The 57,671-nt window shown below is 71.3% G+C and carries 46 protein-coding genes (1 of these 46 running past the window's edge); 29 read left to right on the forward strand and 17 right to left on the reverse strand.

Features of this window, described 5'->3' with window-relative positions; translation table 11 throughout:
* Positions 1–30: 30 nt before the first annotated feature.
* Entirely contained in the window at positions 31–1,269 is a 1,239-nt protein-coding gene (locus MHO01S_RS04685) for an MFS transporter (protein ID WP_060959109.1), read from the forward strand.
* 150 nt (positions 1,270–1,419) lie between these two features.
* Here the strand turns inward: MHO01S_RS04685 and MHO01S_RS04690 are convergent, their stop codons facing one another.
* Positions 1,420–1,599: a DUF3073 family protein gene (locus MHO01S_RS04690; RefSeq protein WP_060959110.1), complete on the reverse strand. Its 180-nt coding sequence runs from the start codon at positions 1,597–1,599 to the stop codon at positions 1,420–1,422.
* Positions 1,600–1,765: 166 nt separating this feature from the next.
* Here MHO01S_RS04690 and MHO01S_RS04695 point away from each other — a divergent pair, with 166 nt between their 5' ends.
* A complete protein-coding gene (locus MHO01S_RS04695) occupies positions 1,766–2,278 on the forward strand; it encodes a universal stress protein (RefSeq protein WP_060959111.1) in 513 nt (170 codons plus the stop codon).
* 112 nt (positions 2,279–2,390) lie between these two features.
* On the opposite strand, the gene MHO01S_RS04700 is transcribed toward MHO01S_RS04695, so the two are convergent.
* The gene (locus MHO01S_RS04700) at positions 2,391–3,026 is read right to left on the reverse strand and encodes a PadR family transcriptional regulator (RefSeq protein WP_061781903.1); all 636 of its coding nucleotides are present in this window, start codon (positions 3,024–3,026) and stop codon (positions 2,391–2,393) included.
* Positions 3,027–3,028: 2 nt separating this feature from the next.
* Complete coding sequence (locus tag MHO01S_RS04705; protein WP_060959113.1) at positions 3,029–3,880, reverse strand: DUF4097 family beta strand repeat-containing protein; 852 nt, start codon at positions 3,878–3,880, stop codon at positions 3,029–3,031.
* Between the two features lie 134 nt (positions 3,881–4,014).
* On the opposite strand from MHO01S_RS04705, the gene MHO01S_RS04710 reads away from it, so the two are divergent.
* Complete coding sequence (locus MHO01S_RS04710) at positions 4,015–4,776, forward strand: MerR family transcriptional regulator (protein ID WP_061781904.1); 762 nt, start codon at positions 4,015–4,017, stop codon at positions 4,774–4,776.
* 132 nt (positions 4,777–4,908) lie between these two features.
* On the opposite strand, the gene MHO01S_RS16625 is transcribed toward MHO01S_RS04710, so the two are convergent.
* Entirely contained in the window at positions 4,909–5,070 is a 162-nt protein-coding gene (locus tag MHO01S_RS16625; RefSeq protein WP_167626506.1) for a hypothetical protein, read from the reverse strand.
* 108 nt (positions 5,071–5,178) lie between these two features.
* Here MHO01S_RS16625 and MHO01S_RS04715 point away from each other — a divergent pair, with 108 nt between their 5' ends.
* From MHO01S_RS04715 to MHO01S_RS04740, 6 genes are all read left to right on the forward strand, one after another.
* The gene (locus MHO01S_RS04715) at positions 5,179–5,448 is read left to right on the forward strand and encodes a DUF7218 family protein (protein ID WP_060959115.1); all 270 of its coding nucleotides are present in this window, start codon (positions 5,179–5,181) and stop codon (positions 5,446–5,448) included.
* Between the two features lies 1 nt (position 5,449).
* Complete coding sequence (locus MHO01S_RS04720) at positions 5,450–6,412, forward strand: DNA topoisomerase IB (RefSeq protein WP_061781905.1); 963 nt, start codon at positions 5,450–5,452, stop codon at positions 6,410–6,412.
* A 20-nt stretch (positions 6,413–6,432) separates the two neighbouring features.
* A complete protein-coding gene (locus MHO01S_RS04725; protein ID WP_255266063.1) occupies positions 6,433–6,867 on the forward strand; it encodes a fluoride efflux transporter FluC in 435 nt (144 codons plus the stop codon).
* Entirely contained in the window at positions 6,864–7,241 is a 378-nt protein-coding gene (gene crcB / locus MHO01S_RS04730) for a fluoride efflux transporter CrcB (protein WP_061781906.1), read from the forward strand. The genes MHO01S_RS04725 and crcB overlap by 4 nt, the downstream gene beginning before the upstream one ends.
* Positions 7,242–7,511: 270 nt before the next feature.
* Entirely contained in the window at positions 7,512–10,712 is a 3,201-nt protein-coding gene (locus tag MHO01S_RS04735; protein WP_061781907.1) for an efflux RND transporter permease subunit, read from the forward strand.
* 9 nt (positions 10,713–10,721) lie between these two features.
* Positions 10,722–11,369, forward strand: coding sequence for a hypothetical protein (locus MHO01S_RS04740; RefSeq protein WP_061781908.1), 648 nt, complete (start codon positions 10,722–10,724; stop codon positions 11,367–11,369).
* Between the two features lie 10 nt (positions 11,370–11,379).
* On the opposite strand, the gene MHO01S_RS04745 is transcribed toward MHO01S_RS04740, so the two are convergent.
* Complete coding sequence (locus tag MHO01S_RS04745; RefSeq protein WP_060960520.1) at positions 11,380–12,459, reverse strand: hypothetical protein; 1,080 nt, start codon at positions 12,457–12,459, stop codon at positions 11,380–11,382.
* A gap of 303 nt (positions 12,460–12,762) precedes the next feature.
* Here MHO01S_RS04745 and MHO01S_RS04750 point away from each other — a divergent pair, with 303 nt between their 5' ends.
* Positions 12,763–14,919, forward strand: a complete 2,157-nt coding sequence (locus MHO01S_RS04750) for a DEAD/DEAH box helicase (RefSeq protein ID WP_061781909.1) — start codon at positions 12,763–12,765, stop codon at positions 14,917–14,919.
* Positions 14,920–14,973: 54 nt separating this feature from the next.
* On the opposite strand, the gene MHO01S_RS04755 is transcribed toward MHO01S_RS04750, so the two are convergent.
* Complete coding sequence (locus MHO01S_RS04755) at positions 14,974–16,029, reverse strand: Rv2578c family radical SAM protein (RefSeq protein ID WP_060959123.1); 1,056 nt, start codon at positions 16,027–16,029, stop codon at positions 14,974–14,976.
* A 76-nt stretch (positions 16,030–16,105) separates the two neighbouring features.
* Between MHO01S_RS04755 and MHO01S_RS04760 the strand changes: the two genes are divergently transcribed.
* From MHO01S_RS04760 to MHO01S_RS04770, 3 genes are all read left to right on the forward strand, one after another.
* On the forward strand, positions 16,106–17,134 hold the full coding sequence (locus MHO01S_RS04760; protein ID WP_255266064.1) for a M15 family metallopeptidase: 1,029 nt from the start codon (positions 16,106–16,108) through the stop codon (positions 17,132–17,134).
* A gap of 153 nt (positions 17,135–17,287) precedes the next feature.
* The gene (locus MHO01S_RS04765) at positions 17,288–18,451 is read left to right on the forward strand and encodes an acyl-CoA dehydrogenase family protein (RefSeq protein WP_060961109.1); all 1,164 of its coding nucleotides are present in this window, start codon (positions 17,288–17,290) and stop codon (positions 18,449–18,451) included.
* A 161-nt stretch (positions 18,452–18,612) separates the two neighbouring features.
* Positions 18,613–19,038 (forward strand): GIY-YIG nuclease family protein, encoded by a 426-nt coding sequence (locus MHO01S_RS04770; protein ID WP_060961108.1) that lies wholly within the window; start codon positions 18,613–18,615, stop codon positions 19,036–19,038.
* 16 nt (positions 19,039–19,054) lie between these two features.
* Here MHO01S_RS04770 and MHO01S_RS04775 read toward each other — a convergent pair whose 3' ends face one another.
* The 7 genes from MHO01S_RS04775 to MHO01S_RS04805 form a co-directional block, all read right to left on the reverse strand.
* Positions 19,055–19,600, reverse strand: a complete 546-nt coding sequence (locus tag MHO01S_RS04775) for an ECF transporter S component (protein WP_060961107.1) — start codon at positions 19,598–19,600, stop codon at positions 19,055–19,057.
* Positions 19,600–20,472, reverse strand: a complete 873-nt coding sequence (locus tag MHO01S_RS04780; protein ID WP_060961106.1) for a siderophore-interacting protein — start codon at positions 20,470–20,472, stop codon at positions 19,600–19,602. Before MHO01S_RS04780 ends, MHO01S_RS04775 begins: the two co-directional genes overlap by 1 nt.
* Before the next feature lie 22 nt (positions 20,473–20,494).
* Positions 20,495–21,298 carry an energy-coupling factor transporter transmembrane component T family protein gene (locus MHO01S_RS04785; protein ID WP_061781910.1) on the reverse strand — a complete coding sequence of 268 codons (804 nt, stop codon included), beginning with the start codon at positions 21,296–21,298 and terminating at the stop codon, positions 20,495–20,497.
* Complete coding sequence (locus MHO01S_RS04790; RefSeq protein WP_061781911.1) at positions 21,295–23,136, reverse strand: ABC transporter ATP-binding protein; 1,842 nt, start codon at positions 23,134–23,136, stop codon at positions 21,295–21,297. The genes MHO01S_RS04785 and MHO01S_RS04790 overlap by 4 nt, the downstream gene beginning before the upstream one ends.
* Positions 23,137–23,207: 71 nt before the next feature.
* The gene (locus tag MHO01S_RS04795) at positions 23,208–23,768 is read right to left on the reverse strand and encodes an ECF transporter S component (RefSeq protein WP_060961104.1); all 561 of its coding nucleotides are present in this window, start codon (positions 23,766–23,768) and stop codon (positions 23,208–23,210) included.
* A 48-nt stretch (positions 23,769–23,816) separates the two neighbouring features.
* Positions 23,817–24,830, reverse strand: a complete 1,014-nt coding sequence (locus MHO01S_RS04800) for a pirin family protein (RefSeq protein WP_061781912.1) — start codon at positions 24,828–24,830, stop codon at positions 23,817–23,819.
* Positions 24,827–25,201 (reverse strand): GNAT family N-acetyltransferase, encoded by a 375-nt coding sequence (locus tag MHO01S_RS04805; RefSeq protein WP_060961102.1) that lies wholly within the window; start codon positions 25,199–25,201, stop codon positions 24,827–24,829. Before MHO01S_RS04805 ends, MHO01S_RS04800 begins: the two co-directional genes overlap by 4 nt.
* A 100-nt stretch (positions 25,202–25,301) precedes the next feature.
* On the opposite strand from MHO01S_RS04805, the gene MHO01S_RS04810 reads away from it, so the two are divergent.
* The 7 genes from MHO01S_RS04810 to MHO01S_RS04840 all read left to right on the forward strand — a co-directional run bounded on the left by MHO01S_RS04810 (position 25,302) and on the right by MHO01S_RS04840 (position 35,930).
* Positions 25,302–26,492, forward strand: a complete 1,191-nt coding sequence (locus MHO01S_RS04810; RefSeq protein WP_082808031.1) for a glycoside hydrolase family 3 N-terminal domain-containing protein — start codon at positions 25,302–25,304, stop codon at positions 26,490–26,492.
* Between the two features lie 111 nt (positions 26,493–26,603).
* Positions 26,604–29,270, forward strand: coding sequence for a DEAD/DEAH box helicase (locus MHO01S_RS04815; RefSeq protein WP_061781913.1), 2,667 nt, complete (start codon positions 26,604–26,606; stop codon positions 29,268–29,270).
* A gap of 160 nt (positions 29,271–29,430) precedes the next feature.
* The gene (gene recQ, locus MHO01S_RS04820; RefSeq protein WP_061781914.1) at positions 29,431–31,581 is read left to right on the forward strand and encodes a DNA helicase RecQ; all 2,151 of its coding nucleotides are present in this window, start codon (positions 29,431–29,433) and stop codon (positions 31,579–31,581) included.
* A gap of 67 nt (positions 31,582–31,648) precedes the next feature.
* Positions 31,649–32,977 (forward strand): CotH kinase family protein, encoded by a 1,329-nt coding sequence (locus tag MHO01S_RS04825; protein ID WP_157553732.1) that lies wholly within the window; start codon positions 31,649–31,651, stop codon positions 32,975–32,977.
* A gap of 261 nt (positions 32,978–33,238) precedes the next feature.
* Entirely contained in the window at positions 33,239–33,448 is a 210-nt protein-coding gene (locus MHO01S_RS16995) for a hypothetical protein (RefSeq protein ID WP_060961098.1), read from the forward strand.
* A gap of 300 nt (positions 33,449–33,748) precedes the next feature.
* Complete coding sequence (locus tag MHO01S_RS16630) at positions 33,749–35,164, forward strand: ApeA N-terminal domain 1-containing protein (protein ID WP_231735211.1); 1,416 nt, start codon at positions 33,749–33,751, stop codon at positions 35,162–35,164.
* A gap of 172 nt (positions 35,165–35,336) precedes the next feature.
* Positions 35,337–35,930: a hypothetical protein gene (locus MHO01S_RS04840; RefSeq protein WP_060961096.1), complete on the forward strand. Its 594-nt coding sequence runs from the start codon at positions 35,337–35,339 to the stop codon at positions 35,928–35,930.
* Positions 35,931–36,018: 88 nt separating this feature from the next.
* On the opposite strand, the gene MHO01S_RS04845 is transcribed toward MHO01S_RS04840, so the two are convergent.
* The 4 genes from MHO01S_RS04845 to MHO01S_RS04860 form a co-directional block, all read right to left on the reverse strand.
* Positions 36,019–36,504, reverse strand: a complete 486-nt coding sequence (locus tag MHO01S_RS04845) for a hypothetical protein (protein ID WP_060961095.1) — start codon at positions 36,502–36,504, stop codon at positions 36,019–36,021.
* Positions 36,501–36,896 carry a hypothetical protein gene (locus MHO01S_RS04850; protein WP_060961094.1) on the reverse strand — a complete coding sequence of 132 codons (396 nt, stop codon included), beginning with the start codon at positions 36,894–36,896 and terminating at the stop codon, positions 36,501–36,503. The genes MHO01S_RS04845 and MHO01S_RS04850 overlap by 4 nt, the downstream gene beginning before the upstream one ends.
* The gene (locus MHO01S_RS04855) at positions 36,889–37,773 is read right to left on the reverse strand and encodes a type IV secretory system conjugative DNA transfer family protein (RefSeq protein ID WP_060961093.1); all 885 of its coding nucleotides are present in this window, start codon (positions 37,771–37,773) and stop codon (positions 36,889–36,891) included. The genes MHO01S_RS04850 and MHO01S_RS04855 overlap by 8 nt, the downstream gene beginning before the upstream one ends.
* Before the next feature lie 359 nt (positions 37,774–38,132).
* Entirely contained in the window at positions 38,133–39,488 is a 1,356-nt protein-coding gene (locus MHO01S_RS04860) for a TetR/AcrR family transcriptional regulator (RefSeq protein WP_061781916.1), read from the reverse strand.
* A gap of 135 nt (positions 39,489–39,623) precedes the next feature.
* Here MHO01S_RS04860 and MHO01S_RS04865 point away from each other — a divergent pair, with 135 nt between their 5' ends.
* The 9 genes from MHO01S_RS04865 to MHO01S_RS04910 form a co-directional block, all read left to right on the forward strand.
* Positions 39,624–40,928 (forward strand): MFS transporter, encoded by a 1,305-nt coding sequence (locus MHO01S_RS04865; protein ID WP_060961091.1) that lies wholly within the window; start codon positions 39,624–39,626, stop codon positions 40,926–40,928.
* A complete protein-coding gene (locus MHO01S_RS04870; RefSeq protein WP_060961090.1) occupies positions 40,925–42,709 on the forward strand; it encodes a glycoside hydrolase family 3 protein in 1,785 nt (594 codons plus the stop codon). Before MHO01S_RS04865 ends, MHO01S_RS04870 begins: the two co-directional genes overlap by 4 nt.
* Before the next feature lie 276 nt (positions 42,710–42,985).
* Positions 42,986–45,091 (forward strand): acyl-CoA dehydrogenase family protein, encoded by a 2,106-nt coding sequence (locus MHO01S_RS04875; protein ID WP_060961089.1) that lies wholly within the window; start codon positions 42,986–42,988, stop codon positions 45,089–45,091.
* A 320-nt stretch (positions 45,092–45,411) separates the two neighbouring features.
* Positions 45,412–45,990 carry a DNA-3-methyladenine glycosylase I gene (locus MHO01S_RS04885; protein ID WP_060961087.1) on the forward strand — a complete coding sequence of 193 codons (579 nt, stop codon included), beginning with the start codon at positions 45,412–45,414 and terminating at the stop codon, positions 45,988–45,990.
* A gap of 62 nt (positions 45,991–46,052) precedes the next feature.
* Entirely contained in the window at positions 46,053–48,407 is a 2,355-nt protein-coding gene (locus MHO01S_RS04890) for an ATP-binding cassette domain-containing protein (RefSeq protein WP_060961086.1), read from the forward strand.
* A gap of 212 nt (positions 48,408–48,619) precedes the next feature.
* Positions 48,620–54,652 (forward strand): Ig-like domain-containing protein, encoded by a 6,033-nt coding sequence (locus MHO01S_RS04895; protein WP_231735209.1) that lies wholly within the window; start codon positions 48,620–48,622, stop codon positions 54,650–54,652.
* A 37-nt stretch (positions 54,653–54,689) separates the two neighbouring features.
* The gene (locus MHO01S_RS04900) at positions 54,690–55,661 is read left to right on the forward strand and encodes an AAA family ATPase (RefSeq protein WP_060961084.1); all 972 of its coding nucleotides are present in this window, start codon (positions 54,690–54,692) and stop codon (positions 55,659–55,661) included.
* Positions 55,661–57,040 carry a DUF58 domain-containing protein gene (locus MHO01S_RS04905; protein WP_061781917.1) on the forward strand — a complete coding sequence of 460 codons (1,380 nt, stop codon included), beginning with the start codon at positions 55,661–55,663 and terminating at the stop codon, positions 57,038–57,040. The genes MHO01S_RS04900 and MHO01S_RS04905 overlap by 1 nt, the downstream gene beginning before the upstream one ends.
* On the forward strand, positions 57,037–57,671 hold the 5' end (the start) of the coding sequence (locus tag MHO01S_RS04910; RefSeq protein WP_061781918.1) for a transglutaminase-like domain-containing protein. The gene runs 1,804 nt beyond the window's last position; only the first 635 of its 2,439 coding nucleotides appear in the window; the start codon lies at positions 57,037–57,039; the stop codon falls past the right edge of the window. Before MHO01S_RS04905 ends, MHO01S_RS04910 begins: the two co-directional genes overlap by 4 nt.

The following is a 57,671-nucleotide window of genomic DNA, read 5'->3' on the forward strand; positions in this document are numbered from 1 at the left end:
CCCCCCCCGGCCCGCCCTAGGCTGGATCGGGTGACCGCTCCCCGCCCCCGATCCCTCTGGCGGGGAAGGCTCCTCGCACTCGCGGGCGTCGTGCTCGTCGCCTTCTCGCTGCGCTCCGCCGTGGCGGCGCTGTCCCCGATCCTCGCCGAGGTGCAGGAGGACTTCGCGGTGCCGACGTGGGTCGTCGGCCTCATCGGCACCGCTCCTCCCGTCTGCTTCGCCGTGTTCGGCATCGTGACGCCGATGCTCGAACGGCGTTTCGGGCTGCAGCGGCTGGCGGCGGCATCCATGGTCGTCGTGACGGCGGCGCTCATCTGGCGCGCGCTCGCCGGCGACGCCGTGACGCTGCTGGCGGCCACCGCGGTGCTGTTCGCCGCCGTCGGCGTCGGCAACGTGGTCCTGCCGCCCCTGATCAAGGCGTACTTCCCCGATCGCATCGGCACGATGACCGCGCTCTACTCCGCGTTGCTCGCCGTGGCGGCCTTCGTGCCGCCGCTGGTCGCGGTGCCCGTCGCGGATGCCGCGGGGTGGCGCTTCTCGCTCGGGATGTGGGCCGTCTTCGCGTTGCTCGCGGTGGTGCCGTGGGTCTCTCTCGTCGTCCGGGCCCGTACCTCCGCCGCGCAGCAGTCGGCGGTCGCGATCGAGGAGCCCGCGCCGGGGGTGCTCGGACGCCTGCCGCGACTGTCGCTGGCGTGGGCACTGGCGGCGACCTTCGGCATCTCCGCCGCGAGCGTGTACGCGTGTTTCGCGTGGCTCCCGGTCGTGCTCGTGGACGTGGCCGGGGTCTCGCACGCCGAGGGGGGCGCGCTGCTCTCGCTGTTCGGCGCGATGGGCCTGCCCTGGTCGATCCTGGTTCCGATCGTCATCACGCGGTGGCGACGCGTCGGCGTGATCTACGCGGTCGCCCTGGTGGCGGGTCTCGCCGGTGTCGGGGGCATGGTGCTGGCCCCGACGGCCGCCACGATCCTGTGGGTCGTCCTGCTGGGCACCCCGCAGGCGCTGTTCCCCGCCGTACTCGTGCTCATCCAGCTGCGCACGCGCACGCACGAGGGCGCCGTGGCGCTGAGCGGCTTCGCGCAGAGCGTGGGCTACGCGATCGCGGCGCTGTTCCCGCTGATGTTCGCGGTGGTGCACGAGCTGACCGGCAGCTGGCAGCCGGTGCTCCTCGTCTTCGGCGCGCTGTTCCTGGCGGCGATCCCGACCGGGATCATCGTGTCGAAGCCGCGCACCATCGAAGACGAGTGGGAGCGCCGCCACGGCGTGTGGTGAGGATCAGCGCGGTGCCGGGCCTGTGACGAACGTCGGAGATTCCGACGACGCCGCGGTCCATGCCCGCACGCTCCTGCCTTCACAGAATCAGCGCGCTGAAAAGTCCGACGTTGCACACGTGACGCCGTTCAGCACGGCATGACGAGGGCGTCAGGCTGTCTCCAGCTCGTCCTCGTCGTCGGCATACTGATCGGCCCATTTGTCGACGTACGGGTCGTCCTCGTGGTGTCCGAGCTCCTTTTCGAGCGCGGAGTAGTTCACGGTGTAGGTGTCGTACTTCAGCTCGCGAGCGATCTTGGTGTGCTTCGCTTTCTGACGGCCACGCCCCATGCGAGACCCCCTCATTTCTGAGTCACGGACGATGCGGTGTTCCGCACTTTGGTCCGGCGCATTCACGATGCGGTTGACGATCCGGCTTCCTGCCGGGAAGAGTAGCATTCAGAATAACACGGTGCCCCCGGCGCCTCGCGGTGCGGGGGAGGACGGGGAGGGTGTCATGGTCGATCCGGATGAGAGCCCGGTCCCGCTCCACGCGGTCGTGGTCGGCGCGATCCCCGACCAGCCGGCGCGGGTGCTCAAAGAGGCGGCGCGGTACGCGAAGCTCTTCCAGGCGCCCCTGATCGTCGCCCACGTCGATGTCACGCGGTTCGTCACGTACGAAGATCCCGACGGTTATGTGCATTCGGCGCCGATCGACATCGACCTCGCCGTCGGAGAGGTGCAGCTCGCGGCGGTCCGGGATGCCGCGGCATCCGCGCTCGAGGGTTCGGGCGTGGAGTGGACCGTCACGCAGCTCGTGGGTGACCCGGCGCTGGCGATCAAGCATCTCGCCGAGCGCGCGCAGGCGCGCCTGATCGTCGTGGGCACGCGGCGTCGCGGGTTCGGCGAGTCGATCCGCGAGTTCTTCACGGGCTCGGTCGCCGCGCGGCTCGCGCACCGCCAGTCGCGCCCGATCCTCGTGGTCCCCCTGGAGGAGCCGCTCGACGACGATACTCCCTGGCCCGCCTAGCTCTCTTCCCCCCCTCCCGCGAGCCGCTATGCCGCGGCCGAGCCGCCATCCGCTGTGCTGTACACCGCGTGGCGGCTCGCACAGGGGATAGCGGCTCGGCAGGCAGGGGGGATCAGCGCAGGGCGCGGGTCAGCGCGGCGAGCGCGTCGTCGAGCGCACGCGACAGGTCGTCGACGGCGGATGCCGCGAGTTCGCCGCCGTGTGCGAGATGCGTGCGCACATCGGCGCGCACGGTCGCTCGGAACTCGCCGAGGATCGCCTCGGTGCGCCGCAGCTGCTCGCGGGACGACGCGCGCGCGTCATCGGACGGCGACGCGGATGCCGAGGCGCGGGCCTCGTCGCGATCGCGCTGCGCCTGGGCGCGCTCCGACTGGGCCGACGCCGCCAGATCCGCGCGGAGGCTCTTCATCGCCTCGCGCACGCTGCCGCGCACCTCGTCGGCGATGAGGCGGACGCTGTCGGCGAGTCCCGCCTCGATGCCCTCGAGCTCGTGCGCCCGCGCGGAGACCTCGGCGCGGCCCGCGTCCGTGATCTCGTAGACGGTCTTGCGACCGTCGACCACTTTCGTGACCAGGCCCTCCTCCTCCAGCTTGGACAGCCGCGGGTAGATCGTGCCGGCGCTCGGCGTGTACGTGCCGCCGGTGCGATCCGACAGCGCCTGCATCAGGTCGTAGCCGTGTCGGGGCGACTCGTCGAGGAGGTTCAGCAGGTAGAGGCGCAGGTCGCCGTGCGAGAAGACGGGGGGCATCGTCAGACCTCCTCGGCGGTCGCGGAGGCCGCGGCATCCGGGGTCGCCGTGGCCCGACGCAGCACCGTGACGTCGCCCGACACGGAGTTCGCGCGGACGTCGGCGAAGCTGCCGCTGAGCTCGCCGACCGAGTCGACGTAGTTCGAGGGCCCGGATGTCGAGCGCTTGACGCCGTCGACCATGAGGCGGCCGCTGACGCTGCGCAGCACGAAGTTGGCCGGGTGGCCCTCGTCCAGGCGCACGGTGGCGTCGCCGGAGACCGTGTTGAGGCTGACGACGTCGACGCGATCGGTCGAGTCGACGAGCATGCCGCCCGACACGGTGTCGATGGTCGCCTTGCGGATGCTGCCCGTCGCCGCGACGTCGCCGGAGACCGAGTTGGCGCTCAGGGTGCCGTCGAGTCCGCGGATCTGCACGTCGCCCGAGACCGCGTTGACCGACAGGTCGCCCGTCAGGCCGTCGACGAAGATGTCGCCCGACACGGTGTTCAGACGCGCACCCGAGGCGAGCCCCGACACCAGGGCGCTCGCCGAGACGACGCCGAGGTTGAGGAGGATGCCGCGGGGGACCGCCACGCTGATCTCGGCCTTGGGGCCGCCGGAGCCGAAGTTGCGGAACACCTCGAGGAAGTTGTCCCAGCGCAGCTGCGGGTGGTCGATCTCCACGACGTCGCCCGACGCCTCGATGCGGAGGTCCTTGATGGTCACGGCGTGCACCTCGATGCGCACCCCGGGCTCGTCGTGCGCGACGACATCCACCTGTCCGCCGACGAGTCCGATCTTGAGCTTGCGGACGTCTTCGAGGTCGATCACCCGGGTCTCGCCCGGCTTGATGAGCCACTTCTCGAGTGTCATGGGTTTCTCCTGGGTTTTGGCGATTCGAGATATATCGCGTTGTGGCTAGAATAACACGATATATCTCGATTTGCCAGAGCCTTCGCCGACGTCTCCTTGACCTTGACGCGACGTCAACCTCTAGCGTCGTCCTCATGAACGACTGGTCGATCCAGCAGACCGCGCGCCTCGCGGGGACCACGAGCCGCACCCTGCGGCACTACGGCGAGCTCGGGCTGCTGCGGCCGAGCCGCGTGGGTGCCAACGGCTATCGGTACTACGACGCCGCGGCCCTCGTGCGCCTGCAGCGGATCCTGCTCCTGCGCGAGATGGGGCTCGCTCTGCCCGAGATCGCGGAGGTGCTCGAACGGCCCACGACCGAGACCGACGCGTTGCGGCGCCACCTGCGGGCACTGCACGAGGAGCAGGAACGGCTCGCGCGTCGGATCGCCTCGGTCGCATCGACCATCACCGCACTGGAGAAAGGAGAAGAGCCCATGGCCGAGAACATGTTCGACGGGTTCGACCACACGCGATACCACGACGAGGTCATCGAGCGCTGGGGCGAGGCGGCGTACGCCGACGCGGACCGCTGGTGGCGAGGGCTGGATGCCGAGGGGCACCGCGACGCGAAGGCGCGGGTCGCCGCGCTCAACGCCGCGTGGGTGGATGCCGCCGGGCGCGGCCTCGACCCCGCCGGAGGCGAGGCCCAGGAGCTCGCCGCCCGTCACGTGGACTGGCTCCGCGGCATCCCGGGGACGCCCGCCGCGGCGCCGGACGGCGACATCGCCGGCTACCTGCGGGGGCTCGGCGAGATGTACGTCGCCGACCCGCGGTTCGCGGCGAACTACGGCGGCCCCGCCGGTGCGAAGTTCGTCCGCGCGTCACTCGACGCCTACGCCGCCGCGCAGCGGTGAGGGCGCGCCGCCCATCCGTCCCGCGCTGTCGCTTCGGCATCCGAGATGCGACCACGCGGGACGGACGAGCGGCACACGCGACCGCGCCGGCTCACCCCAGGGGGTGAACCGGCGCGGTCCGGGCGGTCGACGCTAGGCGCGACCGCCTCGCACGAGTCGCAGCAGGAACGCGATGATGGCGATGATGCCGACGATCAGGGCGACCCACAGCAGCCAGTTCAGGGCGGCGTTCATGCCGCCGACGATCGCAAGAACGATCGCGACGACGATGATGATGATCAGAGCGAGATTCATGTGATTGCTCCATTCTCGAGGGACTCCATGACCCCCTGAAGCTAGTCGCGTTCGCGGCCGCGGGCACCCCCCTTGCCACGGGCTCTTCCCGTGCGATAGGGCCGTTATATGCCCCAGAACGACACCCCCGCGTCCCTGAAGGATCCGCAGCTCTACGAAGAGCTGCGCACGGACGGCGCATCGAAGCAGAAGGCCGGCCGCATCTCCAACGCCGCCGCCCGCGACGGCCGCACGGCCGTGGGTCGCCGCGGCGGCGCGGCGGGATCGTACGAGGACTGGACCGTCGCCGAGCTGCGCGGACGCGCCAAGGAACTCGGCATCCGCGGCTACGCGAACGCGCGGAAGGCGGAGCTCGTCGACATGCTCCGCGACTCCTGAGGTGGCGCGCCTTCGCAGGGTCCGGCCCGGCCGCGACCTCGGCTACCGACGCGTGCGCTCGGGCACGGGATTCCGCTACGTGGATGCCGACGGGTCGCCCCTCCCGGCCGCCGAGCGCGACCGCGTGCGGGCGCTCGTCATCCCGCCGGCCTGGGGCGACGTGTGGATCGCGGCGGCGGCCAACGGGCACATCCAGGCGACCGGCGTGGACGAGGCGGGCCGGATGCAGTACCTCTACCATCCGGACTGGTCGACCCGTCGCGACAAGGGCAAGTACGCCCGCGCGCTCGAGCTGGCCGAGCGTCTGCCGCATGCGCGCGGCCGCGTCACGGCATCCCTGCGCCGCGACGATCTCGACCGGGAGCGGGTGCTGGCCACGGCCTTCCGCCTCCTCGATCAGGCGGCGCCGCGCGTGGGCAGCGAGCGGTACTTCTCCGCCCACGGGAGCCGGGGGCTCACGACGCTCCAACGACGCGACGCCCTCGTCGACGGCAGCGTCACGAGCCTGCGCTTTCCCGGCAAGAGCGGCAAACGGCAGCGCCTCGACGTCGACGACGCCGACCTCGCCGTGGTGGTCGGACTCCTCGCGGCGGGGCGGCCCGCGGCGCCGCTGCTGGCCTACGTGCGCGGGCGTCGCCGGGTCGCGCTCACGCCGAAGGACGTGAACGCGTACGTGCGGGCGATGACCGGCGGAAGCTTCACCGCGAAGGACTTCCGCACCCTCCGCGGCACGATCCTCGCCGCCGACGCCCTCGCCCGCATCGGTCCGACGTCGACGAAGACCGATCGCAAGCGCGCCGAGGTCCTCGCGGTCAGAGCGACGGCCACGGCTCTGGGCAACACGCCCGCCGTCGCCAAGAGCTCGTACATCGACCCGCGGGTGTTCGCCCGTTACCGACGCGGCGTCCTGCTCGACACCTCCATTTCCCCGGAATCGGCGATCCGCGCCCTCCTCGCCTCGTGAGCCGGCGCTAGTCTGCGGACGTGCCCCCCGCCCGCCGGTTCTCGCTCGTCGCTCTGCTGCTGGTGATCGTCGGCGGCATGGTCGGCGTGGCGCTGCGGGCGGTCGTCGTCGTGCCGCTGACCGCCGCCGGTCTGCATCCGCTCGTCGTCCCGGCCGCGACCCTCGTCGTCAACCTGATCGGTTCGCTGCTGCTCGGCGTCATCGTCGGATGGCTGGCGGATCGGCATCCACGCGCACGACTCTTCCTCGGCACCGGGGTCATGGGCGGGTTCACCACCTACAGCGCCTTCGCCGTCCAGGCCGTGACGACGGCGACCGCCTCGCCGTTCGTCGGCATCGCGCTCATCGTCGTCTCGCTGTTCGGCGGGGTGCTCGCCGCCGTCGCGGGTCTCGCCGTCGGCCGTCGCCTCGCGGACCGCCCGGGCGAGATCGAGCGGCCCGAGGACGCGGAATGAGCGCGGTCGAGGTGGCGGCGCTCATCGTCGGCGGCGGGCTCGGGGCGGGGGCGCGCTATCTGATGGATGCCGCGGTCATGCGCGGCCGGTCGGGGGCGTTCCCCGTCGGCATCCTGCTGGTGAACGTGCTGGGGTCGTTCCTCCTCGGACTGCTGACGGGACTCGGCACGTCGGTCGCACCGGTGTGGATGAGCATCCTGGGTGTCGGGGTGCTCGGCGGCTTCACGACCTTCAGCACGGTCTCGACGGAGACGGCGCTGCTCGCCGAGCGGGGACGCCGCGACTGGGCGTGGATCAACCTCCTCGGCACGCTCGTGCTCTCGCTCGCCGCCGCGGCCCTCGGCCTGCTCCTCGGGGGCTTCTTCCCCCGCTGACCCGGCGCTCGTGCCGCGGGCCGGCCGGCGGCGCGGCCGGTGGCCCGGCGGGCGGCCGGCATCGGCCCGGCCGGCGTCCGTGCCGATGTGCAAGGGATGCCGAGCGACACGCCGCGGCATCCGTCGCCGAGGCGGCGCGTCGACGGGGCGCCCTTGCAGATCGGGAAGGTGGCGGTGCGCGGATCGGAACCAGCGCGCGTGCGACAATGAAGCCGATACACGCGTGTATCGAGCTTCTCGTGCGCGCCCGTCTGGAGAGCAAGGGTTCCCGTGTCGCATCTCGCCGTACTGAGCCTGAAGAACCGGGCCCTCATCGCCTTGATCACGATCGTCGCGGCGATCTTCGGCGGCCTCGCCCTGACGAGCCTCAAACAGGAGCTCATCCCTTCGGTCGAGTTCCCGCAGCTGTCGATCCTGTCGACCTACCCGGGCGCGTCGCCCGACGTCGTCAACAACGACGTCTCGACGCCCATCGAGTCCGCGATCCAGGGCATCCCGGGCCTGGAGTCCACGACCGCCACGAGCACGACGAACGCCTCGATCATCCAGGCCTCCTTCACCTACGGCACCGATCTGGCCACCGCCGAGCAGAAGATCCTCCAGGCGATCAATCGCATCAAGTCCGATCTGCCCAGCGGCGTCGAGCCGAACGTCGTGTCGTTCTCCATCGACGATCTCCCCGTCATCGCACTGGCCGTCACCGGCTACAGCGACGAGAAGACCATCCAGGCCAAGCTGCAGGCGACCACGATCCCCGACCTCGAGGACGTCAAGGGCGTCAGCGCGGCCTCCATCGTCGGCGGCCAGGGGCAGCGCGTGACGATCACCCCCGACCAGCAGAAGCTCGCCGCGGCCGGGTTCACACAGACGGCGTTGACCGACGCGCTCACACAGAACGGCGTGCTCTTCCCCGGCGGCACCGTCACGGAGGGCGACCAGACGCTCACGGTGCAGACGGGGAGCAAGCTGACCTCCGTCGACCAGATCGCGGCGCTGCCGCTCGTGCCGACGTCTGCGGCGCAGTTCGAGGGCGCCCTCGCCAGCGGCGCGCTGACCGTCGGCGACGTGGCGACCGTGGCGCTGGCGCAAGACCCGGTCACCTCGATCTCGCGCGTCAACGGCGAGCCCGCCCTGACGATCTCCATCACCAAGCTTCCCGCGGCGAACACGGTCGACGTCAGCCGTGCCGTCACCGCGCTGCTGCCCACCCTGCAGAGCGACATCGGCGGGGACGCGTCGTTCACCGTGGTCTTCGACCAGGCGCCCTACATCGAGCAGTCGATCGAGTCGCTCGCGCAGGAGGGCCTGCTCGGACTCGTCTTCGCCGTGCTCGTCATCCTCGTGTTCCTGCTGTCGGTGCGTTCGACGCTCGTCACGGCGATCTCGATCCCGACGAGCGTTCTCATCACCTTCGTCGGCATCCAGGCGTTCGGCTACTCGCTGAACATCCTCACGCTCGGGGCGCTGACGATCGCGATCGGCCGCGTCGTCGACGACTCCATCGTGGTGATCGAGAACATCAAGCGCCACTACGTCGAGGGGGCCGACAAGCTCGCCTCGATCCTGCTCGCCGTCCGCGAGGTGGCCGCCGCGATCACCGCCTCGACCATCACGACGGTCGCCGTCTTCCTGCCGATCGCCTTCGTGGGCGACGTGACCGGCGAGCTGTTCCGCCCGTTCGCGATGACCGTCACCATCGCGATGGCCGCCTCGCTGTTCGTGGCGCTGACCATCGTGCCGGTGCTCGCCTACTGGTTCCTGCGCCCCGGAAAGCCGGTGCGCGACGCCGAGGGCGACCCGATCGACCCGGAAGACCCCGCAGCGCCCCCGTCCCGCCTGCAGCGGGGCTACCTGCCCATCCTCGGCTGGACGCTGAAGCACTCCTGGGTCACGCTGCTGCTCGCCGTGCTCGTGCTTGGCGGCACCGCCGCGGCGGCGCCCCTCATGAAGACGAACTTCCTCGGCGACAGCGGGCAGAACACCTTCACCATCACGCAGCAGGTCGGGCAGGCGCCGAGCCTCGACGCCGAGGACGCCGCGGCGCAGAAGGTCGAGACCGCCGTGAAGGGCGTCGCCGGCGTGACCACGGTGCAGACCTCGATCGGCTCCAGCGGATCGGCGGTGCGCGACGCCTTCCGCGGCGGCAGCACCGGAATCACCTACTCGGTCACGACCGACACGGGGGCCGACCAGCTCACCGTCCGCGACGAGGTCGAGAAGGCGATCGCCGGACTCGGCGACGTCGGCACCGTCACGATCTCCTCCGGTCAGGGCGGATTCGGCTCGAGCAACGTCGAGGTCGACGTGACCGCGCCGTCCGCCGACGCGCTCCAGAAGGCCACCGACGCGGTCGTCGCCGGGCTGCAGGGCAAGGACGGCATCGGCCAGATCACCTCGAACCTCTCGGCATCCCTCCCGTACGTCGCCGTCACCGTCGACCGTGCGAAGGCCGCCCAGCTCGGGCTGTCGGAGGTCGCCGTCGGCGGGCTCGTCTCCAACACGATGCAGCCGCGTCAGATCGGCGCGGTCGAGATCGACGGCACCTCGCTCACCGTCTACCTCCAGGCGGCGACCGTGCCGCAGACGATCGACGAGCTCAAGGGCCTGCAGATCGCGTCGGCCAACGGCCTCGTGCGTCTCGACCAGGTCGCCACCGTCGAGCAGAGCCAGGGTCCGACCTCCATCACGACCCAGCGCGGCCAGCGCACCGCGACCGTGACGGTCACTCCGTCGACCGACGACCTCAACACCGCGTCGGCGAGCGTCCGCACGGCCCTCACCGGCCTGGATCTGCCCACGGGGGCCGACGCGAAGGTCGGCGGTGTCGTGACGCAGCAGACGGATGCCTTCGGACAGCTGGGTCTCGCCATGCTCGCGGCCATCCTGATCGTCTACATCGTCATGGTCGCGACCTTCAAGTCGTTGCGCCAGCCGTTGCTGCTGCTCGTGTCGGTGCCGTTCGCGGCGACCGGTGCGATCCTCCTGCAGATCGCTACGGGGGTGCCGCTCGGCGTCGCCTCGCTCATCGGTGTGCTGATGCTGATCGGCATCGTCGTCACCAACGCGATCGTGCTCGTCGACCTCGTCAACCAGTACCGCGAGAAGGGGCTCAGCACCCATGACGCGACCGTCGCGGGCGGCTCGCGACGCCTGCGACCCATCCTCATGACGGCGCTCGCGACGATCTTCGCGCTGACGCCGATGGCGCTCGGCATCACCGGCCACGGCGGCTTCATCTCGCAGCCCCTCGCGATCGTCGTGATCGGCGGCCTCGTCTCCTCGACCGTGCTGACGCTGCTGGTGCTGCCGACGCTCTACAACCTCGTCGAGGGGGCCCGCGAGCGCCGGGCCGCCCGCCGGGGAGCCGCAGACGGCGGCCACGAGGCGGCCGCGGATGCCGGTGCGGACCCCGTCGCCCCGGCATCCGGTGCCGCCGCGCTGCACCCGCGCCGCGCGCTGCGCGGGAAGTAGAGTCGGGTCATGCGTTCCCGACTCCTCGGCGTCGCCGTCCTCACCCTCGGCGTCGCACTGGCCGGGTGCGCCGCGAGCGTCCCGGAGTCCACGTCCACGTCCACGGCGCCGGCCACGGCCAGCGGTGAAGGCACCGCGGCCGCGGCGGCGCCGACGCCGACGGCGACCGCGGCCGCGGCCGCGGCGGCCGTCTTCCCGCGCTGCGAGGATCTGATCCCGATCGAGCTGCTGCAACAGAACTTCTCGACGGACGTCGTCGCGTACACCGACGGCGGCGGGTGGACCATCGGACAGCTTCTTCCCGGCCCGATGGCACGCTCCGCCGTCGAGAAGGCGGAGCGCGCCGTCGACTGCGGATGGGGCGTCCGCGGCGGCTCGGACGGTGGCGTGCACGCGGCCGTGCTCGAGCTGCCCGCCGAGGTGCGCGACGAACTCGTGAGTGCGCTGCGCACCGCCGACGGGTACACCGAGGCCGCGATCGACGACGCCACGGTCTTCACCTCAGCGGTGCACGGTGAGATCGCCGACGGGGCGGTCGGCTATGCGTTCGAGGGGACGACGTGGCTGGCGATCGTCGGCAACAGCAAGGAAGCGGCGATGCAGTCCGCTTACCTCCCCGCCGCCGTGGCCGCCCTGCGGGCCGCCAACGCGGGGTGAGCGGGGCGCCTCAGCCGCGCGGATCGGGCTGATCGGCGACCACCATGAAGCGGATGAAGACGGCGAGCCACCCGAAGATCAGCGCGAACACGATGATCTCGAAGGCCGTCAGCCCGAAGTAGCCCGTGGCGAACAGTGCGATCGAGGCGACCAGGCCGGCGAGGAACGCCCACGACGCCAAGAAGTAGGCGCGCGGCATCCGTCGCACGATCCACGGGCCGCCGACGAGCAGCAGCAGGAACATCAGGGCCATGCCCGACGCCGACAGGTTGTGCAGCAGCATGTTCACGTTGACCGGGAAGATGCCGACGCAGGCCAGCATGACGCCCATGATCGCGAGCGCCGTGCCGACGACACGGATGCCGCGCGGCGCCTCGCCCAGCGCGGCGAGGTCGTGGGAGACGTACAGCGTGAAGGTCGTCACGAGCAGGCCTCCGGCGACGAGCGTGCCGTTGAAGAGGAAGCTCGACATGTCGCCGAACGTGCCCAGCTGGCTGAAGTGGTAGGTCCACCAGAGCGGGTCGGAGGTCGTGATCATGGCCGCCAGCGTCCCGATCCCGATGAAGGTGACCAGCAGCGTCGTGAGGCGCTGGGTCGTCATCCGCGAGGCGGAGAGGTAGCTCAGCCAGCCCGACAGGCCCGTCGCCGTGGCCGCCAGGACGGTCGTCCAGAACGCGGTGAGCTCGACGTCGATGAAGGCGCGCGAGAGCACGGCGAACAGCGCGACGGTCCCGATCGCCGCGAGGGCGCCGTGCGCGATCACGACGGATGCCGTCGACACCACGTAGCGCCAGCTCGCGATCCTGCGCCGCCACTCCTGACCGTCGGTGGTGCGGGCGCGCCAATAGCCGAGCGCGGAGCTGACGCCCGCCGCGAGGCCCGCCCCGGCCGCCGCCCAGCCGGCGATGCTCCCGTCGCCCCACAGGCGCGTGCCGATGCCGAGCAGTCCGACGATGAGCCCGACGACGCCGCCGGAGACGGCGGCGATCGCCGCGGCGAGCAGGGCCTCCGCCTCGACGCGCAACGAGGGCGCGGGGGCGCGATCGGCGTCGGTGGCGGCGGGGAATCGGGTGGGTTCCGCTGCGGTCATGGCGCCAGTGTAGGGGGCCGCCGGCGGGCCGCGATCCCGGCGTGGCCGGACCCGACCGGCGCTCTCACAGGTGCGACCGGTACAGTGGTGCGGTCGGCTCTGGACACCGCGCTGCGGCGCGGGTGGGTTTGTGAGTCCAAGGGGCCGATGGTGAGCGCCGCTCGGCGCACATGACCATCACTGTGAATGGCCCCCGGACCACCGGGTCGCCCGCCGCCCCGATCTCCTCGACCATCGCGTCGTGGGGGGACTCCTTCGGCGCGGAGGCGCTGTTCTCGCGCGAGAAAACCCAGGAAGAACACCATGCCCAAGAGCAAGAAGCCGGCCGGCGGCCGCGCCCAGAACTTCGAGCCGCGCTACGGCGCGAAGACCAGCTACCAGGACGCGAAGCGCCGTCCCGGTCAGTCCTCTGCCGGCAAGCCCGGCAGCAAGAGCCCCGGCCACCGCGGCTATCGCGCCGCCGAGGCGACCGACGCGGCGCCCAAGCAGCGCTGGAGCGCCCAGGAGCGCGCCGGCCGCGACGAGGCGCGCGGCATCCGCTCCCGCGCCCACGGCGACCGCCCGGCCCGCGACGACCGCCCGGCTCGGCCGTTCGATGACCGCCCGCGTCGTGATGACCGCCCGGCTCGGTCGTTCGATGACCGTGGCCGTAACTCCTCCACATCGGGCGGGGATCGCCGTGAGCGGCCTGCTTTCGGCTCTCGGGACGAGGATCGGAGGAGTTTCGACCGCCCGCGTCGCGACGACCGTCCGGCTCGGTCCTTCGATGACCGCCCGCGCCGTGACGACCGCCCGGCCCGGTCGTTCGACGACCGGCCGCGTCGTGACGACCGGCCTGCTCGGTCGTTCGATGACCGTGGCCGTAACTCCTCCACGTCGGGTGCGGAGCGGCGTGAGCGGCCTGCTTTCGGCTCTCGGGACGCGGATCGGAGGAGTTTCGACCGCCCCCGCCGCGACGACCGTCCGGCCCGGTCCTTCGATGACCGCCCTCGCCGCGACGACCGGCCCGCTCGGTCGTTCGATGACCGTGGCCGTAACTCCTCCACGTCGAGTGCGGAGCGGCGGGAGCGGCCTGCTTTCGGCCCCCGCGACGAGGATCGGAGGAGTTTCGACCGCCCCCGCCGCGATGACCGTCCGGCCCGCGCCACCGGCGGCAACCGTGCGGACTGGAACGCCGACGCGAAGGATGCCGCGGCCCGCAAGGCCTACGAGGCGCACGCCGACGTCGTGCACGAGAAGCTGCAGGCGCAGGCCGTGCAGGCCGAAGAGGTCGCGGACGTGAGCTTCGCCGGCCTCGGCCTGGGCGAGAACATCGTCCGGGCGCTCGCCGAGCTGGGCGCCGCGGCGCCGTTCCCGATCCAGGCGGCGACGATCGCGCCGATCCTCGCCGGCAAGGACGTGCTCGCGCGCGGCCGCACCGGCTCGGGCAAGACCATCGCCTTCGGTGCCCCGCTCGTCGAGTCGGTGCTGCGCAGCCAGGCCGGCAAGCGCCGCGCGTTCGGCCGCAGCCCCCGCGCGCTGATCCTGGCCCCGACGCGCGAGCTCGCACTGCAGATCGACCGCACGATCCAGCCGATCGCCCGCAGCGTCGGCCTGTTCACGACTCAGATCTACGGCGGCGTGCCCCAGGCGCGCCAGGTCGGTGCGCTCAAGAAGGGCGTCGACATCATCATCGGCACCCCGGGCCGCATCGAAGACCTGCAGGAGCAGGGCAAGCTCGACCTCTCCGAGATCGGGGTCGTCGTGCTGGACGAGGCCGACCACATGAGCGAGCTCGGCTTCCTCGAGCCGATGCAGCGGATCCTCCGTCTGGTCGAGCCCGACGCGCAGAAGCTGCTGTTCTCGGCGACCCTCGACCGCGAGGTCGCGGCGCTCGTCGACGAGTTCCTCGTCGACCCGGCGGTGTACGAGGTCGCCGGCGAGGACCAGGACTCCGGCACGATCGACCACCGTGTGCTCGTCATCGACCACCGCGACAAGGCCGACATCCTCACCTCGCTCGTCGACCGCGCCGGCAAGACGCTCGTGTTCGCCCGCACCCGTGCGTACGCCGAGATGCTCGCCGAGCAGTTCGACGACGCCGGCATCCACGCGGTCGCCCTCCACGGCGACCTCAACCAGGGCAAGCGCACGCGCAACCTCGAGCGGCTCACCTCGGGCCGCGTCAGCGTGCTGGTCGCGACGGATGTCGCTGCGCGCGGCATCCACGTCGACGACATCGACCTGGTCATCCAGGCCGACGCGCCCGACGAGTACAAGACGTACCTGCACCGCTCCGGTCGCACCGGTCGCGCGGGGCGTTCCGGCACCGTCGTGACGCTCATCCCGCGTCAGCGCCGCCGTCGCATGACCGAGATGCTCGACCGCGCCGAGATCGACGCGCCGTTCGAGGACGCCCGTCCCGGCGACGACGTGATCGAGGAGCTGTCCGGGCGGCAGGCCGCGCACGTCGACCGCTGACACCCGCACCCGGAGGGGCCGAGACGTTCGCGTCGCGGCCCCTCCGGCGTGTGGTCAGAACAGCATCGCCGGGGCGGCGGCGGCGGATGCCGCGGCCCGCGCCGTGGTCCGTACGGGCCCCGGTCGCGCCGGCCGGGTCTCGACCTCTTCCTCCGGACCGCCCGTGAGCCGGTGTCGCCGCAGCAGCGGCCGGACCCGCGCCGCGAGCCACTTCCGGTAGCCGACGGGCGCGTACACGCTGGCGCCGGGGTAGAGCCCCCGATACGCGGGCACCAGCTCGGGGTGCTCCCGTTCGAGCCACTGCCAGAACCACTCGCGGGCTCCGGGCCGCAGGTGCAGCGCTCCGAAGACGACGCGGACGGCTCCGGATGCCGCGATGCGCGCCAGCGCGTCGTCGAGCACCGCCACCGCATCCGTCAGATGCGGCACGATCGGCATGAGGAACACGGTCACGGCGAAGCCCGCGTCGGTGGCCGCCCGCACCGTGTCGAGCCGGGCCTGGAAGGTGGGAGCGCCCGCTTCGAGCGTCTGCCGTAGGCGCTCGTCGGGCATGGCGATCGACATCGACAGGTGCACCGGCACGCGCCGCCGGGCCTCCGCGAGCAGCGGCAGGTCACGGCGCAGGAGCGTGCCCTTGGTCAGCACCGAGAACGGCGTCCGGCTCGCCGCGAGCGCGTCGATGATCTCCGGCATGAGCCGGTATCTCCCCTCGGCCCGCTGGTACGGATCGGTGTTGGTGCCGAGCGCGACCGGCTCCCGCCCCCACGAGGGCGCGGCGAGCTCGCGTCGCAGCACCTCGGCGACGTTGACCTTCACGACGATCTGCTCGTCGAAGTCGCGTCCGGCGTCGAGGTCGAGATAGGTGTGGGTGTTGCGGGCGAAGCAGTACGAGCACGCATGGCTGCACCCGCGATAGGGGTTCACGGTCCAGTCGAACGGCATCGCGGATGCCGACGGCACATGGTTCAGCGCCGACTTCGCGGCGACCTCGTGAAAGGTCATGCCCGCGAACTCGGGGGTGGTCACCGTGCGGACCAGCCCCTCCCGCGTCTCGAGGCCGGGCAGGGCTGCGGCATCCGTCGAATCGATTCTTTGTCCACGCCAGCGCATGCCTGATATACGAACATAGATTCGATGACTGTGCAATGCGCACCGTCCTCTCGGCCGGGCGCGGCAGAATGGGCGGGTGCCGCAACCCGAGCAGCCGACCAGCCGACGCGCCGCGCGCCTCGCCGCCAAGGCGGCGCCGGAGTCGCCCGCGCGTCGGTCGATGCCGGCCGTCGGGCGCCGCGGTCTCGTGGTGCTGGCGGGGCTCGCGGCTTTGGTGGTGCTCGTCGTCGTCATCGCGCTGACGCGTCCCGGAGGCGCCGCCACGGCGCCCGGGGGCGGCGCCGCGGGCGTCACCGCGCCCACCGACGCGGTCGCGCTGCCGGACGGGGTGGGGTCGGGCACGCCCGCGACCGGCCTGCCCGTGCCCGCGCAGAGCGGGGTGGCCGCGGCATCCTGCGACGATCCCGCGGTCTCGTCGGCGCTCGCCGAGGGCAGGGATGCCGACGTCATCACCGCCTTCGGAGGCGGCGCCGCCTTCCGCGCCGCCGTCGTGTCGGGGGCGGCGCCCTGCATCGATCTCGGCGACCCGCACCGGCTGTGGATCGTCGTCGACAAGCAGCGCCCGTTGAACCCGATCGACGTCGAGCCGACCTCGGTCGTCGCCCCCGCCGACATGCAGCGAACCGTCGACGGCCGGCTGCAGCCCGCGGCGGCGGAGGCGCTCACCGCGCTCGTGGCGGCGGCGGCGAACGAGGGCGCGGGGGCGATCGGCCTCAACAGCGCCTACCGTTCGTTCGCCTCGCAGACGCGCACCTACAACGGCTACGTGAACACCCTCGGTCGCGCCGCCGCCGACCAGCAGAGCGCGCGGCCCGGCTTCAGTGAGCACCAGACCGGACTCGCCACCGACGTGGCGGCCTGCGACGGCGGCTGCGGCGCGATCGAAGCGTTCGGCGGGACGCCGCAGGGCGCCTGGGTCGCCGAGAACGCGTGGCGGTTCGGCTACATCGTCCGCTACGAGAGCGGCTACACCGCCACCACGGGGTACGAGGCCGAGCCGTGGCATCTGCGCTACATCGGCCCCGAGCTCGCGAAGGCGTACCACGAGGGTGGGTTCCACACGCTCGAGGACTTCTTCGGGCTGCCGGCCGCCCCCGACTACTGATCGCCCGGGGTCGCCGTCGCGCGAGGGTCGTCCTGTCGCCACCGACATGAAACCCAGTACCATGGATGCTGGGATGCGATGCCACCGGCATCCGTCGTTCATCGCGACACGTCCCGCAGATTCGACACTCGACGACGAGAGGACGGGCGCACCATGGAGCGCGACATCTACGACGAGGATCACGAGGCGTTCCGCGACGTCGTCAAGGAGTTCCTCAAGCGCTTCGCCACCGAGGAGAAGCGCAAGCAGTGGGAGGCGGACGGGGAGATCGACCGCGCCACCATGCTCGCCGCCGGCGAGGCCGGCATCATCGGTCTGAGCGTGCCGGAGGAGTTCGGCGGCGCCGGGATGCTGCAGGACTACCGTTTCCGCGCGATCGTGCTCGAGGAGACGATCGGGGCCGGCCAGGGCTCGCTCGCCGGGGCCTTCGGCATCCAGGACGACCTCGCCGTCCCGTACATCGTGCACATGGGGACGCAGGAGCAGAAGGAGAAGTGGCTGCCGGGGATGGCGACCGGCGAGATCCTCGGCGCGCTCGCGATGACCGAGCCCGGCGCCGGCAGCGACCTGCGCGGCATCAAGACCACGGCGAAGAAGGTCGACGGCGGCTACCTCGTCAACGGCGCCAAGACCTTCATCTCCTCGGGCAAGACCGCCGACATGGTCGTCACGTTCGTGAAGACCGGCGAGGGCAACCGTCCGGATGCCTTCAGCCTGCTGATCCTCGAGGACGGCATGGAGGGCTTCGACCACGGCAAGAAGCTCGAGAAGATGGGCTTCCACGGGTGGGACACCGCCGAGCTGAGCTTCACCGACGTCTTCGTCCCGGAGGCGAACCTCATCGGCGGCAAGGAGGGGCTGGGCTTCATCCAGCTGATGATGAACCTCCCGCTCGAGCGCCTGTCGATCGGCGTGGCCGCGGCGGCAGCCGGCGAGGCCGCGTTCGTCTGGACGCGCGACTATGTGCTCAGCCGTGAGGCGTTCGGCGAGCGGATCGCCGACTTCCAGAACACGCGGTTCCTGCTGGCCGACATGGCCACGACGGTCGACGTCATGTGGACCTACAACGACCGCGCGATGATGCTCTACAAGGACAAGAAGCTCACCGCCGAGGAGGCCGCGAAGGTCAAGTTCTGGTCGACCGACCGCGAGGCGGAGCTGCTCGACACCGGCGTGCAGCTGCACGGCGGGTACGGCTACATCACCGAGTACCCGATCGCCCGCGCCTACCTCGACGCCCGCGTCCACCGCATCTACGGCGGCACGAACGAAATCATGCGCGACATCGTGTCGCGCCAGATCGTCGGCAAGCGCTGACCGCGGCATCCGCTCTGCCGCGAGAAACCATCTGCGCACCGAGAAACCGGTGCGCAGGTGGTTTCTCGTCGTGGGAATGGTTTCTCGCGGGCGAGGCGCGGGCGAGGCGAGGCGCGGGCGAGGGCGGCGGGGGTGTCGGCGGGTGCGGGTAGCGTGCGGGCATGGCGGAGCCGCAGCGGTGCGTGATGTGCGGGCTCGCGCAGCCGACCGCGGATGCCGGCGGCACCCCGACCTGCCCGGTGTGCGGGTGGCGGCTCGGCGACAGTCCCGATCCCGACCTGCCGCGCCCGCGCGTCGAGGTGGTCTACTACCTGCGGTGGGAAGAGCGCATCAAGATCGGCACGAGTCGCGAGCCCCGGCGGCGTCTCGCCGCGATCCGGCATCAGGAGCTGCTGGCGTTCGAACTCGGCGGGCGCGCTGTCGAGCGCGCGCGGCATGAGCAGTTCGCTCACCTGCGCGAAGGCGGCGAGTGGTTCCGCGCAGAGCCGGAGCTGCGGGCCCACGCCGCCGAGCTCGCGGGGACGGTGCCCCCGTGGCACCGCTACGCCCGGTGGATGGCCGACGCCCTGCGTCAGGCGGTCAGCTGAAGCCGGGTCGCACCGATCACGCCACCGCGCGGTGACGGGCGAGGCGGGCCACCCCGGCGGCGCGCAGCCGGTCGGCGATGACGATCCCGATCGCCGTGCCGCCCACGCAGGATGCCACGCACAGCGCGATGAAGCCGCTGAGCGCGACCGGCGACATGGCCCAGAGGTCGAACGACTGGGCGGCGAGGACGGGGTAGGCGATGCCGATGACGATCGCTCCCGCGTAGTGCATCCACGTGGCCCAGCGGCGGTACGCCGTCAGCAGGAACGGCAGCTCCGGGAAGAACGCCCAGAACAGGGTGGTCGCCACCGCCGAGATCGTGAAGAACGGCGCGAGCACGAGGCCGGAGATGAGTCCGACCAGCAGGCCGGCGACGGGGCGGTGCAGCAGCCGCAGCGCGACCACGGCGGGGATCACCCAGAGACCGGCGATACCGATCGAGACGAACGGCAACGTCGCGAACAATGCCAGCGACACCCACCAGCCCGCCGCGAGGACGACGCCTCCCGCCACGCCGATGGCCGCGCAGGTCAACAGGTAGGCGGTCGTGACCCGGCCCATCAGTGCTCCTCCGCGCCGCTGCGCTCCGCCGCCGGCGTCGGCGATGCGGACCCGGCACGCCAGTAGCCGACGAAGCTGATCCGGTCCTTCGGGTGCCCCGACGCGACGAGGTGGCGGCGGGCGGCGACCGGCAGCGACTGCTCGCCGACGACGAAGACATGCGTATCGGATGCCGGAGGGTCGAGCTGCCGCAGAGCACTCAGCGCGAGGGTTCCGGGGCGCGCCCCGGCATCCCGCACCAGCCACCGCACCTCCACGCCGTCGGGCGCGTCGATCTCCAGCACGTCGTCGGCCGACGGCGCCTCGACCAGCACGGTGCCGGTCGCGGTGGACGGCAGCGACGCGCACACGCCGGACACCGCCGGGACGCCCGTCTCGTCGGCGATCAGCAGGACGCGCTCGACGCCGCGCTCCGGTGAGAAGCCCAGCCCCTCGTCGATGATCACGACCGACTCGCCCACGGTCGCGGAGGCGGCCCAGCGCGACGCCGGACCCGCGGTCGGCCCGGAGCCGTGCAGCACGAAGTCGACGTCGAGCTCCGCTCCGCCGCTGGGCCCGCTCGCGCGGTAGGCGCGGACCGTGTAGTTGCGCATCGCGGGCCGGATGCCCTCCGGGATGCGCAGGTACGACAGGTACCCGAAGATCCGGTTCGCCTTCGCGGGGATGCGCTCCAGACCCGCGCCCGCGCTGTCGCTGCGGTGCGGCAGGAACAGCCGGAACCACTGGTCGTAGCCCAGCGGCGAGAACCGGCCGATGTCGCCCCCGCCGAGGGTGACGCGCATCCAGTGGGGGGCGAGGCGGCGGACGGCGACCACCTCCAGTCGGAGAAGGTCTTGGGAGGCGGGCTTGGTCAGGCGTGAGGAGCGGGCCATGCGGCATCCTTTCTGCGACGGATCAGGGTGCCCACGGGAAGAGGGCGACGAGGATGACGGCACTGGTCAGCCAGAAGACGGCGACGAACACCGTGTCGCGTCGGCGCCACGGGACGAGGTGCCGTTCGGTGCGGTCGGGGTGGGCGCCGAAGGCGCGCGCATCCATCGCGAGGGCGACCCGCTCGGCGTGCCGGATCGCGCCCGCCAGCAGCGGCACGAGGTAGCCCCACCAGCGCGCGAGCGCGGCGACGGGGCCGCGGCCGCCGTGCGACCCCCGCACGCGGTGGGCCTGGCGGATGACGTCGAGTTCGTGCCCGAACCTCGGGACGAAGCGGAACGCGGCCAGCGCGGTGTAGCCGATGCGGTACGGCACCCGCAGCTGCTGCACGCTCGCCCGCACGAGATCGGGTCCGGTGGTCGTCAGCCCCGCGATGAGCGCGAGCGCGACGATCGCCGCCAGGCGCAGACCCGTCGCGAACCCGACGGTCAGCGCACCGGTCGTGAGGCTCCAGTCGCCGATGCGGGCGACGACGTCGCCGCCGACGCGCGCCGGATCGGTCCACAGGCTCATCGACAGGCCGATCACGATCGCCGCGACCGGCACCGCCACGAGCAGCAGCAGCGCGATCCGCCGGGTGATGCGGGTGCCGGCGAGGATGACCGCACAGGCGAGCGCGAGGAACGCGAGCGGGGTCGCGAGGTCGCGCGCGAAGACGAGGAGCACCATCGCCGGCAGCGGTGCCGCGAGCTTCGCGAGCGGGTTCAGCCCCGCGAGGAGCCCGCCCGCGTCGACGCGGGCCCAGGGGTCGACGGTCGTCGCGCTCACCGCGCCGCCCTCCCCGCGGCATCCGCCGCCGGCAGATCGGCGAGTCGGGTGACGCCGGCGAGGGAAGGATGCCGCGTCAGGCCGGCGAACGCGCGGCGCAGGGGAGGCTGTCGCAGCCCCGCCGAGCGGAGCAGATCGTCGTCGGCGAACACGGCGGGTGTCGCGGCATCCGCGATGATGCGCCCGTCGCCCACGACGATCGTGCGGTGCGCGTGCTCGGTGACCAGTTGCATGTCATGGGTGACGACGAGGATGGTCGTGCCTTCGGCGCTGAGGTCGCTCAGCAGGCCCATCAGCTCGTCGGCGCGTGCGCGGTCCTGACCGAACGTCGGCTCGTCGAGCGCGAGCACCGGTGCGCCCGCGACCAGAGCCGTGCCGACCGAGAGGCGGCGCTTCTGGCCGCCCGAGAGCAGGAACGGGTGGACCTCGGCCTTGTCCTCGAGGCCGAACCGGCGCAGCACGTCGAACGCGCGCTCGCGCACCTCCTCCTCGGGCAGCCGCTGTCGGCGCAGGCCGTGGGCGAGCTCGTCGTACACCGTGTGGGCGATGAACTGGTGTTCGGGATTCTGGAAGACGAAGCCGATCCGCCGTGACAGGGTGCGCAGGTCGGTGCGGCCCACGTCGACGCCGTCCACGGTGACCTGCCCGCGCGGGACGGGGATGACTCCCGCGAGCGACTGCAGGAGCGTCGTCTTGCCGGCGCCGTTCGCGCCGACGATCGCGACGAACGCGCCGGCGTCGACGTCGAGGTCGATGCCGTGGAGGATCTCGCGGCGCCCGCGGCGCGTTCGCAGCCCGCGCGCACGGATGACGGGGGATGCCGCGCCCGGGGCCTCCGCATCGTCTGCACGACTCCGCCTGGACGAGCCTTCGGAGGGGTCGGAGCCGGCGGTGGCCGCCGTCGAGGCGGAGTCGTGCAGACCGCCGCCCGCGGATGTGTCGGCCGACTCCAGGGCGGCGTGCAGCTCGGCGGATTCGAGGGGGAGGGGGTCGAGCGTCCAGCCGGCCGCGCGCAGGCGGAGGGCGGCGAGGGTCGACACGGGCAGCCACACGCCCATCTCGTGCAGCTCGGCGGCGCGGGCGCGGAGCACGTCGTCGACGGTGCCGTCCGCGACGGTGCGCCCGACGTGGTCGAGCACGACGACCCGGTCGGTGATCCCCACGACGGCGTCGAGGTTGTGCTCGACCAGCAGGATCGCCCGGTCGCCGGCGGCGACGAGGTCGCCCAGTGCGGCGTAGACCTCCTCGATGCCCTGCGGGTCGAGGTTGGCCGTGGGCTCGTCGAGAACGAGCAGGGGCGAGCCCATCGCCAGGGCGCACGCGATCGCGAGCCGCTGCCGGCCGCCGCCGCTCAGACGGTCGGGGTTCTCGTGGCGGCGCTCCCACAGGCCGACGCGGCGCAACGCCTCCTCGGCCCGGGTCAGCACCTCGTCGACCGGCAGCCGCAGATTCTCGGGACCGAACGCCACTTCGTCGAGCAGCGTGCCGGTCACCAGCTGTGCGTCCGGGTCCTGGAAGACCATGCCCACGTGCGTGCTCAGCCGGGCCACGGGCGTCGTGGCGGTGTCGAGCCCGGCGACCTCGACGGTGCCGGAGAGGGCGGCGGGCACGGCGTGCGGGATGAGGCCGTTGAGGGCGAGCGCCAGCGTGGACTTCCCGGCGCCGCTGGGTCCGAGCAGCAGCACCACCTCACCGCGCGCCACGTCGAACGTGGCGGATGCCGGGGCATCGGCATCCGCGCCCTCATGCCGGATCGCGAGATCGCGCACGCGCAGCAGCGGAGCAGGCTCACGGCCGGCGGGAGCAGCGGCTTCCGCTCCGAAGACGGCAGAGGTCACGGATCATCCCAGCGGTCGGGCAGAGGGTCGCTCCCAGGTTAGCCCAGCCTAACCTCAGCGGCCAACAGTCGTCAGCGCCGGACGGTCTGCCGCGCCACGCCGGCGCGCCGCAGCGAGGCTCCGACGCCCAGGCCGATCGCCGTCCACGCGACGGGACCGCACACGGACAGGGCGAGGTAGGCGATCTGGGCCCACAGGGCGTAGGCGCTCAGATGCGCCGCGAAGAAGACGACGACCGCCACGAGCACGCCGATGACCGCCGCGGAGATGAAGAAGCGCCACGCTCCCCAGGCGCGATAGCGCGTGAGGGCCGCGACCCCCTCCTGGATGGCGCCGAACAGCAGGGCCGTGCCGAGGAACCGCATCGTCCACACGGGGGCGAACGCGCTGGCGACCAGCGCGGCGAGCACGTGCGTGAGCAGGGCCACGAGCGGCAGCCGCAGCACCTCCTGCGCGACGATCCCGGGGAGCACGTGCGCCCCGAGGACGAGCCCGTAGACGATGGCGAGGCCGGGCACCGCGAGCACCACCGGCGTGACGAGTCCGGCGATGCCGCCGAGGATGCCGGTGGCCACACCGATGGCCGCGCACACCAGCAGGACGCGCGTCGACAGGACGGTGTTTCGGGCCACGATCCCAGCGTAGCCGCGCGTCCCCGGGGTTCAGGCCGGGAAAAATGCTCAGATGCTGCGCCGCCGCGGTGTCAGCCGCACCGCGGGAAGCGGCGGTGCGGGCACCCGCTCGGCGCCGTGCCCGACGACGTGACCGAAGCGCGCCTGTGGCGCGGGCGTCGGGGCGTCCTCCGCCTCGGCCTCCCACGCCGCCCGGGCCGCGACGATCTCCTCGTGCGAACGCGCCACGAAGTTCCACCACATCACGATGTCGGCTTCGAACGGCTCCCCGCCCAGCAGGAAGAGCGTCGTCTCGCGCACCGCGGTGACCTCGACGCCGTCGCGGTGGATGCCGAGGTACAGCAGGCCCTGGTCGGGCAGGGCGGTCGCGGCATCCGCTGTCGCCCACACCTCGGGGGTGCCGTCGATGCCGACCAGCGCGTACTCCCACGACGGTTCGAGCGGGAGCCGGACGCGGGAGCCGGCCGGGAGGTGGAGCTCGGCGCCGACGATCGGGGTGTACATCGTCGCGGGCGAGGTCGCCCCGGCGAACGAGCCCACCACGACCGTTGCGGTGGCGCCCGTCCCGCCGGCGACGTCGGGGATCGTCGTCACGGGCAGGTCGTCGTGGCGCTCGAAGGCGGCGGCGCCGTGGCGGCGCGACTCGGGCAGCGCGACCCACAGCTGCAGGGCGTCGAGGGCCACCGCCTCCTCGCCGACCGAGTACTCGGAGTGGGCGATGCCGGCGCCGCTGGTCATCAGGTTGAGCACCCCGCGGCGCACGACGACGTCGCTGCCGAGGGTGTCGCGGTGGCGCACCTCGCCCACGAGCGGCCAGGTGACCGTCTGCAGGCCGATGTGCGGATGCGGCTCGACGCGCATGCGCGCCGTCTGCGGGCCGAACCGGTCGAGGAAGCACCACGCGCCGACCAGGGGCAGCGCCCGCTGCGGCAGGCTCCGGTGCACCTCCATGGCGCGAACCCCGCCGAGCGGGACCTCGCGGGCTTCCAGCAGCAACGCCCGCGGACCGTCGCAGACCGCCGGGCCGGCTACGTCGGGCGGGGCGTCGTCGAGGCGGGTCATCCGCGCGGCGTTCCCACGCCTTCGTCGCCCGGGGTGGGCTCCGCCGTCGACGCGTGCTCCGCCGTCTCGACGTCGCGTTCGCGCCACACCGCCTTCAGCCCGGGGACCTCGTGCTTCTGCAGGTAGGTGACGATGAACGGGCAGACCGGCACCACCACGTCGCCCCGGGCGGCCTCGTCCGCCATCGCCGCCGCGACCAGCTTCGTGCCGAGGCCCCGACCGCCGTAGGCCGGATCGATCTCGGTGTGCGGGAAGACCAGACGCCCCTCGGTATCCTCCTCGAACTCGGTGTAGCCGGCGATGTCGCCGTCGACGAGGATCTCGTAGCGGTCCTTCTCGTCGTTGCGTGAGATGCGGACGTCGTCGGTCATGACGCTCCTGTCGGGTCGATGTGTCCTCCCCAACGTAGGCGCGTCGTCGCCTGTTCCGCCAGGGCTGTCGTCGGGAGGCGCGAGCGGGGAGGATGGCGGCATGACCCCCCGCTCTGCCCGCCGCCGTCCGCGCCTCCTCGTCTGCGTGGGAGCGGTCGTCGCGGCGACCGCGCTCCTGCTCTCGGGATGCGGGGCCTACGGTCCGTCCCCGTCGCCCTCGCCGACGTCGACCCCGACCGCGACGCCCGCGCCGACCCCCTCGCCGACCGCGACGCCCGACCCCCTGGCCGGACTGGACCTGCGCCAGCGCGTCGGACAGCTGTTCATCGTCGGAACGGCGGTCGACGCCGTCACTCCCGACACGCTCTCGGCGGTGGTCGACCGGCACGCGGGCGGCATCTTCCTGCACGGGCGTTCGCAGGCGGGCGCCCAGGCCGTGGCGAGGGTGGTCGGTTCGTTCACGACGGCGGACGCCGACGGCATCCCCCTGTGGGTGTCGACCGATCAGGAGGGCGGCGAGGTGCAGGTGCTCACGGGGCCCGGGTTCGACGACATGCCCTACGCGATCCGGCAGGCGGATCTGCCTGACGACCAGCTCCGCGCCGCGGCGACCACGTGGGGCGGTCAGATCGCCGCCGCGGGCGTGACGCTGAACCTGGCCCCGGTCGCCGACATCGTCACGAGCGCGGCGACCCGGTTCGACAACCCGCCCATCGGCGGGCTGGGCCGGCAGTACGGCTACGACGGGGCGACCGTCGCCGCGAAGGCGGGCGCCTTCGCGGACGGCATGCGCGCGGCCGGCGTGATGCCCGTGTTCAAGCACTTCCCGGGACTCGGACACGTCACCGCCAACACCGACACGACGGCCGACGTCGTCGACACGACCGTCACCGCCGACGGCCCCGACATCGCCGTCTACGGCACGCTGCTCGCGGGCGGGCCGGCGGGCGTGATGGTCTCGAGCGCGATCTACCAGAACCTCGACCCGTCGGCGCCGGCGGTGTTCTCGCCGACGGTGGTGGGCCTCGCACGGGCGAAGGTCGGCCCGGAGGGCATGCTCATGACCGACGATCTGTCGGCGGCGCAGGCCGTGCAGGCCTGGAGTCCCGCCGATCGCGCCGTGCTCGCCATCGCCGCGGGCATCGACGTCGTGTTGGCCTCGACCGATCCCACCGTCTTCCCGGCCATGTACGACGCCGTGCTGGCGAAGGCCCAGTCCGACCCGGTGTTCGCGGCCCGCGTCGACGACGCCGCGCGCCACGTGCTGGCCGCCAAAGCCGCGCGGCCGTGACCGGGTCGCGGGTTGTGGCGGCGTGACCGGGTCGCGGGGTGCGGCGGTGTGACCGGGTCGCGGGGTGTGCTGGCGTGACCGAGCGGAGGCGGCGCCTGGCAGACTCGGGACATGACCTCTGCCGCGGCACTGACCGACCTCGTGCCCGCGCAGGCGACGGCGGATGCCGCCTACGAGGGCTTCGTCGCGTGGGCGACCGGGCGGGGGCTGACGCTCTACCCCGCTCAGGACGAGGCGATCATCGAGCTGGTCTCCGGCGCGAACGTCATCCTCTCGACCCCGACCGGCACCGGTAAGTCGCTCGTCGCGATCGCGGCGCACGCGGCATGTCTCGCCGCCGGAGGGCGCTCGTACTACACGGCGCCGATCAAGGCGCTGGTCAGCGAGAAGTTCTTCGCCCTCGTCGAGATCTTCGGTCCCGAGAACGTCGGCATGGTCACCGGCGACTCGTCCGTCAACCCCGACGCCCCGATCGTCTGCTGCACCGCGGAGATCCTCGCCAACATCGCACTGCGCCAGGGCGGGGACGCCCCCGTCGATCAGGTCGTGATGGACGAGTTCCACTACTACGGCGACCCCGACCGCGGATGGGCGTGGCAGGTGCCGCTGCTCCTGCTGCCGCGGGCGCAGTTCCTGCTGATGTCGGCGACCCTGGGCGACGTGACGCCCATCGCCGACGACCTGGCGCGGCGGACGGGGCGGCCCGTGGCGCTCGTGACCGGTGTCGAGCGCCCGGTGCCCCTGCACTTCTCGTACGAGCGCCGCCCCGTGCACGAGGTGCTGACGATGCTCGTCGACGAGCGCGAGGTGCCGGTCTACATCGTCCACTTCGCGCAGGCGGCCGCGCTCGAACGGGCGCAGGCCCTGGCATCCGTCACCCTCACCACCCGCGCGCAGCGCGACGAGATCGCGGAGGCGATCGGCGGCTTCCGCTTCACGACGGGCTTCGGCAAGACACTGTCGCGTCTGGTGCGCGCGGGCATCGGCGTGCACCACGCCGGGATGCTGCCGCGCTACCGCCGCCTCGTCGAGACGCTCGCGCAGCGGGGGCTGCTCCGGGTGATCTGCGGCACCGACACGCTCGGCGTCGGCATCAACGTGCCGATCCGCACCGTCATGATCACCGCGCTCAGCAAGTACGACGGCACGAAGATGCGTCAGCTCAGCGCGCGCGAGTTCCATCAGGTGGCCGGTCGCGCCGGCCGCGCCGGCTACGACACGCACGGCAACGTCGTCGTGATGGCTCCGGAGTGGGAGATCGAGAACGCGGTCGCGCTGGCGAAGGCCGGCGACGACGCGGCCAAGCGCAAGAAGATCGTCCGCAAGAAGGCGCCCACCGGCGTCGTCAACTGGGGCGAGGGCTCGTACGAGCGGCTGATCGCGGCTCCGCCCGAGCCGCTCGTGCCGCAGCTGAAGTTGACGGCCGCGATGCTCATCAACGTCATCGGTCGCGGCGGCGACGTCTTCGGCAACGTCCGGTCGCTCGTGTTCGACAACCACGAGCCGCGCGAGCGCCGCTACGCCCTCGCCCGACGGGCGATCGCGATCTTCCGGACGCTCGTGGACGCGGGGATCGTCGAGGTCGACCGCGACGCGGCATCCGGCCCGCGCATCGTCCTCACTGTCGATCTGCAGCCGAACTTCGCCCTCAACCAGCCCCTGTCGCCGTTCGCGCTCGCCGCCATCGAGCTGCTCTCGCCCGACGACGACGTGCGGCCCGGCGCCGCTGCCGTCCCGAACTCCTCCACCGCGGGCGCTCCCGCCGCTGTCGAGGCTGATCCGGGGGAGCCGGGTGCGGATTGGAGGAGTTCGGGTCGCGCCGGTGCGACCACCGTCGCCGCGGGCGGCATCGGCACCGGCCACTACGCCCTGGATGTGCTCAGCGTGATCGAGGCGACGCTCGACGATCCGCGGGCGATCCTTTCGCAGCAGGAGTACCGCGCCCGCGGCGAGGCGGTCGCGGCCATGAAGCGGGACGGGATCGAGTACGAGGAGCGGATGGCGCTGCTCGAGGAGATCACCTATCCGAAGCCGCTGGCCGACCTGCTGGCGCAGTCGTTCGAGGTCTTCGCGTCGAGTCAGCCGTGGGTGCGCGATTTCGAGCTGAGTCCCAAGTCGGTCGTCCGCGACATGTTCGAGCGGGCCATGTCGTTCGCCGAATACGTCTCCTTCTACCAGCTGGCGCGCAGCGAGGGGCTGGTGCTGCGCTACCTCTCCGACGCGTATCGCGCGATCCGCCAGACCGTCCCGGCGGAGGCGCGCACCGACGAGCTGATGGACATCATCGAGTGGCTCGGCGAGCTCGTGCGTCAGGTGGACTCGAGTCTCGTCGACGAGTGGTCCGCGCTCGTCGACCCTTCGGCGGTGCTGCCCGAGGACGGCGCTCCCGTGGTGCCGCCCGCACCCCCGTCGATCCTCACGAACGAGCGTGCCTTCACGGTGCTCGTGCGCAACGAGCTGTTCCGGCGCGTGCAGCTCGCGGCGCTGCAGGACGACGACGCGCTGGTCGCCCTCGACCCCGACCTCGACTGGCCGGCCGCGCTCGACCGCTACTACGACGAGCACGACCAGATCCTCACGGGCGGACCGGCCCGCGCGCCCCGGCTGTGCGCGATCGACCGGGCGGATGCCGCGGCATCCGGCATCTGGCGCGTCGAGCAGACCATCGACGACCCCGAGGGCGATCACGACTGGCGCCTGCGCGCCGAGGTCGACCTCGCCGCCTCGGTCGAGGAGGGCGCCGCCGTGGTCCGCGCCGTCGAGCTCGTCCGCCTCTAGCCCGCCCTCTTCTTGCTTCCTCCCGCGAGCCGCCACGCCCTGCCCGAGCCGCCACGGCGCGGACGGACGTGCGATGGCGGCTCGGCCAGCGCGTAGCGGCTCGGCGGGTGCTGGCGACGGAGGGGGACGAGGTGTCGGATGCCGCGGCTAGCCTGGACGGGTGACTGCATCGATCCACCGCGACGACGACCCGTATGCGGACGTGCCGTGGGATGTCGATGAGCTGACCCCGCCCGACGAGTTCGATGTGCCGCCGCCGCCGGAGTACGACGGGTATGCCAGTGCCCTCGCGCGCGCCACGCGTGACACCGCGGCGTCGCCGGAGGGCCCGGGATCTCGTGGCGATGTCGCCCCGCCGCGGGGCGCGGCATCCGCCGGCCGTTCCGCGTCACCGCGGGGCGTGGCATACGCCGGCCGTTCCGCCGCGGCATCCCACACCGCCCACGCCCACGCCCACGCCCCCGCAGCGCGGCCCGCGGCCGGGGTCGCCCGTCCGCCGCGGTCGACCGACCCGAAAGCCGTCCTCAAAGAGGTCTTCGGCTACGACGAGTTCCGCGGCGACCAGGCCGACATCGTCGCGCACGTCGTCGCCGGCGGCGACGCCGTGGTGCTGATGCCCACCGGCGGCGGCAAGTCGATCACGTACCAGGTGCCCGCGCTCGTGCGACCGGGCACGGGCCTCGTGGTCAGCCCGCTCATCGCCCTGATGCACGACCAGGTCGACGCCCTGCGGGCCAACGGCGTGCGCGCCGCGTTCCTCAACTCCACCCAGAACCCCGCTGAGCGCGCGGGCGTCGAGCAGGACTTCCTCGCCGGAGAGCTCGATCTGCTCTACGTCGCCCCCGAACGGCTGAGCGCACCCGCGACGACGGCGCTGCTGCAGCGCGGTCGGCTGAGCGTCATCGCGATCGACGAGGCGCACTGCGTCAGCCAGTGGGGCCACGACTTCCGCCCCGACTACCTCGCGCTGGGCGACCTCGCCGAGCGGTTCCCGGGCGTGCCGCGCATGGCGCTCACCGCGACGGCGACGCGCGCGACGCACCAGGAGATCACCGAGCGTCTGCAACTGCCCGACGCGCGCCACTTCGTCGCGAGCTTCGACCGGCCCAACATCCAGTACCGCATCGAGCCGAAGGTCGACCCGCGCCGGCAGCTGCTGCAGTTCGTGCGCGCGCAGCCGGCGGGCTCCGCCGGCATCGTCTACGCGCTCAGCCGCAAGTCGGTCGACCAGACCGCCGACTACCTCCGCACGCAGGGGGTCGACGCCCTGCCGTATCACGCGGGGTTGGATGCCGCGATCCGCGCGCGTCACCAGCAGCGCTTCCTCCGCGACGACGGCGTCGTGATGGTCGCGACGATCGCGTTCGGCATGGGCATCGACAAGCCCGATGTGCGCTTCGTCGCGCACATCGACCTGCCGAAGTCCGTCGAGGGCTACTACCAGGAGACCGGTCGCGCCGGCCGCGACGGCGAGCCCGCGGTGGCCTGGATGGCGTACGGCCTCGGCGACGTCGTGCAGCAGCGCCGCCTGATCGACCAGTCACCGGGCGACCGGTCGTACAAGATGCGCCTCGGCCAGCACCTCGACGCGATGCTCGCCCTCTGCGAGACCGTGTCGTGCCGCCGTCAGAACCTCCTCAACTACTTCGGTCAGAGCTCCGAGCCGTGCGGCAACTGCGACACCTGTCTCGACACCCCCGACACCTGGGACGGGCTCGTGCCCGCGCAGAAGCTCCTGTCGACCATCGTCCGCCTGCAGCGCGAGCGCAACCAGGCGTTCGGCGCCGGGCACCTCGTCGACATCCTGCGCGGCGCGTCGACCGAGCGCATCCGCCAGCAGGGTCACGACGCCCTCGCGACGTACGGGCTCGGAGCCGACCTCAGCGACCAGGACTGGCGCAGCGTGATCCGCCAGCTCCTCGCCCGCGGCATCATCGTCGCGCGGGGAGAGTACGGCGTGCTCGCCGTCGGCGAGGAGGGTGCGGCGGTGCTGCGTGGCGAGCTCGCCGTGCCGTTGCGACGCGACGTGCTCGGCAAGGGCGGCGGGGCGGCGCGGGTACGCAAGACCCCCGCCGCGGATGCCGTCGCCGACGGCGACCGCGACCTGTTCGAGGCCTTGCGCGCGTGGCGTGCCGGCGCGGCGAAGGAACAGGGAGTGCCGGCCTACATCGTCTTCGGCGATGCGACCCTGCGGGCGCTGGCCGCGCAGCGCCCGGCATCCGTCGCCGCGCTGGAAGGCATCACGGGCATCGGGGCGAAGAAGCGCGAGGCGTACGGCGAGGCGGTCCTCGCCGTCATCGCAGGTTCATAGGAACCCTCCCCGCGCTCCACAGCCCGGGGAGGCGTGAACCATAGGCGCGGATGTTCGGGTGGTCTGCATGACCCATCGATCCCGCTCTCGCGTCCACCCGTCACGTCGTGTGCTGCTGCCCGCCACCGCCGTGGTGCTCACGCTCGGCCTTGCGGGCTGCGGCTCGCTCGCCGCCCTCGACACGGTGTCGTCGATGCCGACGTCGACCGGGGTGAGCTCCGAGACGGTCGTCGCGGACGCTTCGGGGTCGCTCTGGGACACGTCGACCGTCCACACGGTGTCGGTCCAGGTGGATGCCGATGCGCTCTCCGACATGCTCGCGACCTACCTGTCCGCGGGTGACAAGGAGTGGCTCACGGCGACGGTCACGATCGACGGCGTCGCCTACGAGAACGTCGGCATCAAGCTGAAGGGCAACTCGACCCTGAAGGGGATCACGAGCGACAGCGACGCGTCGACGCTGCCGTGGCGCATCCGCCTGGACAAGTACGTCGACGGCCAGAACGCGTCGGGCGTCACCGACTTCACGATCCGCGCCAACTCCTCGTCGACGTCGATGAACGAGGCCGTCGCGCTCGACGCGCTGTCCGCGGCGGGTCTCGCCTCCGAGAAGTCCGCCGCGACGAGGTTCTCGGTCAACGGCGGCACGGAGGTCCTGCGGCTGAGCGTCCAGGCGCTGAACGACTCGTGGGTCGACGAGAACTTCCCCGACGCCGGTGCCGATTCGGTGCTCTACAAGGCCAACGCCGACGGGAACTGGGACTGGGCGGGAGCCGACGGCGACTACAGTGCCTCGTTCGACATCGAGGCCGGTGCGGAGGACTACGCGCCGCTCGTCACCCTGCTCGATCTGGTCAACAACGGCACGGCCGACGAGATCGCCGAGAAGCTCCCCACGCTGCTCGACGTCGACTCGTTCGCGACCTACCTGGCCCTCGAGGAGGCCATCGACAACTTCGACGACATCTCGGGACCCGGCAACAACGCGTACCTGTTCTGGGATTCGAGCACGCAGCGGTTCACCGTGGTGGCGTGGGACCACAACCTCGCCTTCGGGGTGCAGAACGTCGGTGGGGGCGGTCAGGCCGGCGGGGCCGCGCCGGGAGGCGGGCGGGCTCCGGGCGGGCAGGCCGACGGTGGGGCGGCCGGCGGGGGCGGCGCTCGCGGAGGAGCCTCCGACAACCCGCTCGTCACGGCGTTCGAGGCGAACAGCACGTGGGCCCAGCTCATCGCCGAGAAGAAGACGCAGTTGCAGCAGACGCTGATCGCGAACGGCACGCTGTCCACCTCGGTCGACGCGTGGACGGCGCTGCTTACCGCTCAGGCGAGCGATCTCGTCGACGCGTCGACCGTCCAGTCGGATGCCGCGGCCATCCTCTCCGCCGCCGGCGCCTGACCCCCGGGCGGGGGCCGCCGTTGCCCGGGCCCGCCGTTGCCCGGGCCGCCGCCGCGGAATCGGAGGCGCGCGCCAGAATCGGATGCGGGGGCTGCCCTGGTCCGAATCCGCTTGCGGTCTCCGCATCCGCTGCGCGGCATCTCCACTACGACGTGGCGTCCCCGACCGGGCAGCGGACCTCGCCAGCGAGTACAACCGTCGCTTCAACGGGATCGTGCTGCGCGACTACACCGCCGAAGGGAAACGCTCAGCCGGCCGGGGATGGTCGCCTCTTTCGAGCTCCGCGCCCACCAGAAGACCGCCGTGGCCCGCATGGTCAGCGAACCCGCCGTCGGCCTGTTCCACGAGGTCGGCGCCGGCAAGACCGCCGAGGTGGTCGCCGGGGCGATGGAGCTGCGCCGTCGCGGCATGGTGAACAAGGTCGGTGTCGTGGTGCCGAACCACATGCTCGAGCAGTTCCCCCGCGAGTGACTGCAGCTGTACCCGCAGGCGCGGATCCTCGCCGCCAACACAGACACCCTCTCCGGCGATCGGCGGCGCATCTTCGTCGCCCGTGCCGACGCGAACGACTGGGACGCTGATGGGTGGTGCAATTCAACGATCGGTCGTACTTCCCCGGAGCCGATGCCGAGACCGTCGATATCGGATCTCATGTCTGTTCAGGCCGCCGACCCCGCGCGCCGCAATGGCTGGTTCAGTTCGGTTTTGGATACGTTGGCTGTGAGGCCCGTCCGCGCCCTGACGGCTTCGACTTCCAGAGGGGGGACGTCCGTGGCAGTCGAGCTGAGCTTTGGCGACAGCCTGGCTGTCTTACTGGTCGATGGTGTCGCCGAGACTCCGTATGTCGGTGCCACGCTCAGGATGGACGAGAGTGGGATAGAGGTTGAGGTCCCGCATATGCCGGGATTCGTCGTTCCACAGTTCGAGCACGTCGACCAGTGGTTCAGGAGGATGGCGCCGCCTGAGAATGTACTCGTTCACGCTCGAGGCGGAAGTGTCCAGCTTTTTGGATGTCGCTGGAGCGGTCATTCTGACGCAACAGGTTCGCGGGTCGGGACTGGTCGTTTTTCCGCGACCGAGGCTCTTCTCCACGACCGGGATGGAGCCCTCTCCGATCCGCTGACGGTCACGACCTGCCAGAGCCGTGCTGACGGCCTCAATCATTGGTCGCGAGTTACAGCGGTGAGTTCGGAACCCACTCGTGACGAGGAGTCCCGGGCTAACGCCCTCGATGTCCGGGTGGAGAGTCCGGAGCCAACAGAGTGGTTACAGGGTGAGGCGCGTATGCGGATTCGGGCGACCTGGAGTTTCGCCCCGCGCGAGGACGGCTACTCACGCATCCACGAGCTCGAGGACAACGTCATCGTTGAAAGCGAGTGGGAGCAACCACATCCGTTTGCAGATCATCTAGTCGAGCAGCGCAAGGTGCTTCATTTGCTCGTCTTCCTGTTCGGCGCTGGCCTCTCCTTCCGTGAGCATCGGGTGCGCGACGGGTCAATCGCGGCACGTCTCATGGGCGGCGAGATCTACGACCACCCCTTCGCGGAGGTCATTAGTGCGCGAACAATCAGCGAGCGCGCCCAGCCGATACCGCAGAAGGGCAAGCTTCAGCGTCCGTTGCTCGTGCTTGAGGAAGTCGGTGCCGAAGGTCTCGCCGAATGGGCTTCGAACTACGAAGCGTGGGAGCGGTTCATCTTGCCGGCTGTCTCGATCATCGGCCGGCGGCATCGCTTCGCAGAGGACATCGTGATGTCGACGTCTATGAGCCTGGAGGCGGCGGGGCAGCTGATCGGCGAGCAACCCGGCGAGGCCGCCACGTATCACCGTGGTAGGCGAACCACGGCGACCTATGTCTACCGCTGTCTCGAGCTGCTCGGGATCCGTTGGGGTGAGTACATCCACAGCCAGACCGGATTGGCGAAGGCGATCGCGAACAACTACAACGCCGTCAAGCACGCTGACCGTGGCGCGTTCCCAGATCACGTCGAGACGTTTCTCATCGGCGACGTAAACCAACTGATCGTTCGCCTCCTCGCCATCCGTCTCACCGGACGCGCCGAGGAGCTCCTACAGCGGTACCGTGATGGTTCCGAACTGTGGCAGATCAAGCAACGGTTTGACGCCTATCGTGTGAGGATCGCCGACGATCTAGGCGCGTGGGGTATGGCCGCATGCTCGTCCACATAGCCTTAGCAAGGTGCCCATAGTTACGAATCGAAGCACGCTCCCAAATCGCCAATAATGGATCTTATGTCAGTTCGTCCAAATTGAGACCTTCGGTTGATCCGATTTCGGGTCCCCTTCCGTACGGTTGAAGAGTCGGGAGTCATCCCCCGATTTCCGGAGAGAGAAGGCATACGTGAAGATCAATACGAAACTCAGGACGCTCGCGATTCTCGGGGCGGTTGCCCTCGGTTCTATCGGTGGTCTGACGGCCACCGCGGCCAACGCGGCCGACGATGCGGCGAGTCAGACCACGTCGACGGGCATCGTCGAGCGGGATATCAACACCGTCAGCGTTGAACCCGCCAACGACGAAGCGAACCTCGCCAAGCTGAACCAGCTCAAGGGGACGCAGACGTCCGCGGAGATCGCCGCGATCGTTAGCTCGGAGAAGAAGCACGTCGCTCTCCTCGACACCGAGACCAACACTTATGTGGCCGCCTTCTATGTGCAGGAGCCGACGTTCACGCTCTTCGCGATCAGCGTTCGCGGCCCGGGCTGCGCGACGACTGATGCCTGCGCAACGACCGCCTCTGGCGTTCCCAACGGGTACTACGGCACGGGTCAGCGTGACATCAACCTGACGAACATCACGAAGATCTTCGCCGGCAACCGCAACACCTCGTTCTGGTACAACGTCAGCGGCGGCTCTGCCGCTGACTACGTTGCAGCGGGTGCCACCACCTATCTGTCCTCCGCGCGGCACTACCTCAGCATCACGCGGAGCTGACACCCGACACCACTAAAAGGGGCTTCCGCTGGTTCAGCGGGAGCCCCTTTACGTCTGGCTAGAGAGTTGCACCCCAAGATGCTGCCTGTCAGCCGTGGGAGCGGGTGATCCACTGGTCCCATTCGGTCTCATCGGTGGCGTCCGACCAGTCGCGGATGGGGCGGCTCTCCTGGTGCCCGTTGGTGCAACCGGCGCTGGCGGACGCCTTCTTGATGCGTTCGACGGCGAGGGCGTAGCGCTCGTGCCACCCGATGGGGCCGAGGCCGGTGTCGTTGGGGTCGAAGAGCGCGCGGTGGGCGCTGCGGAGGGCGGATAGTTCTTCGACGAGCCACCCGTGCTTCCACCAGCAGGCGGGGACGACGGTGGGGCTGACCTGGTAGCGGAGGGTGAACCATTCCACCCACGCGCGAAGGTCGATCCAGATGTCGTGGGCGGTTTCGTCGTCGAGCTCGCGCCAGTTCACTACCCACACGGCGTCGAGCTCGGCGGCGGCTTGACGGTTGTCGAGGTCGATCTCGGCCTGCATCACCGCCGCGGCCTCGTCGACCGTGAAGTCGTCGAAGTCGTCGCTCATGATCCTTCTCCCCCTCGGGTGGTGTGTTTGCGTCTGACGATCTGCAGCGCGGTCGTGGACGCCTGCTCGCGGGTGCGGTGGCGTGCCAGGAGCGGGTCGCGGTCGATGATCCGGTGCAGCAGCTCGTGGCAGGCCGGGTGCAACGGCCACAGGTCCTCGTGCGACTCGTCGGCGTACCAGCCGGCTGCTGTCTTCTTCACCCCGTCGTAGGACAGGTGGTGCAGTTCGATTTCGCGCCGGTCGGCGGTGCGATCGCATCCGACGCACGTCCACTCCCCCGCGAGCTGCAGCTGGTCGCGGAACCAGCGGTCGCGGCGCGCGAACCACTGCGGCGAGGTCAGGTAGCCGGTGCGGTACGTGTTGCCGCGCGAGGGCCGGCGTCGGTTAGACATCCCGAGCCCGCGCGGTGAAGTGAGCTTGCTGTTCCCGCTCGAGGTCGCGCTTGCTCGTGGAGATCTCCCGCCCGTCGCGGCGTTCGGCCCACCCGTCGAGCTCCAGCAGCACGGGCCGGCGGTTGCGGTAGCTGAGAAGGCCCGTGCCGTTTGGCATCCGGCGTAGCTCGTCGACGGTCATCAGCGGGAGACGCTCGTGCTGTTCGCTGGTGGAGTAGCCGAGCTGCTCGGTATTCCACGACCGTTGCGTGCGCTGACGGTCCCGGTACCCGAGGAGCCGTTCGACGTCGCCCAGGTGGTCAGCGTCGCCACCACCCCCGAGGAGCACCTTCGCGGTCGCAGCAGACCAGATCGTGGAGGCCTCGGCCGCGGACCAGCTGGTCTCCGCCTGGGACAGCGCCTGCAGCACGACGAGCGTGCAGATACCGCGGCCGCCGCCGTCGGCCATGACGCGGGGAAGGCTCTCCCAGCGGAACATGTTCGCGACCCCGTCCAGGATCAGCCCCAGCGGGATCGATAGCCGTGCACCAGGCGACGTCATCGCACGCTTCCGACCGACCTCCACGATGTCGTCGAGCAGTGGGAACAGGAACCCGCCCATCGCCGTCGCACCGGTGGACGAGCCAAGAAGGTACAGCGTGTTCTCCCCGTCGAGGAACTCGGCGGAGGCGAACGGGGCGTCCGCGCCCGTCGGGGACAGTACGTCGCGGATCTTTGGGATCGAGAGCGGCGCGACGGCTGCCTGCACCCCGAACCACTGCGACGACAGCAGCCTCGGGTCTCCCTCGAGGACGGATTCCAGACCGTCGCCCCCGGGCGTCCCGTAGATGCGGAGAATGTCGACGGGGCCGCGCGTGAGCCCCGGCGCCGACCCCACCGGTACAGGTCGTCGACGGATTTGTTCTGCACCCCACCTGTCTCCGGCGACCCGCCCGCCCATCGGCCCGCCGTCGCGGAATCGGTGGCGCGCCAGAATCGGATGCGGGGGCCGCCCTGGTCCGAATCCGCTTGCGGTCTCCGCATCCGTTCTAGCGCGCGGCATCCAGCACTTGACGCGGCATCCGGTGTGCCTGCCCGCTTCGGCCGTCTGCCCGCACGGCCTGAGCCCTACCGCCCGCCCAGCCGCCGCGGAATCGGACGTGCGCGCCGGAATCGGATGCGGGAGCGCATGTGGTCCGAATCTGCTGCGCTCCTCCGAATCCGCTGCGGCGCGGCAGCAGCCCCGGCCCGGGGCGGTCAGCGTCGGGGCAGGATGTCGTCGAGGTGGGCGGCGAGGTGCGCGGCCACGTCGACGCTCTCCCGGTCGTACAACCACTGGTACTGCAGGCCGTCCCACAGCGCGACGAGGCGGATCGCCTCGCGCTCGGGGTCGCGGTGCGCCGGCAGGTCGCCGTCGTCGCGCGCGGCGCTCAGCATCGCGGCGAGGCGGTCGATCGCGAGCGTGAACCGGCGCTCGAAGTAGTCGTGAGCCGGGTGGTCGTCGGGCAGGGCCTCGCACGAGAGCACCGCGTAGACCTCGATCAGTCCGGGTGCGGTGGCCGCGTTGGCGGCGGCACCGCGGGGGATGTCGCGCAGGATGTCGGCGGCGCGGGTGAGTCCTTCCAGGGGCTCGACCGAGACGGCCCGGTCGCGCTCGGCGAGGACGGCGCCGAGCAGCGCATCCTTGGAGGAGTAGTGGTGCAGCAGGGCCGATTTGGACACGCCGACACGTTCCGCGATCTCGCGGAGGCTCGTGGCGGCGTAGCCGTCGCGGGCGAAGAGGGCCGTCGCGTCGCGGAGGATACGGGCCCGGCGCTCGCGGCCGACCCGATAGCCGTCGGTGCCGGTCTCGTCGGCGGATGCCGAGTCGAGCGGCTGCCACGAGACGGACACGGCGGAACCAGGACCCCCGGAAACAGAACCCGCAGACCCCCCAGAACCAGGACCCCCGGAACCAGAACCCCCAGACCCCCCAGCTCCCCGGCCCACGGTCGTGGCCGCGGCATCCCCGTGCCATCCGGGGGGCGTCGCGAGCGCGTGCTGCACCTCGGTGAGCAACGGGACGAGGTCGACGCGGTCGGGGAGGTAGAGCTCCAGCAGCTGCAGGCCGTCCCAGACGGCCGCGACGCGCACGGCCTCGCCCTCGAAGTCGCGCGCCGGATCCACGGTGCCGGCGGCGGCCGCGTCGCGCAGGGCGACGACCGAGAACTCGCGCAGCCGCGCGTAGCGCTCGCGCATGTAGGCGTGGGCGGGGTGGTCCCGCGTCGAGCTCTCGCCGACCAGTGCGGCGTACAGCGGCAGGTAGCCCTCGAGGCCCTCGTTGCGCGCCGCGATGGCGGCGAACATCAGCGTGCCCGGCGCGGGGACGGCGTCGCCGTCGAGCAGCGCCTCCTCGGTGGCGCGGTCGAAGGAGGCGATCACCGCCGTCAGGAGCAGATCCTTCGAGGCGAAGTGCTTGAGCAGGCCGGGGTGCGTGATTCCGGCGGCGGCGGCGACGTCGCGCAGTGATGCCGCGCGGTAGCCGCGCGAGACGAACACGTCTCGGGCCGCCTCCACGATGCGGTCGCGGGTGGCGGCGGCGTTGCGTGTGCGCTGCGGCGTGCTCGTCGTCATGCTCGCCTCCCGAGAGACCACCCTACTGCGGCCCCTGCCCTCCCGAAGGATTCAGTTACCAATCGGTCGGGTTTCGTGTACCGTGTCCCTCGAGACCTCGCGTCTCACCCTCACATCGCTGTGAAAGGACTCTCCATGACAGAGCTGTCACCGGCTGCGACCGCCGCGGCCGTCGGAACGACCGGCATCCGGACGCCGGGCACCACCCCGTCGAAGACGCCGCGGGGCTACACCGCGAGCCTCGCCGCCGTGAACTTCGGCGTCTATTTGGCGCTGCTCACGCCGGTCATGGTGTCGATGGCGTTCAAGATCCAGCACATCTCGACGGATGCCGCCGCCGCGACCGGCAACCTCGGGCTGGTCCTGGGCGTCGGTGCGCTGTTCGCCCTCGTCGCGAACCCCCTCGCCGGACGCCTCTCCGATCGGACGACGTCGCGCTGGGGCATGCGGCGGCCGTGGATCCTGGGCGGGGCGATCGTCGGTCTCGGCGCCTTCGCGTTGATCGGCGCCGCCACCTCGGTGTGGGTCGTGCTGGTGGGATGGTGCCTCGCGCAGGCGGCGATGAACGCACTCCTCGCGGCGGCCAACGCGACGCTGCCCGACCAGGTGCCGGTGGCCCGTCGCGGCGCCGTCTCGGGGCTCGTGGGCATCACGACGCCCCTCGGCATCCTCGGCGGCAGCTTCCTGATGAACTTCATCGCCGAGGACTTCCTCCGCTTCCTCGTGCCGGCGCTGATCTCGACGGTGCTCGCCGTCGTCTTCGTCGTCATGCTCAAGGACCGCGTCCGCACGGAGAAGCCCGTCGACCGCTTCACGATCGGCAAGTTCTTCGGCTCGTTCGTGTTCAACCCCGCCGCCCACCCCGACTTCGGCTGGACCTGGCTCACCAAGTTCCTGGTGATGTTCGGCTACGCCGGCATCGCGACCTTCCTCCCGTTCTACCTCGTGGAGAAGTTCGGCCTCGATGAGCAGGGAGCCATCGCGACGATCCTGGTGGCGAACCTCGCGTCGATGGCGGCCATGATGGTGTCGAGCCCGCTCGGCGGCATCCTGTCCGACCGCATCGGCAAGCGGCGTCCCTTCGTCGCGATCGCCGGTCTGATCATGGTCGTCGGCCTCGTGCTGCTGGCCTTCGCACCCAGCATCCCCGTGCTCATCGTCGCGCAGGCGATCATCGGGTTCGGCGCCGGGTCGTTCTTCTCCGTCGATCTCGCCCTCGCGACCCAGGTGCTGCCGAACCCCGACGACGTCGCGAAAGACCTGGGCGTGCTCAACATCGCCAACGCGCTGCCGCAGTCGATCGCCCCCGCCATCGCGCCGTCGATCATCGCGCTCGGCGCCGCGACGCCGCTCGGGGGCTACACGACGTACTACCTCTTCGGCGCCCTCGTGGCCCTCGCCGGCGCCGTCCTCGTCTACCGCATCAAGGGAGTGAAATGACCACCGACACCACGACGACCCCGCCCACCGCGATCGAGCGGCCCTGGCTCGACGCCGATCGTCCGATCGACGAGCGCGTCGAGCTGCTGCTGGGGGAGATGACCGTCGAGGAGAAGGTGGGCCTGTTCTTCCAGACGATGATCGCGATGGGCCCCGACGGCGCGCTCTCCGACGGCGACCCCGCCTTCGGGCTCCCCTCGACCGACGAGTACGTGCGTGAGCGGCACATGACCCACTTCAACCTGCTCGGCGTCGCCCCGACCGCGCGCGAGATCGCGCAGTGGCACAACCGCCTGCAGGAGCTCGCGGCCTCGACGCGTCTCGGCATCCCCGTGACGATCTCGACCGACCCGCGCCACTCCTTCACCGAGAACCCCGGCACCGCGATGCTCTCGGGCCCGTTCTCGCAGTGGCCCGACGCGCTCGGCCTCGCGGCGACGCGCGACGAGGAGCTCGTGCGCACCTTCGGCGACATCGCGCGGCAGGAGTACACGGCCGTCGGCATCCGCGTCGCCCTGCATCCGCAGGTCGACCTCGCGACCGAGCCGCGCTGGGCGCGTCAGCTGCAGACCTTCGGAGAGGATGCCGAGCTGTCGGCGCGGCTGGGCGCCGCGTACATCCGCGGATTCCAGGGCGACAGCGTCGGGGCGGGGTCGGTGTCCACGATGGTCAAGCACTTCCCGGGCGGCGGGCCGCAGAAGGACGGGGAGGATCCGCACTTCGCCTACGGCCGTGAGCAGGTGTATCCCGGCGACGCGTTCGAGCTGCACCTGAAGCCGTTCGAGGCGGCGTTCGCGGCCGGCGTGCGCCAGGTCATGCCCTACTACGGGATGCCGGTCGGCACGCAGTACGAGGAGGTCGGCTTCGGGTTCAACAAGAGCGTGCTCACGGGTCTGCTGCGGGAGCGGTTCGGGTTCGACGGCATCGTCTGCACGGACTGGGGTCTGCTCACCGACAGCGAGATCATGGGAACGCCGTTCCCGGCCCGCGCCTGGGGCGTCGAGCACCTGACCCCGGCGGAGCGCATGGCGAAGACGCTCGATGCGGGCGCCGACCAGTTCGGCGGGGAGCGCTGCACCGAGATCCTGCTGCAGCTGGTGGCCGACGGGGTCGTCGCCGAGGACCGTCTCGACGTCTCGGCCCGGCGCCTGCTGCGGGAGAAGTTCCTGCTCGGCCTGTTCGACGATCCGTACGTCGATGTCGACGCCGCGGATCGCATCGTGGGCTCCCCGGACTTCCGGGCGGCGGGCGACGCCGCTCAGCGCGCGGCGATCACGGTGCTCGCCGCGACCGACGCGGTGCCGTTCGGGCCCGAGCCGAAGCTCTACGTCGAGGGGATCGACGCCGACCTCGCCGCGCAGTACGGGCAGGTCGTCGCGACACCGGGCGAGGCCGACGTCGCCGTGCTGCGCCTGCAGGCGCCGTACGAGCAGCGCGGCTCGATGTTCGAGAACTTCTTCCACGCCGGGTCGCTCGACTTCCCGGACGAGGTCGTCGCCCACGTCGCCGAGGTAGCGGCTGCCGTGCCGACCGTCGTCGACGTGTTCCTCGACCGTCCCGCGATCCTCACGCCGCTGGTCGAGCTGGGCGTGACGGTGACGGGCAACTGGGGTGCGAGCTCCGCCGCGCTGCTCGACGTGCTCTCGGGTCGGGCCGTCGCCCGCGGACGGCTCCCCTTCGACCTGCCGCGGTCGATGGCCGCGGTGGAGGCCTCGCGTCCCGACGTCCCGTTCGACACGATCGACCCGCTGTTCCGCTTCGGCCACGGCGTCGATCTCTGACCGCGCGGGGCCGTCTCGCCTGATCGGGGGAGGGCGACAGAATCGGATGCCGCGGCGCGCGGCATCCGATTCTGTTTTGGTGCTCCGATTCCGTGGCGGCGCACCCCGCATGCCAGTGAGACTCAGTCTCACGAAGCGTGGGTGTGGGTTCCATACAGGTCTGGATGCCGCGACGGTCGCGAGCGTTGTGGAGAGCCCGCAACGGGTTTGCGGCGGTGTTGTAGCCCTCCTACCGTCGAGACTGAGTTCTGCTGTCCGCTGTCGAAAGGTACGCCGATGACCGACGCCGCCGTCCGTCCGAAGAAGCCCGCCACGAACACGCGCACTCCCGCGGGGGGAGCCCCCACCGCCGCGCACACCGCGGCCGAGGCGCACGAGGCCCGCATCCACGTCGACACCGTCACCGATCTGCTGCTCGGCACCTGGGCCGACACGCGGCGCGAGGCGCGCGAGATGATCAAGGACCCCGCGATGTGGAAGATCGAGGGGCTGTCGGTGGCCGACCACCGCGAGCGCGTCCTCGGGCAGCTGCGCGTGCTCGTCGAGAACAACGGGTCGCGCCGCGCGTTCCCGAAGAAGTACGGCGGCCTCGAGGACAACGGCGCCAACCTCGCCGGCTTCATGGAGCTCGTCCTCGCCGACCCGTCGCTGCAGATCAAGTCGGGCGTGCAGTGGGGTCTGTTCGGCTCCGCCATCTACCAGCTCGGCACCGAGAAGCACCACGACGCGTGGCTGCGCGACGTCATCGACCTCGAGCTCCCCGGCGCCTTCGCCATGACCGAGATCGGCCACGGCTCCGATGTCGCGGCCATCGGCACGACCGCCACCTACGACCCCGAGACCGAGGAGTTCGTCATCCATACGCCGTTCCGCGGCGCATGGAAGGACTACCTCGGCAACGCCGCGCTCCACGGTCGCGCCGCCACGGTGTTCGCCCAGCTCATCACCGGCGGGGTCAACTACGGCGTGCACTGCTTCTTCGTCCCCATCCGCGACGAGAACGGCGAGATGCTCCCGGGCGTGCAGAGCGAGGACGACGGCGTGAAGGGCGGCCTCAATGGCATCGACAACGGCCGGCTCGCCTTCGACCACGTGCGCGTCCCGCGCTTCAACCTCCTCAACCGCTACGGCGACGTCGCCGCCGACGGCACCTACACCTCGGAGATCCCGAGCCCCGGCCGCCGCTTCTTCACGATGCTCGGCGCGCTGGTGCAGGGGCGCGTCTCGCTCGACGGCGCCGCGACCACGGCGACGGCCCTCGCCCTGAACATCGCGATCACCTACGCGGGCCAGCGCCGCCAGTTCGACTCGGGCTCCGGCAGCGACGAGGTCGTGCTGCTCAACTACGGCAAGCACCAGCGGCGTCTGCTGCCGCGGTTGGCGCAGGTGTACGCGCAATTCTTCTCCAACGACGAGCTGCTGCGCACCTTCGACGGCGTCTTCAGCGGCCGCACCGACACCCCCGAGGAGCGCGAGAACCTCGAGACGCTCGCGGCGGCCCTCAAGCCGCTGTCGACGTGGAACGCGCTCGACACGATCCAGGAGTGCCGCGAGGCGTGCGGCGGCTCGGGCTTCATGGCCGACAACCGTCTGGTGGGGCTGCACCACGACCTCGACGTCTACGTCACCTTCGAGGGCGACAACAACGTGCTCCTCCAGCTCGTCGGCAAGCGGCTGCTCAGCGACTTCGCGAAGCAGTTCCGGGGCGCGGATGCCGCCAAGCTCGCCTCCTTCGCCGCCAGGCAGACGGCCGGCAAGGTGTTCCACGGCGCGGGGCTGCGCCAGCTCGGCCAGGCGGTGACGGACCTGGGCTCGACGGCGCGGTCCGTCGAGCTCGGCCTGCGGGCCGAGCAGCAGCACGAGTTGCTGGCCGGACGCGTACAGCAGATGATCGAAGACATCGCGGGTCGGCTGCGCCCGGCATCCAAGGCCTCGCCGGCCGAGGCGGCGGCGATCTTCAACGCCAACCAGGCCGAGCTCATCGAGGCTGCGCGCGCCCACGGCGAGCTGCTGCAGTGGGAGGCGTTCAGCGACGGCATCGCCGGCGTCTCGGATGCCGGCACGGCTCAGGTGCTCACGTGGCTGCGCGACCTGTTCGGCCTGCACCTGATCGAGAAGCACCTCGCCTGGTACCTGATCAACGGGCGCCTGTCGGCGCAGCGCGCGGCCTCCGTGTCGAAGTACATCGACCGGCTGCTCCTGCGCCTGCGCCCGCACGCGCAGGACCTCGTCGACGCGTTCGGGTTCGAGCCCGAGCACGTGCGTGCGCCGATCGCCTCGGGCGCCGAGCGGGAGCGGCAGGAGGAGGCCCGCACCTACTACGCCGACCTCGCCGCCTCGGGGGCCGCCCCCGTCTCAGAGAAGACCCTGAAGAAGAAGTAGCGCCGCCACGCCCCGCGAGCCGACACGATTCGCGCGAGCCGCTACGGCACGGCCGGGCCATTGTGTGACGGTTCGGTCACGGGGTAGCGGCTCGGTGGTGGTTGGGTGAGTGGCGGGCCGGCCGACCCCGCGCGTGTGCCGGACTCCTCCACGCGCGGGGGTGCGGGCCGCGTCCGGGCGTCCCTGCCCCGCGACCGCAGCGAGTTGGAGGAGTTCGGGACCCGGACCTCGGCGCCCGTCCCCGACACCCCGGTCATGCCGGGGCTCCCGACGGCGCGACGCGGCCGCGCGGTGTCGGCGCCCGCGGCTAGCCTGACGGAGTGAGTGATCTGCGTGTGGGCCCCGACGGCGTCTCGCGGTGCGGCTGGGTCGGTGACGACCCGGAGTACCGTCGCTACCACGACGAGGAGTGGGGCCGGCCGCTGCACGGCGACCGCGCGCTCTTCGAGAAGCTGAGCCTCGAGGGCTTCCAGGCGGGACTGTCGTGGATCACGATCCTCCGCAAGCGTCCCGGTTTCCGCGAGGCGTTCGCCGGCTTCGACCCCGAGGTCGTCGCGGGCTTCGACGACGGTGACGTCGACAGGCTGATGGCGGATGCCGGGATCGTCCGCAACCGCGCGAAGATCCTCGCGACGATCGGCAACGCGCGGCTCGTCCGCGACATGCGTCCCGGTGAGCTCGACGCGCTGATGTGGTCGTTCGCGCCCGACGCGAGGGCCGAGGCGGAGCGGCCGCGCGTCTTCGCGGACGTGCCGGCGGTGACCCCGGCATCCGATGCGCTGTCCGCCGCGCTGCGCACGGCGGGGTTCCGTTTCGTCGGCTCCACCACGATGTACGCGCTGATGCAGTCGGCGGGGATGGTCGACGACCACCTTCACGGGTGCCACCGCGCACCCTGATCGACGGGAGGTGGTCGCCGGAAGGGGTGCGCCGTGTCGCACCCACGCGGCAGACTGACGCCATGGCACCCGCATCCGAGCACGTCGCCGACTCGCACGGACGCATCCGCGTCGTCGGGGCGCGCGAGAACAACCTCCAGGGCATCGACGTCGAGATCCCGAAGCGGAGGCTGACGGTCTTCACCGGCGTCAGCGGCTCCGGCAAGTCCAGCCTCGTGTTCGGAACGATCGCGGCGGAATCGCAGCGGCTGATCAACGAGACCTATCCCACGTTCGTGCAGCAGTTCATGGGACAGCTGAGTCGCCCCGACGTCGACGCGCTCGAGAACGTGAGCCCGGCCATCGTGGTCGATCAGGAGCGGATGGGCGCCAACGCGCGCTCGACGGTCGGCACCGCGACCGACGTCCACGCCATGCTGCGGGTGCTCTTCAGCCGCATCGGCCGGCCGCACGTCGGTTCGCCGCAGGCCTTCTCGTTCAACGTGCCGTCGGTCTCGGGGTCGGGGGCGATCACGATCGCCGTCGGCGCCGACGACGGCAAGACCGAGCGCCGCTCGTTCGAGGTCACCGGCGGCATGTGCCCCGCGTGCGAGGGGCTGGGGCAGGTGAGCGACATCGACATCGACGAGCTGCTGGACCGCTCGCTGTCGCTGCGCGCGGGCGCCATCCGGGTTCCCGGCTACACGCCCGACGGCTGGATGGTGAAGGGCTACAGCGAGTCCGGGTTCTTCGACCCCGACAAGCCCATCGCGGACTTCACCGACGACGAGCTGCACGTGCTGCTGCACCGGGAGCAGACGAAGGTGAAGATCGCGGGCATCAACATGACCTACGAGGGACTCGTCCCGCGCATCACGAAGTCGATGCTGCAGAAGGACCGGGAGGGCCTGCAGCCCCACGTCCGGGCCTTCGTCGACCGTGCGGTGAAGTTCATGCCGTGCGCGGCATGCAGCGGGACGCGACTCAACCACGCGGCGCGATCGTCGAAGATCGCGGACGTCAGCATCGCGGATGCCGCGGCGATGCAGATCACCGAGCTCGCGGCCTGGGTGGCGACGATCGACGACCCGTCGGTCGCGCCGCTGGTGACGGGGCTGCGCCAGACGCTGGACTCGTTCGTGGCGATCGGGCTGGGCTACCTGTACCTCGATCGCGCCAGCGGCACGCTCTCCGGCGGCGAGGCCCAGCGCACCAAGATGATCCGCCATCTGGGCTCGAGCCTCACCGACGTCACGTACGTGTTCGACGAGCCCACGACGGGTCTGCACCCGCACGACATCCAGCGCATGAACGACCTCCTGCTCCTGCTGCGCGACAAGGGCAACACCGTGCTGGTCGTCGAGCACAAGCCGGAGGTCATCGCGATCGCCGACCACGTCGTCGACCTCGGACCCGGCGCGGGGCGCGCCGGCGGGCGCATCACGTACGAAGGCGACGTCGCCGGACTGCGCGCGTCCGGCACCGTCACAGGCCGGCACATCGACCATCGCGCCCGGCTGAAGCCCGAGACGCGCGGCGCCCGGGGCGCGCTGCCGATCCGCGGTGCGCGCCTGCACAACCTCCAGGGCGTCGACGTCGACGTGCCCCTCGGCATCCTCACCGTCGTCACCGGCGTCGCGGGTTCGGGCAAATCCTCCCTGATCCACGGGAGCCTGCCCGCCTTCGAGGGCGTGGTCGTCGTGGACCAGACGCCCATCAAGGGCTCCCGCCGGTCGAGCCCGGCGACCTACACCGGGGTGCTCGACGCCATCCGCGCCGCCTTCGCGAAGGCCAACGGCGTGAAGCCCGGACTGTTCAGCGCGAACTCGGAGGGGGCGTGCCCCGCGTGCCGGGGGCTCGGGGTCATCATCACGAACCTCGGTTTCACCCAGAGCGTCGAGACGCGGTGCGAGCTGTGCGAGGGCAGCGGCTTCAGCGACACGGTGCTGGAGTACCGCTGGCAGGGGCGCACCATCGCCGAGGTGCTCGCCATGCCGGTCGACGAGGCGGCCCCGTTCGTGGGGAAGGGGCCGGCGCACGCGGTGCTCGTCCGCATGATCGACGTGGGCCTGGGCTACATCACCCTCGGCCAGTCGCTCGCGTCGCTCTCCGGCGGGGAACGCCAACGCCTCAAGCTCGCGATCGCCATGGCGAAGCCGGGCGCGGTCTACGTGCTCGACGAGCCCACGACCGGGCTGCATCTGGCCGACGTCGACAACCTGCTGGCGCTGCTCGACCGGCTGGTGGATGCCGGAAACTCGGTGATCGCGATCGAGCATCACCAGGCCGTCATGGCGCACGCCGACTGGATCATCGACGTCGGCCCCGGGGCGGGCCGCGACGGGGGACGGGTGGTCTTCGAGGGGACGCCGGCCGCGCTCGTCGCGCAGCGCGAGACGCTGACCGCCCGTCATCTCGCGACGTACGTCGGAGGATGACGAGCCAATAGTGGGTAGTTCTCCCCATGCGCAAGGGTGCACCGCCGTGAATTCTGTGACGTAGGCTATCCGGGTCTGCACGACGTGTGCGCCTGCTTCAGCAACAGGTCCCGACGCCACGCAAACAACGAGCCCGGAGGGGAGCCGAGCCCACAATGAAGTCCTTTGCGTGGCTTCGCGCGCGTCCGCGCACGCTGATTTCGACCGCTGCCGTGACGGCGGCCGCCCTGGTGGTGGGCTTCTTCGCCGTCTCGTACGAGGGAAAGCCGACCACGGAGGTCGACCTCAACGACGGCGGTGTGTGGGTCACCAAGCAGTCGAGCCTGCTCATCGGCCACTTCAACCACTCCTCGCGCGTCCTCGACGGCGGCCTGCGCAACGGCACCGCCGACTACGACCTGCTGCAGAGCGGCACCCGGGTGCTGGTCGTCGACTCGACGGCATCCTCGATGGCCGCGATCGATCCGGCACGGGTGATCCTGTCCGACTCCGCCGAGCTGAAGCCGGGCGCCGCCGTCGCGATGGGTGCCGACACGGTCGCGGTGCTCGAGCCGACCGGTGCGCTCTGGACCAGCCCCTTCACGGCCATCAGCGGGATCGGGGCCGAGGGCACCGAACCGGTGGCGGACGAGGGCAAGAACGCGAAGGTCGCCGTCGGCGTCGACGGGACGGTGTACGCGGCGTCGGCCGCCGACGCGGTGCTGCGCTCCTACGGCCCGGGCGACGACAGCACCACCGTGCAGAAGTCGTCGCGCGACTTGGACGGCGTCTCCGCCGACCACACGCTGTCGCTGACCGTCGTCGGCACCACGCCGTACGTGCTCGATCACGACACCGACACCCTCTACGGCGGCGACGGCTCCCGCGTGCAGGTGCCCCGCGGCGCCGTCCTCCAGCAGCCGTCGGGAACTGCGAGCGCCGTGACCCTCGCGACGCCGACGGCTCTCGTGCGGGTCCCGATCGGCGGCGGTGACCCGGAGACCGTGGATGCCGGGAGCGCCGAGGGCGCACCCGCCGAGCCCGTCTACGTCGCGGGGTGCGCGTACGGCGCCTGGTCGGGCAGCGGACGCTTCGTCCGCGACTGCCCCGGCGAGGCCGACGACGTCGTCCAGGACGTGCCGGGCATCGAGCCCACGAGCGTGCTCCGCTTCCGCGTCAACCGCGATGTCGTCGTCCTCAACGACGTGTTCGGCGGGGCGGCGTGGATGGCGTCGGACTCGATGCAGCGCGTCGACAACTGGCAGGACATCACGCCGCCCGAGGGTGAGGGCGACGATGAGGAGGAGACCACCGAGGAGACGGTGCAGACCACCCTCCCGGAGCGCACCGACCAGAACACGCCCCCGGTGGCGCAGGACGACGAGTACGGCGTGCGGCCGGGCCGCACGACCGTGCTGCCCGTACTCGACAACGACACCGACGCCGACGGCGACGTGCTCGTGGCCGCCGCGTCGTCGACGCCCGGCTTCGGCAGCGTCGAGCCGATCAACAACGGCGCGGCCCTGCAGTTCACGACGCCGGAGGACGCCACCGGATCGACGAGCTTCCGCTACACGGTCGACGACGGGCGCGGAGGCGAGGCATCGGCGACCGTCACGGTGACCGTGCACCCCTTCGACGTCAACTCCGCCCCCGTGCAGAAGCGCACCACGCCCATCACGGTCGAGTCGGGGGGCACCGCGTCGTACAACGTGCTCTCGGACTGGATCGACCCGGACGGGGACGACATCTTCCTCAAGGACGTCGCGGCCGACGGCGGCGACGAGGCGGACTTCACCCCCGACGGCCAGATCACGTACCGCGCGATCGGCGGCACCCAGGGTCGGAAGGACGTGCCGATACTGGTCTCGGACGGCTCCGCCGACGGTCCGGGCATCTCCCGCTACGACATCCGGCCGCTCGGCACCACGCTGCCGGTGACGAACTCCGATCACGTCGTCACCCGCGCGGGCCGCACCGTCACCGTCTCCCCCCTCACGAACGACACCAGCTCGGGCAGCGAGCCGCTGCGCCTCACCCGCGTCGACGAGGTGCCGGGGGCGACGATCGTTCCGGACTTCGCGAACAAGACCTTCACGTTCACCGCGGCCAGCCCGGGGACCTACTACCCGCAGTACCTCGTGTCGGCGGGCCCGAACTCCGTTCCGGGCCTCGTCCGCGTCGATGTGCTCCCGGCATCCAACGAGGATCTCCCGCCCGTCGCGGTGCGCGACATCGCGCTGCTGCCGGTCGGCGGCGACGTGCTCGTGAACGTGCTGTCCAACGACACCGACCCGGGCGGCGGCATCCTCGTGGTGCAGTCGGTCACGTCCGAGCCGGGCTCCGGCGTCGCGGCGGCCGTCCTCGGCCACGAGACGGTGCGCATCAGCGACGTCGGCTCGCTCAACAAGCAGGTGCGGGTGGGCTACACGATCTCGAACGGGTCGCGGTCGGCCACCGGCGAGATCGTCGTGATCCCCGTGCCGCCGCCCGCCAAGCTGCGCCCGCCGGTCGCGAACGACGACCAGGCCGTCGTGCGCGTCGGCGACACCGTCACCATCCCGGTGCTCGCGAACGACTACCACCCCAACGGCGACACCATCCACGTCGCTCCCGATCTCGTCGCCCCGCTGGTCGACCCCGCCGACGGCGCGGCGTTCGTCTCGGAGGACAAGGTGCGCTTCCGTGCCGGGGACACGCCCAAGACCGTCTATGTGACGTACGAGGCGGTCGACTCGTCGGGCCAGCGCGACGCCGGCTACGTCACGATCCAGATCCTGCCCCGCAACGACGAGGCGAACTCCGCTCCGAAGCCGCACGACATCACCGCGCGCACGTTGAGCGGGGCCACGGTGACGATCCCGGTGCCGCTGGACGGCATCGACCAGGACGGCGACTCCGTCGAGCTGATCGGCATCGCAGAAGCGCCCAAGAAGGGGCGCATCGCCGAGACGGGGGCCAACTCGTTCACGTACGAGGCGTTCGGCGACGCGGTCGGCGTCGACACCTTCTCGTACCGCGTGCGCGACAGCCTGGGCAAGGACGCGACCGCGACCATCCAGGTGGGCATCGCCCCGGCGGCGTCGGTCAACCAGGCGCCCTACGCCGTGCGCGACGCCGTCGTGATCCGGCCCGGCCGAGAGGTCGCCGTGCCGGTGCTGGCCAACGACTCCGACCCCGACGGCGACGAGTTCGGCTTCGCCGAGGACGACCCGATCACGCTTCCCGACGTCGCCGGCCTGAAGGCGCGCATCAGCGGGAAGTACCTGCTGATCACCGCTCCCGAAGAGCAGATGAACACCTCGCTGCAGTACGCGATCACCGACGCGCGCGGCGCGCGGGCGAGCACGAGCGTGCAGATCACCGTCGACCCGGAGGTGCCGCTGGAGCGACCCATCGCGCGAGACGATCGCGTGCGGGCGGAGGACGTCAAGGACGGCACGACCGCCGAGATCGCGGTGCTCGAGAACGACGACGACCCCGACGGCACGAAGGCCGACCTGACCGTCACGCTCGGCGTCGGCGGCGAGACCGCCCGCGTCGGCGCGGACGGCTCCGTGCGGGTCGAGGTCGGCGACCAGCGTCAGCTGATCACCTACACCGTGACCGACCCGGACGGCCTCACCGACTCCGCGTTCATCCGGGTGCCCGCGCTGTCGGAGCTGCCGCCCAGCCTGATCTCGACGAAGCCCGTCGAGGTGAAGAGCGGCGAGACCATCGAGCTGCCTCTCTCGCAGTACGTCCGCGCCGCCGGCGGCAAGGGCGTCGTCATCACCGAGGCCGCCAAGGTCACGGCCGTGCACGCGAACGGCGCGAACCTGATCAAGGATCAGCAGACCCTCGTGTACACGTCGGCCGACCGGTACTTCGGCTCCGATGCGCTGACCTTCGAGGTCACCGACGGCGACGGCCCCGACGATCCGACCGGCCGCAAGGCGACGCTGACCATCCCGATCACGGTGCTCCCGCCCGACAACCAGTCGCCCACGATGCTCGGCGCGTCGATGAACGTCTCGCCCGGAGAAGACGCCACGGTGCTCGACCTCGCGGCGCTGGCGAGCGACCCCGATCCGGGCGACCAGGGCAAGCTCACGTTCCGCATCAAGGGGTCGACCCCCGACGGGCTCACCGCCGCGGTCGACGGCACCCAGCTCAAGGTGTCGGCATCCGCGTCGACGAAGAAGGGCACGCGGGCCGATCTCACCGTCACCGCGGACGACGGCACGACGCCGCCGGCGGAAGCGACGATCTCGATCACCGTGACGGCGTCCACACGGCCGCTGGCCAGCGCCAACGACGACGTCATCGCCCAGTCGAACCAGGGCTCCACCGAGTCCGTCGCCGTCCTCGACAACGATGTCAACCCGTTCCCGGAGACCCCGCTGAAGGTCGAGAGCGCCACGCTCGAGACCGGCCAGGCGCAGGTCGCAGTCCGCGGCGACCGCGTCGAGGTCACGAGCGACAAGGCCTTCGTGGGCGTCGTGGTCGCGCGCTACCGCGTGATGGATGCCACGGGGGACCCCGACCGCGCCGTCGAGGGACGCATCCGCATCACGGTGCAGGGCAAGCCGGACGCTCCCGGCCGGCCCGTCGTGTCGAGCATCCAGAGTCGCACCGTCGTGCTCTCCTGGACGCCGCCGACCGACAACGGCTCGCCGATCACGGGGTACACGGTCACCTCGACGGCGAACAACTACATGAAGCAGTGCGCGTCGACGACGTGCACCCTCGACGGGCTCACCAACAACGTCGAGTACAACTTCGTGGTCACCGCGAGCAACAAGGTCGGCACGTCCGACCCGTCGATGCCGTCGGAGACCGCCCGTCCCGACGTCCGCCCCGACACGCCCGCGCCGCCGACGCTGAAGTTCGGCGACCGCAGCCTCACCGTCTCGTGGGTGGCGCCGCGCACCGAGGGCTCTCCGGTGGAGTCGTACACGCTCGAGATCTCGCCCGCGCCGCCGTCGGGCATCGTGCAGAAGACCGGCGTCACCGGCACCACGATCGTGTGGGACGGCCTCGAGAACGGCTCGTCGTACCAGGTGCGCGTCCGGGCGCACAACCGCGCGCCGGAGCCGAGCGAGTTCAGTGCCTGGTCGGCCTCGATGGTGCCGGCCGCGCCGCCGGCGGCGCCGAACGCGCCCACGACGACGCTGCTCGACCCGGTGGGCTCACAGGCCCAGATCCGTGTCGACTGGAGCGCCCCCGCCAACAACGGCGACACGATCTCGGCGTACGAGCTGCGCGTGCTGCGGGGGGGATCGGTCGTGAAGACCGTCCCCGTCTCGGGCAGCCAGACCAGTCAGGCCGTCGTCGTCGACACCTCGACGACGGACTACACCTTCGACGTGCGCGCGCAGAACAAGGCGGGCTGGGGCGAGCGCAGCCCGCAGTCGGCGCCGCGTCGCGGTGTGACGGCTCCGGCGGCGCCGACCGGTGTCGCGGCGAGCGAGGGCAACAACGCGGTCGGCGTCACGTGGACGGCCGGGTCGGGCAACGGTGCGGCCGCGAACGAGATCCGCTACGAGTACTCGGTCAACAACGGCGGGTGGAGCGGCTCCTGGGCGTCGGGCGGCACCAACGGCTCCGGCACGATCAGCGGGTCGCAGGTGGCCAACAACGGCACCTACAAGATCCGCGTGCGCGCCGTGTCGACCGTCGACGGAAGTTCCTTCGCGAGCGGCGCGTCGAACGAGTCCAACGCCGTCGCCCCCTACGGTCCGATCGGCAACCCGTCGGCGCGGGCGTCGGCATCCGGCACGAACATCACCTACTCCTGGTCGTCGCCGGGCCGCAACGGGCGCGACATCTCGACCGAGGTGTACATCGACGGCGGGCTCGTCAGCCGTGACGCGAACGGATCGCTGACCCGGGGCTACGGCTATGCCGAGACGCACAGCATCGAGGTGCGCACGAGCGCGGCGGGCCAGACGACGACGGCCTCGGACTCGGCGCGCACCGCCGATCCGCCGAAACCGCGGGTGTGGGTCACGCGCGGCGACTTCGTCAACAACGGGTGTGTCAACGGCTGCTACAAGTTCGTCGTCAACACCCAGAACTTCCCGGCCGGCAGCTACAAGATCAACTGCTACCGCAGCGGCGGCAACGGTCCGATCAACACGTGGCAGGGTCCCTTCGACCTGCCCGCCAACGGCTCGAAGCAGCTGGAGTGCTTCCTCGGCGCCGACGGCTACGACGTGTGGGTCGACATCCTCGGCTGGGGTGGCTCCGTCGACACGGAGACGTCCTGGTGGCCACGGAACTGACGTCCACGAACGAACTCGCACAGCAAGGAACGAACGAATGAGCATGACCCCCGAACAGGCGGCGTGGTTCCGCGACACCTTCACGCGGCTGGTCGACAACGTCGATCAGGCGCTGCTCGGAAAGCGCGAAGTGGTGGGCCTGGTGCTGTCCGCCATGCTCGCGGAGGGCCACGTGCTGCTGGAGGATGCGCCGGGCACCGGCAAGACGAGCCTCGCGAAGGCCATCGCCGCCTCCGTCCAGGGCACGAGCACCCGCATCCAGTTCACGCCCGACCTGCTGCCCTCCGACGTCACGGGCGTCACGATCTACGACCAGCAGAACCACCGCTTCGAGTTCCACCGCGGCCCGGTGTTCTCCTCGATCGTGCTGGCGGACGAGATCAACCGCGCCTCCCCGAAGACGCAGTCCGCGCTCCTGGAGGTGATGGAGGAGTCCCGGGTGACGGTCGACGGCGTGGCCCACGAGGTCGGCCGCCCGTTCCTGGTCATCGCGACGCAGAACCCCATCGAGCAGTCGGGCACGTACAAGCTGCCGGAGGCGCAGCTGGACCGCTTCATGCTGAAGACCTCCATCGGCTACCCGACGCTCGCCGTCACCGAGCGGATCCTCGCCGGGGCGGTCGACCGCAACCCCTCGGCATCCCTCAGCGCCATCATCACGACGAGCGCCGTCGCCGACATGGCCGACCTCGCCGCGACGGTGCACGTCGACCCGGTCGTCGCCCGCTACGCCGCGCAGCTCGTGGAGCACACGCGCGCATCGGAGTCGACGCGCCTGGGCGTCTCGGTGCGCGGGGCGATCTCGATGATCCGCGTCGCGAAGGTCTACGCCGCCTCGCAGGGCCGCCACTTCGTCGTGCCCGACGACGTGAAGACGCTCGCGGTGCCCGTCTGGGCGCACCGGCTCGTGCTCGACCCCGAAGCGGAGTTCTCCGGCACGAGCGCCGAGAGCGTCGTGCAGCGCGCCGTCGGCGCGGTCGAGGCACCCCTGGCACGGGCCGCGAGCTGATGTCGTCGGCGCCGGACACCCTGACCCCGTCGCGTCGTGCGCGCCGGCGGGGCGGCGACTCCGGCGTACCCGCGAGTGGGACGCCGACACCCGCTCCGGCATCCGAGGACGTCGCCGGCGACGACGAGGCGCCTCTGGTCGCCCCGCGCGAGGCGACGGCGGCGGAGCGCCGCCGGGAGCGGATCGAGGTGGTGCGGCGGCGCACGACACGTGCGCTGCGCACGGTCGCCGACGTCGTGCAGCCGCTCGGCTGGGTGCTGATCGCGACGGCGGTGCTCGTCTGGTGGCTCGCCTTCGCGTACGGCTGGCGCGAGTTCCTCGTCGTCGCGGGCGTGGTCACGACCACGCTGGTGGTCAGCCTCGGGTTCCTCTTCGGGCGGACCACGTACGAGATCGGGCTGGATCTGACGCGCACCCACGTCGTCGTCGGCGAGCGCGCCGTCGGCGGCCTCATGCTGGCCAACCGCACCTCGCGCACCCTCCTGCCCTCGGAAGTGATCCTGCCCGTCGGCGCCGGCCGGGGCGTCTTCCAGGTGCCGCGGCTCGTTCCCGGCGAGGAGCACGAAGAGGTCTTCGCCATCCCGACGACGGCACGTGGCGTCCTGTCGGTCGGCCCGGTGAGCGTGCGCCGCGGCGATCCGCTGGGGCTGTTCGAGCGTGCCCACGACCGCCGCCAGGCCGTCGACCTCTACGTCCACCCGCGCACGACGACGCTCGACGGCCTCTCGCTCGGGCACCTGCGCGACCTCGAGGGCCTGCCGGTGCAGCACCTGTCCCGCGACGACGTCTCCTTCCACGCGCTGCGGGAGTACCAGCCGGGCGACGACCTGCGGCACGTGCACTGGAAGTCGACCGCGCGCGTTGGCGAGGTGATGGTCCGCCAGTACGAGGAGACGCGGCGCTCGCACTTCGTCGTCGGGCTCTCGACCCTTCCCGACGAGTATCGCGAGGCCGAGGAGTTCGAGCTCGCCATCTCGGTCGCCGGCTCGGTGGGGCTGCGCGCCCTGCGCGACTCCCGCATCCTCGACGTCCGCACGCAGCACGGCCCGGTGCGCTCCGTCACGGCGCGGCGCTTCCTCGACGAGCTGTCGATGCTGGGCGCGTCGCGGCCCCGGCTGGGCGGCACGGTCGCCCTCGCCGGCAGCATCGCCGCGCACGCCCCGGATGCCGCGGTCGTCGTGCTCGTGACGGGCGCCCGCACCGACGCCGCCGAGCTGCGTCTGGCCTGCTCCCGTCTGCCGCAGGGCGTGCGCGCCCTCGCCGTCGTCGCGGACGTCCGCGTCGACGCGCCCGCCCTCCAGCGCATCGGAGAGGCCGACGTCGTCACGATCGGAGCACTCGACCAGCTGCCGCGCGCCGTCCGGAAGGTGCTGTCGTGAGCGCCCGGGCCCGGATGCCGCGTCTGCGCCCGCGTCCCGCGTCGTCGCGGGTGCCGGAGACGCGGGAGCCGCGCCGCGTCGCGCTGGATGTCGTCGCCGCCGCCCTCCTGCTCATCGTGTCGGTCATCGGGTTCGCCCCGACGTTCGATTCGCCGCAGTACCTCGTCGCCGGGATCGGCGGCCTCGCGCTCGGTCTCGCCCTCGCAGTGGTCGGAGCGCGGTGGCGCTGGGGCATCCTGAGCCTCGCGGGCGGCACGGTCGGCGCCTACCTCGTGTTCGGCGGGGCGCTCGCGCTGCCGCACACCGCGCTGCTGGGCGTCGTGCCGACGCTGGACACCCTGCAGCAGCTCGCCCTCGGCGCCGTCACCTCGTGGAAGCAGCTGCTGACCACGGTCCCGCCCGTCGCGGCGGGCGACGGCCACCTCGTCGTGCCGTTCATCCTCACGCTCGTCGGCGCCGTGCTCACGGGCTCCCTCGCGCTGCGGGCCCGTCAGGCGGCCTGGGCGCTGCTGCCGGCGCTCGCCGTGCTCGTCACGACGGTGCTCCTCGGCGTCGCGCAGCCCGCGGCGCCGCTCGTGCAGGGCATCCTCTTCGCCGTCGTGGCGACGGTGTGGCTCGCCCTGCGGCGGGT

Origin of the sequence: Microbacterium hominis NBRC 15708 (assembly GCF_001592125.1) — a bacterium.
Lineage (GTDB): Bacteria > Actinomycetota > Actinomycetes > Actinomycetales > Microbacteriaceae > Microbacterium > Microbacterium hominis.

Bases quoted from the DNA above. Each gene is read 5' to 3' on its own strand.
- MHO01S_RS04690 (WP_060959110.1), bottom strand. From the start codon at position 1,599: ATGGGGCGTGGCCGTCAGAAAGCGAAGCACACCAAGATCGCTCGCGAG.
- MHO01S_RS04695 (WP_060959111.1), top strand. From the start codon at position 1,766: ATGGTCGATCCGGATGAGAGCCCGGTCCCGCTCCACGCGGTCGTGGTC.
- MHO01S_RS04700 (WP_061781903.1), bottom strand. From the start codon at position 3,026: ATGCCCCCCGTCTTCTCGCACGGCGACCTGCGCCTCTACCTGCTGAAC.
- MHO01S_RS04705 (WP_060959113.1), bottom strand. From the start codon at position 3,880: ATGACACTCGAGAAGTGGCTCATCAAGCCGGGCGAGACCCGGGTGATC.
- MHO01S_RS04710 (WP_061781904.1), top strand. From the start codon at position 4,015: ATGAACGACTGGTCGATCCAGCAGACCGCGCGCCTCGCGGGGACCACG.
- MHO01S_RS16625 (WP_167626506.1), bottom strand. From the start codon at position 5,070: ATGAATCTCGCTCTGATCATCATCATCGTCGTCGCGATCGTTCTTGCG.
- MHO01S_RS04715 (WP_060959115.1), top strand. From the start codon at position 5,179: ATGCCCCAGAACGACACCCCCGCGTCCCTGAAGGATCCGCAGCTCTAC.
- crcB (WP_061781906.1), top strand. From the start codon at position 6,864: ATGAGCGCGGTCGAGGTGGCGGCGCTCATCGTCGGCGGCGGGCTCGGG.
- MHO01S_RS04740 (WP_061781908.1), top strand. From the start codon at position 10,722: ATGCGTTCCCGACTCCTCGGCGTCGCCGTCCTCACCCTCGGCGTCGCA.
- MHO01S_RS04745 (WP_060960520.1), bottom strand. From the start codon at position 12,459: ATGACCGCAGCGGAACCCACCCGATTCCCCGCCGCCACCGACGCCGAT.
- MHO01S_RS04750 (WP_061781909.1), top strand. From the start codon at position 12,763: ATGCCCAAGAGCAAGAAGCCGGCCGGCGGCCGCGCCCAGAACTTCGAG.
- MHO01S_RS04755 (WP_060959123.1), bottom strand. From the start codon at position 16,029: ATGCGCTGGCGTGGACAAAGAATCGATTCGACGGATGCCGCAGCCCTG.
- MHO01S_RS04765 (WP_060961109.1), top strand. From the start codon at position 17,288: ATGGAGCGCGACATCTACGACGAGGATCACGAGGCGTTCCGCGACGTC.
- MHO01S_RS04770 (WP_060961108.1), top strand. From the start codon at position 18,613: ATGGCGGAGCCGCAGCGGTGCGTGATGTGCGGGCTCGCGCAGCCGACC.
- MHO01S_RS04775 (WP_060961107.1), bottom strand. From the start codon at position 19,600: ATGGGCCGGGTCACGACCGCCTACCTGTTGACCTGCGCGGCCATCGGC.
- MHO01S_RS04780 (WP_060961106.1), bottom strand. From the start codon at position 20,472: ATGGCCCGCTCCTCACGCCTGACCAAGCCCGCCTCCCAAGACCTTCTC.
- MHO01S_RS04800 (WP_061781912.1), bottom strand. From the start codon at position 24,830: ATGACCCGCCTCGACGACGCCCCGCCCGACGTAGCCGGCCCGGCGGTC.
- MHO01S_RS04805 (WP_060961102.1), bottom strand. From the start codon at position 25,201: ATGACCGACGACGTCCGCATCTCACGCAACGACGAGAAGGACCGCTAC.
- MHO01S_RS04810 (WP_082808031.1), top strand. From the start codon at position 25,302: ATGACCCCCCGCTCTGCCCGCCGCCGTCCGCGCCTCCTCGTCTGCGTG.
- MHO01S_RS04815 (WP_061781913.1), top strand. From the start codon at position 26,604: ATGACCTCTGCCGCGGCACTGACCGACCTCGTGCCCGCGCAGGCGACG.
- MHO01S_RS04825 (WP_157553732.1), top strand. From the start codon at position 31,649: ATGACCCATCGATCCCGCTCTCGCGTCCACCCGTCACGTCGTGTGCTG.
- MHO01S_RS16995 (WP_060961098.1), top strand. From the start codon at position 33,239: ATGGTCGCCTCTTTCGAGCTCCGCGCCCACCAGAAGACCGCCGTGGCC.
- MHO01S_RS04845 (WP_060961095.1), bottom strand. From the start codon at position 36,504: ATGAGCGACGACTTCGACGACTTCACGGTCGACGAGGCCGCGGCGGTG.
- MHO01S_RS04850 (WP_060961094.1), bottom strand. From the start codon at position 36,896: ATGTCTAACCGACGCCGGCCCTCGCGCGGCAACACGTACCGCACCGGC.
- MHO01S_RS04860 (WP_061781916.1), bottom strand. From the start codon at position 39,488: ATGACGACGAGCACGCCGCAGCGCACACGCAACGCCGCCGCCACCCGC.
- MHO01S_RS04865 (WP_060961091.1), top strand. From the start codon at position 39,624: ATGACAGAGCTGTCACCGGCTGCGACCGCCGCGGCCGTCGGAACGACC.
- MHO01S_RS04870 (WP_060961090.1), top strand. From the start codon at position 40,925: ATGACCACCGACACCACGACGACCCCGCCCACCGCGATCGAGCGGCCC.
- MHO01S_RS04875 (WP_060961089.1), top strand. From the start codon at position 42,986: ATGACCGACGCCGCCGTCCGTCCGAAGAAGCCCGCCACGAACACGCGC.
- MHO01S_RS04890 (WP_060961086.1), top strand. From the start codon at position 46,053: ATGGCACCCGCATCCGAGCACGTCGCCGACTCGCACGGACGCATCCGC.
- MHO01S_RS04900 (WP_060961084.1), top strand. From the start codon at position 54,690: ATGAGCATGACCCCCGAACAGGCGGCGTGGTTCCGCGACACCTTCACG.
- MHO01S_RS04905 (WP_061781917.1), top strand. From the start codon at position 55,661: ATGTCGTCGGCGCCGGACACCCTGACCCCGTCGCGTCGTGCGCGCCGG.